General features: G+C 65.3%; 57 protein-coding genes and 1 tRNA gene (1 of these 58 cut by a window edge). 31 read left to right on the top strand and 27 right to left on the bottom strand.

The features are described 5' to 3' along the window. Positions 1-502, bottom strand: partial view of an NADP-dependent malic enzyme gene (locus NTCA1_RS11860; protein WP_159830671.1) — the 5' end (the start) only. Its footprint begins 1,763 nt before the window's first position; the window shows 502 of its 2,265 coding nt (coding positions 1-502); it begins with the start codon at positions 500-502; its stop codon lies beyond the left edge, outside the window. A 429-nt stretch (positions 503-931) separates the two neighbouring features. Here NTCA1_RS11860 and NTCA1_RS11855 point away from each other — a divergent pair, with 429 nt between their 5' ends. Further along, positions 932-1,399: an outer membrane protein gene (locus NTCA1_RS11855; RefSeq protein ID WP_086491484.1), complete on the top strand. Its 468-nt coding sequence runs from the start codon at positions 932-934 to the stop codon at positions 1,397-1,399. A 220-nt stretch (positions 1,400-1,619) separates the two neighbouring features. Further along, positions 1,620-2,078, top strand: a complete 459-nt coding sequence (locus NTCA1_RS11850; RefSeq protein WP_133084534.1) for a hypothetical protein — start codon at positions 1,620-1,622, stop codon at positions 2,076-2,078. Positions 2,079-2,092: 14 nt separating this feature from the next. Here the strand turns inward: NTCA1_RS11850 and NTCA1_RS11845 are convergent, their stop codons facing one another. Further along, positions 2,093-2,455, bottom strand: a complete 363-nt coding sequence (locus NTCA1_RS11845) for a helix-turn-helix domain-containing protein (RefSeq protein ID WP_201282470.1) — start codon at positions 2,453-2,455, stop codon at positions 2,093-2,095. A 103-nt stretch (positions 2,456-2,558) separates the two neighbouring features. Between NTCA1_RS11845 and NTCA1_RS11840 the strand changes: the two genes are divergently transcribed. After that, positions 2,559-3,677: an NADH:flavin oxidoreductase gene (locus tag NTCA1_RS11840; protein ID WP_159830669.1), complete on the top strand. Its 1,119-nt coding sequence runs from the start codon at positions 2,559-2,561 to the stop codon at positions 3,675-3,677. Between the two features lie 38 nt (positions 3,678-3,715). Here NTCA1_RS11840 and NTCA1_RS11835 read toward each other — a convergent pair whose 3' ends face one another. The 3 genes from NTCA1_RS11835 to NTCA1_RS11825 all read right to left on the bottom strand — a co-directional run bounded on the left by NTCA1_RS11835 (position 3,716) and on the right by NTCA1_RS11825 (position 6,740). Further along, positions 3,716-5,002, bottom strand: coding sequence for an MFS transporter (locus NTCA1_RS11835; RefSeq protein ID WP_236549269.1), 1,287 nt, complete (start codon positions 5,000-5,002; stop codon positions 3,716-3,718). A 116-nt stretch (positions 5,003-5,118) separates the two neighbouring features. Next, a complete protein-coding gene (locus tag NTCA1_RS11830; protein ID WP_159830668.1) occupies positions 5,119-6,015 on the bottom strand; it encodes a hypothetical protein in 897 nt (298 codons plus the stop codon). 119 nt (positions 6,016-6,134) lie between these two features. Next, positions 6,135-6,740 carry a TetR/AcrR family transcriptional regulator gene (locus NTCA1_RS11825; protein WP_159830667.1) on the bottom strand — a complete coding sequence of 202 codons (606 nt, stop codon included), beginning with the start codon at positions 6,738-6,740 and terminating at the stop codon, positions 6,135-6,137. Positions 6,741-6,852: 112 nt separating this feature from the next. Between NTCA1_RS11825 and NTCA1_RS11820 the strand changes: the two genes are divergently transcribed. Next, positions 6,853-7,665, top strand: coding sequence for a hypothetical protein (locus NTCA1_RS11820; protein ID WP_159830666.1), 813 nt, complete (start codon positions 6,853-6,855; stop codon positions 7,663-7,665). 11 nt (positions 7,666-7,676) lie between these two features. Next, a complete protein-coding gene (locus NTCA1_RS11815; RefSeq protein ID WP_159830665.1) occupies positions 7,677-9,413 on the top strand; it encodes a DUF4153 domain-containing protein in 1,737 nt (578 codons plus the stop codon). A 32-nt stretch (positions 9,414-9,445) separates the two neighbouring features. Here the strand turns inward: NTCA1_RS11815 and NTCA1_RS11810 are convergent, their stop codons facing one another. Beyond that, complete coding sequence (locus NTCA1_RS11810; protein ID WP_159830664.1) at positions 9,446-10,249, bottom strand: alpha/beta fold hydrolase; 804 nt, start codon at positions 10,247-10,249, stop codon at positions 9,446-9,448. 67 nt (positions 10,250-10,316) lie between these two features. Between NTCA1_RS11810 and NTCA1_RS11805 the strand changes: the two genes are divergently transcribed. The 4 genes from NTCA1_RS11805 (at position 10,317) to NTCA1_RS11790 (ending at position 14,855) form a co-directional block, all read left to right on the top strand. Further along, on the top strand, positions 10,317-11,234 hold the full coding sequence (locus NTCA1_RS11805; protein ID WP_236549268.1) for a LysR family transcriptional regulator: 918 nt from the start codon (positions 10,317-10,319) through the stop codon (positions 11,232-11,234). 53 nt (positions 11,235-11,287) lie between these two features. After that, the gene (locus NTCA1_RS11800; RefSeq protein ID WP_159830663.1) at positions 11,288-13,108 is read left to right on the top strand and encodes a sensor domain-containing diguanylate cyclase; all 1,821 of its coding nucleotides are present in this window, start codon (positions 11,288-11,290) and stop codon (positions 13,106-13,108) included. Positions 13,109-13,231: 123 nt separating this feature from the next. After that, entirely contained in the window at positions 13,232-13,531 is a 300-nt protein-coding gene (locus tag NTCA1_RS11795; RefSeq protein ID WP_086491474.1) for a hypothetical protein, read from the top strand. Between the two features lie 19 nt (positions 13,532-13,550). After that, complete coding sequence (locus tag NTCA1_RS11790; protein WP_159830662.1) at positions 13,551-14,855, top strand: replication-associated recombination protein A; 1,305 nt, start codon at positions 13,551-13,553, stop codon at positions 14,853-14,855. Positions 14,856-14,860: 5 nt separating this feature from the next. On the opposite strand, the gene NTCA1_RS11785 is transcribed toward NTCA1_RS11790, so the two are convergent. Beyond that, positions 14,861-15,619: an enoyl-CoA hydratase gene (locus NTCA1_RS11785; protein ID WP_159830661.1), complete on the bottom strand. Its 759-nt coding sequence runs from the start codon at positions 15,617-15,619 to the stop codon at positions 14,861-14,863. 205 nt (positions 15,620-15,824) lie between these two features. On the opposite strand from NTCA1_RS11785, the gene NTCA1_RS11780 reads away from it, so the two are divergent. Both NTCA1_RS11780 and NTCA1_RS11775 read left to right on the top strand, forming a co-directional pair. Next, positions 15,825-16,457 carry a hypothetical protein gene (locus NTCA1_RS11780; protein ID WP_236549267.1) on the top strand — a complete coding sequence of 211 codons (633 nt, stop codon included), beginning with the start codon at positions 15,825-15,827 and terminating at the stop codon, positions 16,455-16,457. A gap of 57 nt (positions 16,458-16,514) precedes the next feature. Next, a complete protein-coding gene (locus NTCA1_RS11775) occupies positions 16,515-17,042 on the top strand; it encodes a hypothetical protein (RefSeq protein WP_086491472.1) in 528 nt (175 codons plus the stop codon). A gap of 7 nt (positions 17,043-17,049) precedes the next feature. On the opposite strand, the gene NTCA1_RS11770 is transcribed toward NTCA1_RS11775, so the two are convergent. Continuing rightward, positions 17,050-17,940 carry a MipA/OmpV family protein gene (locus NTCA1_RS11770; protein WP_159830660.1) on the bottom strand — a complete coding sequence of 297 codons (891 nt, stop codon included), beginning with the start codon at positions 17,938-17,940 and terminating at the stop codon, positions 17,050-17,052. 207 nt (positions 17,941-18,147) lie between these two features. On the opposite strand from NTCA1_RS11770, the gene NTCA1_RS11765 reads away from it, so the two are divergent. The 3 genes from NTCA1_RS11765 (at position 18,148) to tenA (ending at position 20,094) form a co-directional block, all read left to right on the top strand. Next, positions 18,148-18,537, top strand: a complete 390-nt coding sequence (locus NTCA1_RS11765; protein ID WP_086491470.1) for a VOC family protein — start codon at positions 18,148-18,150, stop codon at positions 18,535-18,537. A 70-nt stretch (positions 18,538-18,607) separates the two neighbouring features. Next, complete coding sequence (locus tag NTCA1_RS11760) at positions 18,608-19,420, top strand: S1/P1 nuclease (protein WP_159830659.1); 813 nt, start codon at positions 18,608-18,610, stop codon at positions 19,418-19,420. An 11-nt stretch (positions 19,421-19,431) separates the two neighbouring features. After that, positions 19,432-20,094 (top strand): thiaminase II, encoded by a 663-nt coding sequence (gene tenA, locus NTCA1_RS11755; RefSeq protein ID WP_086491469.1) that lies wholly within the window; start codon positions 19,432-19,434, stop codon positions 20,092-20,094. A gap of 8 nt (positions 20,095-20,102) precedes the next feature. Here tenA and NTCA1_RS11750 read toward each other — a convergent pair whose 3' ends face one another. From NTCA1_RS11750 to NTCA1_RS11735, 4 genes are all read right to left on the bottom strand, one after another. Then, positions 20,103-21,431: an Hsp70 family protein gene (locus tag NTCA1_RS11750; protein ID WP_086491468.1), complete on the bottom strand. Its 1,329-nt coding sequence runs from the start codon at positions 21,429-21,431 to the stop codon at positions 20,103-20,105. 108 nt (positions 21,432-21,539) lie between these two features. Further along, positions 21,540-22,844: a sugar porter family MFS transporter gene (locus NTCA1_RS11745; RefSeq protein ID WP_201282469.1), complete on the bottom strand. Its 1,305-nt coding sequence runs from the start codon at positions 22,842-22,844 to the stop codon at positions 21,540-21,542. 134 nt (positions 22,845-22,978) lie between these two features. Next, the gene (gene glpK, locus NTCA1_RS11740; RefSeq protein ID WP_159830658.1) at positions 22,979-24,469 is read right to left on the bottom strand and encodes a glycerol kinase GlpK; all 1,491 of its coding nucleotides are present in this window, start codon (positions 24,467-24,469) and stop codon (positions 22,979-22,981) included. Positions 24,470-24,510: 41 nt separating this feature from the next. After that, positions 24,511-25,320: an MIP/aquaporin family protein gene (locus tag NTCA1_RS11735; protein ID WP_236549266.1), complete on the bottom strand. Its 810-nt coding sequence runs from the start codon at positions 25,318-25,320 to the stop codon at positions 24,511-24,513. 176 nt (positions 25,321-25,496) lie between these two features. Between NTCA1_RS11735 and NTCA1_RS11730 the strand changes: the two genes are divergently transcribed. From NTCA1_RS11730 to NTCA1_RS11720, 3 genes are all read left to right on the top strand, one after another. Further along, complete coding sequence (locus NTCA1_RS11730) at positions 25,497-27,053, top strand: glycerol-3-phosphate dehydrogenase (RefSeq protein ID WP_236549265.1); 1,557 nt, start codon at positions 25,497-25,499, stop codon at positions 27,051-27,053. Between the two features lie 50 nt (positions 27,054-27,103). Continuing rightward, on the top strand, positions 27,104-27,901 hold the full coding sequence (locus tag NTCA1_RS11725) for a DeoR/GlpR family DNA-binding transcription regulator (protein ID WP_086491463.1): 798 nt from the start codon (positions 27,104-27,106) through the stop codon (positions 27,899-27,901). Between the two features lie 134 nt (positions 27,902-28,035). Beyond that, entirely contained in the window at positions 28,036-28,725 is a 690-nt protein-coding gene (locus tag NTCA1_RS11720; RefSeq protein ID WP_236549264.1) for a hypothetical protein, read from the top strand. Positions 28,726-28,810: 85 nt separating this feature from the next. Here NTCA1_RS11720 and NTCA1_RS11715 read toward each other — a convergent pair whose 3' ends face one another. Continuing rightward, a complete protein-coding gene (locus tag NTCA1_RS11715) occupies positions 28,811-28,954 on the bottom strand; it encodes a hypothetical protein (protein WP_159830656.1) in 144 nt (47 codons plus the stop codon). Between the two features lie 229 nt (positions 28,955-29,183). Here NTCA1_RS11715 and NTCA1_RS11710 point away from each other — a divergent pair, with 229 nt between their 5' ends. Together NTCA1_RS11710 and ubiM are read left to right on the top strand one after the other, a co-directional pair. Then, a complete protein-coding gene (locus tag NTCA1_RS11710) occupies positions 29,184-30,713 on the top strand; it encodes a DHA2 family efflux MFS transporter permease subunit (RefSeq protein ID WP_159830655.1) in 1,530 nt (509 codons plus the stop codon). Between the two features lie 12 nt (positions 30,714-30,725). Next, positions 30,726-31,949, top strand: a complete 1,224-nt coding sequence (gene ubiM / locus NTCA1_RS11705) for a 5-demethoxyubiquinol-8 5-hydroxylase UbiM (protein WP_236549263.1) — start codon at positions 30,726-30,728, stop codon at positions 31,947-31,949. Between the two features lie 18 nt (positions 31,950-31,967). On the opposite strand, the gene NTCA1_RS11700 is transcribed toward ubiM, so the two are convergent. Then, positions 31,968-32,567, bottom strand: a complete 600-nt coding sequence (locus tag NTCA1_RS11700; RefSeq protein ID WP_159830654.1) for a biliverdin-producing heme oxygenase — start codon at positions 32,565-32,567, stop codon at positions 31,968-31,970. Between the two features lie 86 nt (positions 32,568-32,653). After that, on the bottom strand, positions 32,654-34,885 hold the full coding sequence (locus NTCA1_RS11695; protein ID WP_159830653.1) for a TonB-dependent hemoglobin/transferrin/lactoferrin family receptor: 2,232 nt from the start codon (positions 34,883-34,885) through the stop codon (positions 32,654-32,656). Positions 34,886-34,933: 48 nt separating this feature from the next. On the opposite strand from NTCA1_RS11695, the gene NTCA1_RS11690 reads away from it, so the two are divergent. Both NTCA1_RS11690 and NTCA1_RS11685 read left to right on the top strand, forming a co-directional pair. Next, a complete protein-coding gene (locus NTCA1_RS11690; RefSeq protein WP_159830652.1) occupies positions 34,934-35,083 on the top strand; it encodes a hypothetical protein in 150 nt (49 codons plus the stop codon). After that, entirely contained in the window at positions 35,080-35,568 is a 489-nt protein-coding gene (locus tag NTCA1_RS11685; protein WP_159830651.1) for an Rrf2 family transcriptional regulator, read from the top strand. Before NTCA1_RS11690 ends, NTCA1_RS11685 begins: the two co-directional genes overlap by 4 nt. A gap of 45 nt (positions 35,569-35,613) precedes the next feature. Here the strand turns inward: NTCA1_RS11685 and NTCA1_RS11680 are convergent, their stop codons facing one another. Then, entirely contained in the window at positions 35,614-36,093 is a 480-nt protein-coding gene (locus NTCA1_RS11680; protein WP_159830650.1) for a carboxymuconolactone decarboxylase family protein, read from the bottom strand. A 261-nt stretch (positions 36,094-36,354) separates the two neighbouring features. On the opposite strand from NTCA1_RS11680, the gene NTCA1_RS11675 reads away from it, so the two are divergent. Continuing rightward, a complete protein-coding gene (locus tag NTCA1_RS11675) occupies positions 36,355-37,809 on the top strand; it encodes a CHAD domain-containing protein (protein ID WP_159830649.1) in 1,455 nt (484 codons plus the stop codon). Positions 37,810-37,826: 17 nt separating this feature from the next. On the opposite strand, the gene NTCA1_RS28695 is transcribed toward NTCA1_RS11675, so the two are convergent. After that, complete coding sequence (locus NTCA1_RS28695) at positions 37,827-37,985, bottom strand: hypothetical protein (RefSeq protein WP_236549262.1); 159 nt, start codon at positions 37,983-37,985, stop codon at positions 37,827-37,829. 48 nt (positions 37,986-38,033) lie between these two features. Next, positions 38,034-38,606, bottom strand: coding sequence for a helix-turn-helix transcriptional regulator (locus NTCA1_RS11670; RefSeq protein ID WP_236549261.1), 573 nt, complete (start codon positions 38,604-38,606; stop codon positions 38,034-38,036). Between the two features lie 160 nt (positions 38,607-38,766). Between NTCA1_RS11670 and NTCA1_RS11665 the strand changes: the two genes are divergently transcribed. Both NTCA1_RS11665 and NTCA1_RS11660 read left to right on the top strand, forming a co-directional pair. Continuing rightward, a complete protein-coding gene (locus NTCA1_RS11665; RefSeq protein ID WP_159830648.1) occupies positions 38,767-40,929 on the top strand; it encodes a marine proteobacterial sortase target protein in 2,163 nt (720 codons plus the stop codon). After that, on the top strand, positions 40,926-41,546 hold the full coding sequence (locus NTCA1_RS11660; protein ID WP_159830647.1) for a class GN sortase: 621 nt from the start codon (positions 40,926-40,928) through the stop codon (positions 41,544-41,546). The genes NTCA1_RS11665 and NTCA1_RS11660 overlap by 4 nt, the downstream gene beginning before the upstream one ends. A gap of 46 nt (positions 41,547-41,592) precedes the next feature. Here NTCA1_RS11660 and NTCA1_RS11655 read toward each other — a convergent pair whose 3' ends face one another. The 6 genes from NTCA1_RS11655 to NTCA1_RS11630 all read right to left on the bottom strand — a co-directional run bounded on the left by NTCA1_RS11655 (position 41,593) and on the right by NTCA1_RS11630 (position 48,188). Continuing rightward, positions 41,593-43,782, bottom strand: a complete 2,190-nt coding sequence (locus tag NTCA1_RS11655; protein WP_159830646.1) for a TonB-dependent receptor — start codon at positions 43,780-43,782, stop codon at positions 41,593-41,595. A 286-nt stretch (positions 43,783-44,068) separates the two neighbouring features. Further along, entirely contained in the window at positions 44,069-44,665 is a 597-nt protein-coding gene (ssb, locus tag NTCA1_RS11650; protein WP_159830645.1) for a single-stranded DNA-binding protein, read from the bottom strand. Between the two features lie 82 nt (positions 44,666-44,747). Next, positions 44,748-46,592, bottom strand: a complete 1,845-nt coding sequence (locus NTCA1_RS11645) for a ferrous iron transporter B (protein WP_159830644.1) — start codon at positions 46,590-46,592, stop codon at positions 44,748-44,750. Then, positions 46,589-46,828, bottom strand: a complete 240-nt coding sequence (locus NTCA1_RS11640) for a FeoA family protein (protein WP_159830643.1) — start codon at positions 46,826-46,828, stop codon at positions 46,589-46,591. Before NTCA1_RS11640 ends, NTCA1_RS11645 begins: the two co-directional genes overlap by 4 nt. Before the next feature lie 113 nt (positions 46,829-46,941). Next, complete coding sequence (locus NTCA1_RS11635; protein WP_086491571.1) at positions 46,942-47,595, bottom strand: COQ9 family protein; 654 nt, start codon at positions 47,593-47,595, stop codon at positions 46,942-46,944. Between the two features lie 8 nt (positions 47,596-47,603). Further along, a complete protein-coding gene (locus tag NTCA1_RS11630) occupies positions 47,604-48,188 on the bottom strand; it encodes an ankyrin repeat domain-containing protein (RefSeq protein ID WP_374705183.1) in 585 nt (194 codons plus the stop codon). Between the two features lie 165 nt (positions 48,189-48,353). Between NTCA1_RS11630 and NTCA1_RS11625 the strand changes: the two genes are divergently transcribed. Genes NTCA1_RS11625 through NTCA1_RS11600 form a run of 6 tightly spaced genes read left to right on the top strand, consistent with a single transcriptional unit; the run spans position 48,354 to position 52,388 of the window. Next, positions 48,354-48,953, top strand: coding sequence for an SCO family protein (locus NTCA1_RS11625; RefSeq protein WP_236549259.1), 600 nt, complete (start codon positions 48,354-48,356; stop codon positions 48,951-48,953). Then, positions 48,941-49,483, top strand: a complete 543-nt coding sequence (locus NTCA1_RS11620) for a YcgN family cysteine cluster protein (RefSeq protein ID WP_086491448.1) — start codon at positions 48,941-48,943, stop codon at positions 49,481-49,483. The genes NTCA1_RS11625 and NTCA1_RS11620 overlap by 13 nt, the downstream gene beginning before the upstream one ends. A 3-nt stretch (positions 49,484-49,486) precedes the next feature. After that, positions 49,487-50,212: a M48 family metallopeptidase gene (locus tag NTCA1_RS11615; RefSeq protein ID WP_236549258.1), complete on the top strand. Its 726-nt coding sequence runs from the start codon at positions 49,487-49,489 to the stop codon at positions 50,210-50,212. A gap of 33 nt (positions 50,213-50,245) precedes the next feature. After that, complete coding sequence (locus NTCA1_RS11610) at positions 50,246-50,743, top strand: hypothetical protein (protein WP_159830641.1); 498 nt, start codon at positions 50,246-50,248, stop codon at positions 50,741-50,743. Between the two features lie 11 nt (positions 50,744-50,754). Further along, complete coding sequence (gene ribD, locus NTCA1_RS11605; RefSeq protein ID WP_236549257.1) at positions 50,755-51,768, top strand: bifunctional diaminohydroxyphosphoribosylaminopyrimidine deaminase/5-amino-6-(5-phosphoribosylamino)uracil reductase RibD; 1,014 nt, start codon at positions 50,755-50,757, stop codon at positions 51,766-51,768. Between the two features lie 2 nt (positions 51,769-51,770). After that, the gene (locus tag NTCA1_RS11600; protein ID WP_159830639.1) at positions 51,771-52,388 is read left to right on the top strand and encodes a riboflavin synthase; all 618 of its coding nucleotides are present in this window, start codon (positions 51,771-51,773) and stop codon (positions 52,386-52,388) included. Between the two features lie 135 nt (positions 52,389-52,523). On the opposite strand, the gene NTCA1_RS11595 is transcribed toward NTCA1_RS11600, so the two are convergent. The 3 genes from NTCA1_RS11595 to NTCA1_RS11585 form a co-directional block, all read right to left on the bottom strand. Then, a complete protein-coding gene (locus NTCA1_RS11595) occupies positions 52,524-53,063 on the bottom strand; it encodes a GNAT family N-acetyltransferase (protein ID WP_159830638.1) in 540 nt (179 codons plus the stop codon). Between the two features lie 2 nt (positions 53,064-53,065). Further along, positions 53,066-54,244 carry an aromatic amino acid transaminase gene (locus NTCA1_RS11590; RefSeq protein WP_159830637.1) on the bottom strand — a complete coding sequence of 393 codons (1,179 nt, stop codon included), beginning with the start codon at positions 54,242-54,244 and terminating at the stop codon, positions 53,066-53,068. 231 nt (positions 54,245-54,475) lie between these two features. Next, complete coding sequence (locus NTCA1_RS11585) at positions 54,476-55,210, bottom strand: DUF1134 domain-containing protein (protein ID WP_236549279.1); 735 nt, start codon at positions 55,208-55,210, stop codon at positions 54,476-54,478. Positions 55,211-55,557: 347 nt separating this feature from the next. Between NTCA1_RS11585 and NTCA1_RS11580 the strand changes: the two genes are divergently transcribed. Beyond that, positions 55,558-55,649 (top strand) — tRNA-Ser (locus tag NTCA1_RS11580). Positions 55,650-55,962: the final 313 nt, after the last annotated feature.

The following is a 55,962-nucleotide window of genomic DNA, read 5'->3' as shown; positions in this document are numbered from 1 at the left end:
TGGCGGTGCCGTGCTGGTCGTCATGGAACACCGGGATGTTCATGCGCTCTTTCAGCCGCGCCTCGATGGCGAAGCATTCGGGAGCCTTGATGTCTTCCAGGTTGATGCCGCCGAACGTCGGTTCGAGCAGGGCTACGGCTTCCACGAACTTGTCGGGATCGGTGGTGTCCACCTCGATGTCGAACACGTCGATATCGGCGAACTTCTTGAACAGGACGGCCTTGCCCTCCATCACCGGCTTCGAGGCCAGCGCGCCGATCGCGCCGAGGCCGAGCACGGCAGTGCCGTTCGAGATCACGGCCACCAGATTGCCGCGCGCGGTATAGTCCAGCGCCTTGTCGGGATCGGCGGCGATCTCCATGCAGGGCGCGGCGACCCCCGGCGAATAGGCCAGCGCCAGGTCGCGCTGGTTCACCATGCGCTTGGTAGGCTCGATGCGGAGCTTACCCGGCTGCGGATGGAGGTGGTAGTCGAGGGCGGCGCGGCGGAGATTGTCGTCCATGGCGGCCCTCATAGGCAAAGGATGCGCGCTTGCCTATGCCTTGTGCGCCAGCATCTTTTCCTCTTCGTTCAGAAGCATCCTTTCACAATGCCGGGCGACCGCCTGACCCTTGCCACGCGCCGGTGGGCACAGACCTGCGGATCCGGCGGAAAAGCGCGATCCTTGAGTCTTTTGCCCGGCACTCCACCGTTAATGCCGGTGTTTTGCCGATTTTATCCACAGTCCATTTCTGACCATTCGCGCGCCTTCCCGCTTCGCCGGAAAATGCCGCAAACCCGCATGGATCGGGGCTTCGGCAGGCGATCCTAGCGCTACCCTGTCCCAATTCTGACTGTCATCAGAATGACTTGTTCACTTCGGTGCAAGGCCGCCCCGTCCAATCGGTCGCTGCCCGGTGAGGGCCGGGGAAGAAAGTACTGGAGTTAGAATATGCGTATTGCACTTGTTTCGCTCGCCGCTGTTGCCGCCGTCGCTGCCGCCTCGCCCGCTTTCGCGAACGAGACCCGCGTCGAAGCGCGCACCGGCGTGATCTGGGACGGTAGCGACAGCGACGCCGTTGCCGGCGCGGCCATCGGCTACGACTACGATCTCGGCGACAAGCTGTTCGTGGGCGTCGAAGGTTCGGCCGACAAGGTCCTGACCGACAACACCCGCGTTTCCTGGGGCGTCGGCGGCCGTGCAGGCGTCAAGCTCACCCCGGCGACGAAGCTCTATGCCGCGTCGACCTGGCAGTCGAAGTTCACCAAGTACGGCAACAGCGCCGTCGGCGTCGGTGGCGGCATCCAGCAGGACCTCGGCAACAAGTTCTACGGCAAGGTCGAATACAAGCACCTGATCGTCGGCGACAACACGCCGGACGCGGACCTCGGCCTCGTCGGCGTCGGCATGAAGTTCTGATCGAACTATCTTCGCTCTGGCCGGGACAACGGCCAGCCACCGGGACGGCGGAGCGAGGAATCAAAGGAGGGCGGCTCGCAGGAGCCGCCCTTTTTTGCGCTGCGGCTCATGAACGATCCAGCCGGAACAATTCTTTCCAGCCCCATTCCGCAAGCCTTCGGTTTTCTATAAGAATCATGCTCGCGGGTGGGATTTCGAATTACCAATCGGGATTACGGACATGACGGATTTTGCCTTGGGACTGGCGATCCTTGCTGCATCAGGCCTTGCTGCATCAGGCCTTGCTCCATCGGGCCTTGCCGCAAACCTGCCCGCCACCACGGAAAACGAGGAACTGGCCGCCCTCACCGGCCGCGATGCCGTCGAAAGACTGGCCGGAAACACGCTCGAAGAAGACGATTCCGAGGCTCCTGGCGCGCATATCATCTATCTCAAGCCGGGCGGTGTCGCCCGCATGCGGGAACACGGCAAGCACGGAAACGGCAAGCCGGTGATCAAGCAGCGCTGGACCATCAGCCCCGACGGGTTGCTCTGCGTGTCCGATGGCCGGGGACCGGAAGACCGGGACACCGAATGCGCCAGCATCTCGATCAGCGGCGACAGGGTGGAAATGAGCGTCCCTGACCTTGACGAACCACTGACAGCACGGTTGCTATCGGGAAATCCCTATAAGCTCTGAGATAGGTCAGGCATTCAGGCGACGCGCAAATCGAAGGCCCGCCGCGCCTCTTCCACTTCGCCGAGATTGTCGAGCGTCCACCGATAGAGCGCCTTGAACGGCACATGCAGCGACCGCCCGAGCGCGGTCATCTCGTATTCAACGCCCACCGGCGAAGTCGGAATCACCCGGCGAGACAGCAGCCCGTTGCGCTCCAGCTTGCGCAGGCACTGTGTCAGCGCCTTCTGCGTCACCCCTTCCATGTGGCGCTTGATCGCATTGAAACGCATCGGGCCGGGATGGAGCACGGTGAGGACCATCATCGACCATTTGTCGGCGATCTGGTCGAACAGGAGCCGGCTCGGGCAGCCGACGTCGAAATGCTGGCATTCGGGCAAGCGGTATCCTCCAGTATACCTAGGCGATTGAAGGTGCCTCATTGACGCTAGGTTTCCAGTTTATACCTAAGGGCCACCCCTGTTTCAACGGAGACCTGCCCGCATGTCGGCACCCGATACCGAAGTCCTGTTCCGTCCCTTCAGCATCCGCTCGCTCGATCTTCCCAACCGGATCGTGATGGCGCCCATGACCCGAGGCTTCGCGCCGCAGGGCATTCCCGGCACCCCGCAGGCCGCCTATTACCAGCGCCGCGCCGAAGGCGGCGTGGGCCTGATCCTCTCCGAAGGCACCGTGATCGACCGTCCGGCTTCGCGCAACATGGCCGGCATCCCGCTGATCCACGGCGAGGCGGCACTGGCGGGCTGGAAGGACGTGATCGACGCCGTTCACGCGGCCGGGGGCAAGATGGGACCGCAGATCTGGCACACCGGGTCGACCATGGGGCCCGATGGCTGGGATCCGGGCGTTCCCGTCGAAAGTCCCTCCGGCCTGCTCGCCCCCGGCCAGCCGCGCGGTGAGGCCATGAGCGAGGAAGACATCGCCGATGCCGTCTCGGCCTTCGCCAGAGCCGCCGCCGATGCCGCCCGCCTCGGCTTCGACACCGTCGAGATTCACGGCGCCCACGGCTATCTGATCGACCAGTTCTTCTGGTCCGGCACCAACGAACGCGCCGATCGCTACGGCGGCGCCACGATCCGCGAACGTTCGCGCTTTGCCGGAGAAATCGTCACCGCCGTGCGCGCGGCGGTCGGACCCGATTTTCCGATCATCCTGCGCCTCAGCCAGTGGAAGCAGCAGGACTACCTTGCGCGTCTGGCAGAGACGCCCGATCTCATGGCGGACTGGTTGCAGCCGCTGGTCGATGCCGGGGTGGACGTGCTTCACTGCTCGCAGCGCCGTTTCTGGGAGCCGGAATTCCCGGAAATCGATGGCGAACGCGGCCTGAACTTCGCGGGCTGGGCCAAGAAGCTCACCGGCGCGGCAACGATCAGCGTCGGCTCGGTCGGGCTTTCCGGCGATTTCATGGCCGCTTTCGGCGGCGAAAGCTCCACTTCGACCGCATTGGACGGCCTCGTCGAACGCATGGAGCGTGACGAATTCGATCTGATCGCGGTCGGCCGGGCGCTCATCGCCGACCCGAACTGGGTCGCCGAGATCGGCAAGGGCGAAACCGCGAAGCTCAAGGGCTTCGATGCGGCCACGCTCGGCGAGCTGGTCTGATGCTGTCTCGCGGAGCGTCCTTCACCGGGCGCTCCGCGTTACCCTGCGGCGCCGGGTCGCAGGAACCGAAAGCCGATGAACGCCACTACCAGCGAGGCCAGGCCCAGCGCGCCCAGAACGCCCGGCACATCGATGCCCAACGCGAGAAGCCCGGCGACCGCCAACACCACGATGACCGTCATGGCGGCATTGACGATATTGTTGGCCGCAATGGTCCGGGACCGCTCCTCCGGCAGGCTGTGCATTTGCAGAACCGCGTAGAGCGGCACGACGAACATGCCGCCGGAAAAGGCGATGAGCACGAGATCGGCCAGGATTCGCCAGGCGCCCGGCTCCGCCACGAACTGCACGAAGGATGCCGCTTCCATACGCGGTGAAAAGGCGCCGGTCGATAGCCACAGGTCGATCAGCCCCAGCGACAGCCCCAGCGCGGAAACAGGCACGTAGCGGGTCGATACCTGACCGCCGAGCAGGCGGTTCACCGCCAGCGAGCCCAACGCGATGGCAACCGAGAAGATCACGAGAAACACGGTCGCAACGTCCTGCGCCGCGCCTAGCACGCCGCTGACCAGCGGCGCGAATTCCGATACCAGCACCGCGCCTGCCGCGAAGAACCAGCTGATGCCCAGGATCGCCAGCCAGACGCCCTTGTCGCGCCGCGCGGACCCGACGATCTGCATCGTGCTGCGCCACAAGTTCCAATCGACCGGATGTTTGCCGCGATCCGCCCCCGAAGCGGGTGGGGCTGGAGGGATCGCCCGGGCCATGAGGTAGCCCAGGACGGCAATGGCCATGGCGCAAAGTCCCGCCTCCCATGCCGGGACCAGCCCGGCCAGAAGCTGCCCGCCCAGGATCGCGAGGAAGGTCCCCGCCTCGAACAGGCCGGTGCCGCCCATGATCTCATGCTCCCGCAGATGCTGCGGCAGGATCGAGAACTTGACCGGGCCGAAGATCGTGGAATGAAGCCCCATCAGGAAAAGCGCCACGAGCAGCGCCGGGATCGCATGAAACCAGAGCCCCGCAAGCCCCAGGGTCATGATCGCGACTTCCGCCAGCTTGACCCAGCGCACCAACCGCGCCTTGTCGATCCGGTCGGCCAGTTGTCCGGCCAGGGCGGAGAACAGGAAGTAGGGCGCGATGAAGATGCCACTGGCCGCGGCCGCCAGCATCTCTGCCTTTTCCGGCTGCTCCGCATAGATCGTGAAGTTCGCCAGGAACAGCATCGCGAACTTCAGCAGGTTGTCGTTGAAGGCGCCCAGAAACTGGACGCCGAACATCGGCGCGAACCGCCTTTTGGTCAGCAGCGAAAGGTCAGGCGCGGACATGATGGACAGACATGAGAAAAGGACCCGGTAATTCCCCCGATCCGCCGACGGTTACCCACTTTTTCGCAGAATGCCCTAGGATTTTTCTCCCGGCGACTGCGCGCGAGGCAAGTTTCTCAACCGCCGCAGCGCACCGCGTAATCGGAAACCGAAGGATCTGCGCCGTCGCCAACGGTGGTGACCGCCAGAGCCGCTTCGGGCCGCTTGTAATCGTAGGAGCAGAATCCGAAGCCGGTGCCCGAACAGCTTGCGACTTCCTTCACGCCGGCTTCGGCAAGCGCCGCTTCGCGGGGATCTTCACGATCGGCACCGTCGCCGTTGCCCACCGGATCCCATCCCGATTTCTCCAGCAACTTGCGTGCCTTGGTGATCGGCATGCCGTAGATATTGGGAACAGGCGTCCCGCCGCCGCAGGCCATTTCCCGCGTAGCGGGTTTCTCGATGGTCAGCCCCCTGCCCTCCGCCACACGAATGTCCGCAAGGGGCGCCGACAGGAGATCGCCGTCCCAGATGCGCAGGGCGTCCTCCTCGAAGGGCACGATGCCCGCGATGGTTCGCTTGCCGGTCGCAGGCACATAGGCGATGGCCACGATCTTCTCACCCTCGAAGATGGCAACGTTGCCCTTGCCTACCGCGCAGGAGCCGCTCGTTCCCGGCTCGAAGGAACCGGCGAAGCTGACCGCCCGGTACTTGCCGATCCGCCCTTCTCCGGTCAGCCCCCACCCTGCCTTGACGACCTGCCGCGCTGCGGGGGACTGCGGCGCCTTGATCAGGTTCGCGCATTCCGATTGGCTTGCGGCGCTCGCGGGTGCCTTGGGAAGGCGATCGGCAGCCTCGAAGGCCACGGCGGGAATGCTCGAGGTGAACGCCCCGCCAATTTCCTGCACGGCATCGTCACCGGCCGCCCCCGTTTCCGGCGCAGCGCTCGCCTCCTCGTGCTTGCCGTCCTCTTTCGGAGAAGAGCAGGCTGCCGCCAGCGAGGCCAGGGCTATAGGCAGGATCAAGTGCTTCACCGGGTCGATCTCCTGATACGGCGCCTGATACGAAATAGAGCGCCGCCGCAGGCGCAACCCTGTCACCTGCAAGGTCGCCGCTCAACCGTCTTGCGAACAGCGATCAATTACAAATTCCGTCAGATCGCTGCTCCGCCTTGTGCAATCGCGAGGCTCTCCCTGACGCGGTCCAACGCCATCTCGACCGGCGCCTGCTCTCCCATGAGCCTGAAACTGCCGTTGAGGTCGAAGACGCAGTGGCCATGGACGGTCGCTACCAGCGAACGGGCCAGCCTCGGCGCCGCTTCACGGCACGCGTCCGGCAGGAGCGCCGCCACTTTGGCCACCACGAGATCGGTCAGCCTGCCCCGGACCGCCTCATGCTCTTCGGGCAGCGCGAAGTCCGGCGGCAGGTGATGGTCGTAGATAGCCGTCCAGGCATTCCGGTTGGCGTGCGCGAACCCGAAGTACCCTTCCACCAGTGCGCGGATCGGGTCCTCTTCCGCATCGGCCAGCCTCTCCTGCATATAGGCAGTCCACAAGACGAACGTCCGCGTGTTGATGGCCATGACCAGATGGTCGTAACTGCCCATCACATTGTACAAGGTGCCGATCGAATAGCCGATCCGCTTAGCCACCTCGCGCGCGGAAAACCGCGAGAATCCCACCTCTGCCATATGCTTGTGCCCTTCGACGACAAGCATCTGCGCCAGTTCCTGACGGCTGTGGTCGGATCGTCTTCCCATGACCCCGAAATCTAACGATGGCCGTTAAAAATGTACAGTGTACAATTTTTTATTGAACATCGCTAAATTGAGCGATAGCGATGGTCGGGAGTTGGCAGGTAGAGGAATTCCCATGCCCCGTTCGATGCGCCGCCTTGCTGGACTGCTGGCCCTGACAGCTTCGGTTCCTGCGACCGCACAGCCGGAACGCGACCCGCCTGCGCCGGACCGCGAAGAGCTGATGACCGCGCTTTGCGAAACACCTGCCACCGACGGAACCTGCACGCGGAACGGCAAAGAGCTGACCTATTGGCTGGCGTTCGACACGATCGTCGATGGGCGCAAATGGCACACCGCTATCGCCACCGCGCAGGCGCAGCCTTCTTCCGAGAGCGGCGGCGCCCGGTATTTCGCGCCGGGCGAGATGCTCTCCCTTTCCCAGGTCACTTACGTGCTCGAAAAAGGGCGTTGGACGTTCAAGGCACGCCAGATCGATTTCGGCAGCATCGAGAGCAGCGGCGCGGCAGGCAATCCGCCCATGGTGGATGAAGCCGCTGCGCCTTTCCGGCAAAACCTCGGGGACGGCACACTCGTCGGCTATCCCACGCGCGCGCTAGCCAATGAAGGCATCAGCATGAGCGCCTACAGCATGTTCCGCTCCCAGCCGGACATGTCCGGCCGCTGGATCTACGCCGGGGACATCGCATCGGGTAGCGACAACGGCGCAGGCTGCAACCAAGATGAAGCGCCGGAAACCTGCTATGCCTCCACCGGCGTGCTGGATCTCACCGGCAAGACGGTCGCAGGCTGGCCGGAAGTGAAAGTCTCGGTGTCCGGCCGCGTTCCGGGCGCAAACGGGAAAGTGCGAAACGCAAGCAAGGCGGATGGAGCGCTCTGGCGCTTCGACGTCGCAAAGGCCGCCTACAGCAACGCCAAGGCGCGATAGGGGAACAGCACATGGACAGATTCCAGCCATCCGCATCCGAAGAATCCGCTTCCGAATGGCCGCTGCGCGCCTGGGGGCTGGCGCTGCTCGGGGCCTTGGCGGGCCTTGCCATCTACGCGATCGTGCGCCCTGATCGCTGGCAGAGCGATCTTCCTGCAATGCAGGTGCGCATGGCGCTGGCCACCTTTCTGGGCGTCGGCGCGCTGATCTTCGGCTTTCTTGTCGAGCGTACCCGCTTTCACTGGAGCGCTGCAGGCGCTGCGATCGGCGCGGCAGTCGTGGCGCTGACGATCTACTGGAACGGGCCGTTCGGAGGCAACCACCGCGAGGAACCCTGGCGGATCGTCTGCGCGGTCCTGGCCGTGGCGGTGGCCGCGCCGCTGTTCCAGGCCTGGCGCGATGCGCAAGGTGCGGGTGATGCCCGAAAATTCGCCATTCCCTATCCCGAGGCCCATGGCCATGCCTGGACCAACGTCGTGCTCTGGTGCGCGGCCTGGGTCTTCGTCGGCGTCACCTGGGCCATGGCCTTGCTGCTGGGCCAACTGTTTCGCCTGATCGGCATAGACCTGCTCAGCGACCTGTTGGAAAAGGAGTGGGCGATCCTGCTTCTCACCGGCGGCGCCCTTGGCGCGGGCATCGGGCTCCTGCGCGACCGCGACAGCATCCTGCGGCTCTTGCAGCGCGTGGTGACGACGATCCTTTCCGTCCTCGCCCCGGTGCTGGCGCTGGGCCTGGTCGTCTTTCTTGCGGCGATCCCCTTCACCGGCCTCACCCCGCTATGGGACGCGACCCGTTCGACCAGCCCGATCCTGCTGGGATGCGTGATCGGCGCGCTGACCCTCACGAATGCGGTGATCGGCGACGAAGCCTCGCACGAAGCGCGCACCCCCCTGCTGCGCGGCAGCGTCGCCGCGCTTGGCCTCGCAATGCTGCCGCTCGGCATTATCGCCGCCGTTTCGACGGGCCTGCGCATCCAGCAATACGGGCTCACGCCCGACCGCCTCTGGGCGGTCGTATTCACTGCCGTCGCCTGTGCCTATGGACTGGCCTATCTGGTGGTTCTGGCACGCTGGAGGATCGGTGCCGCGCCGCATCTGCGCACCGCGAACCTGCACCTTGCCGCTGCGCTCTGCATTCTTGCGCTCGTGCTCTCGACACCGCTGGTGAACTTCGGCAGCCTGTCCGCACGCGATCAGGTCGCCCGCCTCAACAGCGGACGCACGCCGCTCGACCGGTTCGACTGGCGCGCCTTGCGCTTCGACTTCGGCAAGGCTGGTGAAACCGCCGTGCGCCGCCTTGCCGAGAGCGGCCGTACGCCGCAGATCCGCGCCGCCGCGCGCAAGGCGCGGGACGCCGCGAAACGCTGGGACCTCGATCCGGTCACCCCTCAGTTCAGGCGCCCGCCGATGGATCCGTCACGCCTGCTCGTCCTGCCGCGCGGCACGCAGCTTCCCGCAGCGCTCCTTGACCGGCTCACGAACTATAACGCCTGCTCCCTGGACGGCGCCTGCACGGTGCTGCACCAGCCCGGCAGCGCCGAGGCGATCGTCGTCACCACCGCGCAATCCAACCTCTGGATCGCAAAGGACGGATCCTGGAGCGCCGCGCCGGGCCGCCCCTTCGTCAACGGAAAGGAAGCGCGCGATCGCCGCGAAGCAGCGCTCAAGGAAGGCAAAGTGGAACTGCGCGAAGTGAAGCGCCGCCAGATCTATGTCGACGGGCAGCCCGTTGGCGACGACTTCGAATGATGGAGCCGGGGTGAGCCCCCCAACCGCCCCGATCAGGCCGCGCTGCGCTGAAGCCAGCCGCGCAGCAGGAAGTTCACCTGCTCGGGGTGTTCCAGCGCGGCCATGTGGCCGCAGGCCCCGATCGTGTGGAAGCTCGACCCGGCGATGCGCTCGTGAATCTCGCGCGCATGGTCGGGCGGGGTGATGCGGTCCCCGTCACCCACGACGACCATCGTCGGCACGCGGATCGCATGGAGGCTATCCAGCGAATCGGGCCGGGTCATGATCGCGTGCTGCTGGCGGATGAAGGCGTCGCCGCCGACCCGCGAGGCCATGCCGCGCATTTCGTCCGCCACCGGGCCGACAGTATTGTCGGCATGGACCAGTTCACCGAGCAGGCGGTGGGTGATGCCCACGAACTTGCCCCGGCGCAGCGATTCGATCCCGGCCTGACGCTGGCGGCTGCGCTCCGGCGTATCGCTCCGCGCGCTCGAGTTGATCAGCGCAAGGCGGGAAACGCGCTCGGGCGCGCGGCGCATGATCTCAAGCGCAACGTAGCCGCCCATGGACAGCCCCGCGAGCGAGAAGCGGCGCGGCGCTGCGGCCAGGGTACGCTCGGCCATGGCCCCGATGGTATCGTCCAGTGTAAGGTCCGCGATCATCGGCGCGGCCACGTCCGAAAGGGCATGGACCTGTTGCCGCCAGAGCGACTGATCGCACAGCAGGCCGGGCAGGAACACGACGGGTTCGAGCGCAGGCGCGGCATTCACGCCCTTGCGATTCCATTCCGCCGGAGCCGGACGCGAGCCCAGTGTTTCCGCCGTGAATTCAGCCGTGTCGATTGCCAAACTTGCCATGATCAAATCTCCTGCCGCCGAAATGGGCTTGTGCAGGCCATCTGTCCAATTCATGATGAGAGCGATCTTGATATCTTCTAGGTATGACGTGGAACTCAGGCACATCCGTTATTTTCTTGCCGTTGCAGAGGAACGGCACTTCACGCGCGCGGCCCATCGCCTGGGTATCGGGCAGCCCCCGCTCAGTCATCAGATCAAGGACCTGGAACGGGAGATCGGCACGCCGCTGTTCCACCGCATTCCGCAAGGCGCGGAACTGACCGAAGCGGGACAGGCATTCGAGGAACGCGTCCGCCAGATTCCCGGACTGGTTACGGAGGCGGTCAATGCCGCAAGGCGCGCCGCAACCGGCGAAACCGGGCGTATCCGCGTCGGCTTCACCGGATCCGCCGCGTTCAACCCGCGCGTGCCGCAGGCGATCCGCGTCTACCGCCGCCGGTTTCCCGACGTGGAACTGAGTCTGGCGGAACACAATTCCATCGGTCTGGTCGAAGGGCTTCGGGGCGGAACGCTCGATGCGGCTTTCCTGCGACCGGACGCCGTGGACAAGCAGGGACTTCGCCTGTTCCATCTGGCGGACGAACCGCTGATCGCTGCCCTCGCCTCCGCGCGCATGCCGCATGGCGAGCCGATCCGCCTGGACCAGCTTGCCCATGACCCCTTCATCCTGACCCCGCGCGCGCTGGGCCCGACGCTGTTCGACGCGACTCTGGAAGCATGTCGCAGGGCCGGATTCGAACCCGTTCTCGGCCAATCCGCGCCGCAGGTGGCCTCGGTCCTGGCCCTCGTCGCCGCCGAACTGGGCGTTGCCCTCGTCCCGGAATCGATGCGCGACGCCTCCTTCAAGGGCGTGACCTATCACGACCTGCGCGGCAACGCCCCCAAGGTCGCCCTCGCCCTGGCCACCCGCAGCGACGAACGCGCCGCCACCGTCGCCGCCTTCGTCGCAGAAGCGCGCTTTCCGTCCGAAACCGACCCGACGTAAGAAGCCTTTTGCACATTTACAGGATGCTAACCATATTCCAGTAGCGGAAAATCATGTTCCGCTCGTTTTCAAAACGACTTCGCCTGCCGCTGCGCGAGGCCGTTCTGACGGCCACGGCTTATTTCGTCTGCGCCGCCATCGCCTTGCAACTCACCCGGTTCGACGGCGGGATCGCAATCGTGTGGCTGGCGGGTCCGATGCTGTTCGCGCGCCTGTGCAGTGCGCCTCGCAGGTGCTGGACAGCCCTGACGCTGACCTGCATCCCGGCCGGGTTCTGCGCATCCATCCTTTTCGGTTTTCACGGCCTCGTTGCGCTGCCGCTATCGCTGATCTGCATTGCCGAGGCCTGGTCAGCCGCCTGGCTGATACGGCGGATCTACCCGCGCTTCGGCCGGTTCCAATCGCTCCCTGAAGTAGGCTCGTTCCTGCTCGTGGCGGGGCTGCTGGTTCCGGTAACCACCTCGTTCGCCGCCGCGCTCTGCGCCCACCTCGCCAGCGGCATTCCGTACTGGACGGCCTGGCGCGACTGGTACGCCGGTCATGCCCTGGGACTGGTGACCTTCGCGCCGCCATTGCTGCTGCTCCTGCGCGGGGAAACGCGCCAATGGATCGCCTCGGCCGATCGCAGGCGCACGGGCGAGGCCATGCTGCTGCTCGGCCTTGTCGCAGCCACTTCGCTCATGACCTTCGGGCAGAACGAAATTCCGCTGGTGATCATCCCCTTCGCACCGATGGTGGCCGCCACGCTGAGACTCGGACGGTTCGGCGCCATCTCCTCGATCGTCATCCTGGTGACTATGGGGCTCTCGTTCTCCCTTGCAGGCTACGGCCCCACGACCCTGCTTCACGTCTCCATGAGCCTGAAGCTGAAAGTCCTGCAGATCTATTTCGCCACCATCGTCCTGATCCTGCTTCCCCTCGCCGCCGAACTGCGCTCGCGCAGGCGCCTCGTGGAACGCCTGCATACCGCCGAGGCACTGCACCGCGCCGTGCTGGACCGGATGAGCGACATCGTCGTGAGGCTGAACAGCGACGGCACGGTGCGCTATGCATCGCCTTCGGCATCGCGGGTTTCGGGCTACCAACCCGGCGAACTGGTCGGGCGCTCGATATTCCACCTTATCCTGCCCGAGGATCTGCCGATCGTTCTCGACGCCCGCCGCAGGGCGCTTGCCAATCCCGATGAGCCGGCGATCGTCGAATATCGCGTCAACCGCAAGGACGGCACGGTGGTCTGGGTGGAAAGCCATATCCGCAGCATCGTCGACAGCGAGGGCCGTTCCACCGGCACCGTCAGCATCATTCGCGAAGTAACGCAGCGGCGGCAGATGGTGGAAGACCTGACCATGCAGGCCATGACCGACCATCTGACCGGCGCCTGCAACCGGCGCGCCTTCGACGAGGCGCTGCTGGCCATCCTCACTTCGATGCCGGAGGATTCCGAAGCCGGGTGCCTGGCGCTGTTCGATCTCGACCACTTCAAGCAGATCAACGACCGCTACGGCCATGCCACGGGCGACGACGTGCTGGTGCGCTTCGTCACCATCCTGCGGGGTGCGGTTCGCGACGGCGATCTCGTGGCGCGACTGGGGGGCGAGGAGTTCGCGGTCCTGCTCGGCGGGCTGTCGCTGGACCAGGCCCATCTGGTCTGCGAGCGCATCCGTACCCGCCTTGAGGACACCGCAATCCAGGATTCGCTCGGCAACATCGTGAAGGCCACGGTCAGCGTGGGACTTGCGCCGCTCCTGCCCGGTGAGGAAAACCGCGTCGTCATGACCGTCGCGGACAATGCTCTCTACCGCGCCAAGCAGGAGGGCCGCAACCGCACCGGCCTGCCCGTAGCAGGCGATTTCGAGGATCGCCGCATTGCCTGAACTTGATGGCTGTCATCCGGGTCTAATCGGTCGGTTGCGCTTGGCTCTTGCGCCGGGACGCCGACGGCTTCACAATGCTGCAATGCAAAATCAACCTCATTTCGAAACGGCTTTCCTGCGCGCATGATCGATACCCGCCTGTCTCTCATGGAAGCGATCTCGTTTCGTCGTACCGTCAATGCCCGCTACAATGGCGGCATCATCAAGCTTGCCCCGCACCTGATGTTCGAGCGCCACGGCGACCTCTTCGTCAGCGCGCTCAATCTCACCAAGGCCTGGCGCTCGCCCGAGGAACGCCGCCTTGGCCAGTTCAAGCTCGCCGGCCTGGAAGTGACCGAACTGCTCGAAGAAGTCTTCGAACCCCTGCCCGACTTCGAAGCAGCCGCTCCGCGAGAAGACGACACGCTGCTGCTGACGGTCTGACCTTTCCTTCGGCAGACCGATGCCAGATCTTTTCGCCGGTTCCGCTCCGGTCCAGAGAATGCCCCTTGCCGCCCTGCTTCGCCCGGCCTCGCTGGACGATGTGATCGGCCAGGCCCACGTGGTGGGTGATGGCTCGATCCTGCGCCGCCGCGTCAAGGCGGGGGCGCTCGGCAGCGTCATACTCTATGGCCCGCCGGGCATCGGCAAGACCTCGATCGCGCGGGCAGTGGGCACCACGCTGGGCAAGACCTTCCGGCCGCTCAACGCCACGCGCGCCGGGGTCGCGGAAATCCGCAAGCTGGCGGATGAAGCGCGGGTCCATCCCCTGCTGATCTTCGTGGACGAAGTGCAGCGCTTCACCGCCACCCAGACCGACGACCTGCTGGCGATCTGCGAAGACGGCATTGCCGACTTCATCGGTGCGACGACAGGCAATCCCTACCACGTCCTCACCCCGGCGCTGGTTTCGCGCTCGACCATCCTCAAGCTGGAGCCGCTTTCCATCGAGGACATGGAAAAGGTGGTGCGGCGGGGGATCGAACGCCTCGGGGCGGACGGCATCGCCCTGACGATGGCGCCCGAGCAGGTCCGGTTGCTCGCAGGCCGATCGGGAGGAGATGCCCGGCGCGCCCTGACCACTCTGGAAAGCCTGGCGCTGGGACACGCCGGAGAGTCCGTCACGGTAAGCGATGCCATGATCGAGGAGGCCTATGCGGCGGCCCCGGTCAACCATGATCGCTCGGGCGATGCGCACTACGACGTGGTTTCCGCCTTCGTGAAATCGATGCGCGGCTCGGATGCCGATGCCACGTTATACTGGCTCGCGCGGCTCATCCACGGCGGCGAGGATCCGCGCTATATCGCGCGGCGGATCATGATCCATGCCTCGGAAGATGTCGGACTGGCCGACAATACCGCCCTGCAAACAGCCGTCGCCGCGCTCCATGCCGTGGAGAAGATCGGCTACCCCGAAGCGCAGATCGTGCTGGCCCATGCCGCCCTGCACGTAGCCCGCGCGCCGAAATCCGCCTCCTCGTCACGGGGCATTTCCGCCGCTCTCCAGTTCGTGGCGGGCCAGCCGCCCGCTCCCGTACCGCTGCACTTGCGCGACGCGCACTACAGCGGCGCGGCACAGCTTGGCCATGTCGGCTATATCTGGCCGCATGACGACCCGCGCGGCTGGGTGGAGCAGGTCTATTCGCCAATGCCCAAGGGCTCGCTCTACCGAAGCGAAGCGCGCGAGGCCGGCACTTTCGAACGCCGCGCCGACGAGCACTGGCGCCGCGTTACCGGCGCTGAGCAGCCTCGGCGCGACACCGAATAGGGCCGTCAACCGCGCCGGAACACCGGCGGGCGCTTCTCGAAAAAGGCGGCGAAGGCTTCGCGCGCTTCGGGAGATTGCACGGCCTCCCGGAAGACCCGCGCCTCTTCGGCTATCCGCAGCGACACCTGCTCTGCATCGCCTTTCATCAGGCGGCGCGTGGCGAGCAGCGCTTCGGGCGGCTTGGCCATGAGCACCGCCGCCTTCGCCCGCGCATGATCGAGCAGCCGTTCGGAAGGTACGACGGCCGTGACGAAGCCTGCGCGATCCGCGCTTTCGGCATTCATCGGCTCGCCCAGCAGCAGCATGGCCGCCGCCTTGGCATGGCCGAGGATCGCAGGCGCGAGCAGGCTGGAAGCGGCTTCCGGCACGATCCCCAGGTTGACGAAAGGCATGACGAAAGCCGCATCCGGCGCGGCGTAGACGAGATCGCAGTGGAACAGCATCGTCGTCCCGACACCTACCGCCATGCCCTGCACCGCCGCGACGATCGGCTTTTCGAACGCCGCGATCGCGCGAATGAAATCGAACGCCGCTTCCGCGCCTTCCGGCCCCGACATGAAGTCGGCCAGATCGTTGCCCGCGCAAAAGGTTCCGCCGCGCCCTGCCAGCAGCACGGCGCCGATATCCCGCCGCTCAGAAGCGGAAGCTAGCGCCGCCGTGATCGCGCGGTACATCGCCGAGGTCAGTGCATTCTTCTTTTCGGGCCGATCGATGAGGATTTCGAGAACACCGTCGTTCTCTGAAATCGCGATGCCTTCGCTCACTTGTCTCTCCATTTATCGTTCGCAGCCTGCCTGCCGGGCAATCGACTTTTCGTCAATCGTCGCGGCCGTTCTTCAACATCGGCGGCGCGGCTGCGATCCTTCCTGTTCATTGAAATAGTGTTTGCAACTTGCGGATAGACCTGAACTTGATTGCAGGGGCGGGGCGCTCTAGCCTGCTCATCTCTATACGGGGGACATGACGTCGATGCCTTCAGCCAGTGCCATTCTTGCCGCGCCCCTGGCGCTGCTTCTCGCCTCGATCGCGCCCGCTGCAGCAGTGGCACAAGTCGGCCCGGTGGCCGCGGCGCCCTCGGAAATCCCGGAAGGCTTCACACTGGCCGCCGACGGCACCACGCTGGTCCATACCGCCAGCGGCCTGCACTTCCCCGCAGAGTTCGAAGGCTTCAAACGCCTCAACGAAAAGACGTTCGATCCCAGCGGCGAATATGTCGCGATCGGCTATGACCGGCCGCTCGGCACCGGCAAGGACCACATCGTGGTGCGCATGGCGATCGTCCATATCGACCAGATGTCGGCGCGCGATCACTACATGATCATGCGCCAGGCCGCGATGGCCCATTTCGCCGCCCCCTCGATCGCCTCGGAAGGCCCTGCCAAGATCCCAACCAATCGCAAGCTGGATGCCTATCGCGGCACTTTCAGCGGCTATCGCGACAATCAGCCCTGGCTGTTCAGCCTGACCACGGTGAACTACGGCTACTGGAGCGGGCGCATGACTGCGGCATTCCCGCAAGCCCAGGCCGCCGAGGCGGAAAAGTACCTCGGCCTTCTGCTGGGCGAAGTGCGCGCGCAGAAGCCGAAGGCGCCCAAGCGCTGAACTATCTTGCCTGCATAATATGTTGATAGTGCTTGATATTGTTCCCATAGAGCCAGGATGACACGTCCCGCCCTCCTCATCGCCTGCGCCATGGCGGCCGTCGCGCCGTCTATGGCGACCGCAGCCGCGCCCGATTTCTTCGCCGCGGCCCTTTGCCAGCCGCCCTACTCCACGGCCTCGGCAACGGAGCTTTACGAGGCTGCGGAAAAGCTGGCCGAACCGGACACCTCCTCGCTCGGTGCGGCGATCTATCGCCTTCCCGCTCCCGTCGAGCGGGACGGCTTCACCGCGCAGGACGTGGTTTTCGCGGGCATGTCCGTGGGCGTGCTGCTGGAGGGGCAGGTCGCCGCAAAAGTCGCGGAACGTTACGGTCTTTCGCCCGAAACCAGCCACCTGTTCGGTTCATCCACCGCAGGCTTCGCGCGCCTGCTGCCCGACGAGCAGCAGGGCATGAAGGATCTGGGCCTGATTTCCATCGTCGCGCGCGAGGGGCCCGCCATGCCCGGCAAGACCCTACTCACCTGCGAATTCGTATCGAACGAAGACCGCGCCGCGCTGGAAGCCTACGAAAAAACCAGCCCGTGAGGCCGCTTCATCGGAAGGTATACTCCAGCCCCAGCGCGCCGCTCCACTGGTTGCGGCTGCCGACGTCGGCAACGATGGGCGAGCGGGCATAGGCGCCCAGCAGACGCTGATAGCCGCCCGTCACGAACAGGCCGACGCCGTGGAGGAGATTGCCGGAAATGGAATGGACCGCCATCGTGCTGAGGTTCCAGTCCTTCCAACCCGCCTTGTCGGCATCATCGTAGACGGGAAGCCCGCTCGCCCGGCTGCCTGCTTCATCGATGCCGTAGTAATATCGCCCGAAGCCCTGCCCGACGTAATCGGCGGAGGCGGAAAACGAGACGAAGGCATGCTCGGACAGCGGGGTGTCGTAGTCGATTTCCGGGCTGGCCACATAGCTGCCATGCGCGCCGGCGATGTCATGCTGGTAGGAAAGGCTGATCGACAGCGTATCGTAAGGGCTGGTCACGACCCCGGTGCGCTGGATACCCACCGAACCGCCAAGTTCCAACGCCGTGTCGCGTTTTCCCAGCGCGTTGACGGCCAGGTTTCCGATACCGCCCGTCCGGTCGAGTCGCAGCGCCGCCAGCGGCCCCAGTTCCAGTTTCCACCCAGGCTTGCCCTTCGAAGGCACGGCATCGACATAGAGCGCCGTGCCCGAGGTATTGAACGATACGCCCGAGACCTCCCCCTGGACGGCTGCGGTCGGCAAGACCCGGGAAGAGGCCGAACCGATGTAGGTGGGGGTGGAGGCAGCCCCCACGCCTATGGAAATCCGATCGCCGCCGATCTTCAGATCGTCCGGCCGACCGGAAACGTCCTGAGCCTGCGCCGTGCCGCCGATCAGCGCGGCGACGGCGCATGAGATCGCCAATGCAGGCCGGAGCGCGTCCGGCCAGGAAATCGTCGATAAGTACACTGCAATCGTCCCGAACCTGCACCGCCCGGCCCTTCCTGTGGCACATGAGACCAGCAGGAGGCATGGCGATCCGATGAACTCTGCGTAATCCGCAGATGCCATCCGTCTTGGGCCAAACGCCGCGCGGCTCGCCCCGTTCGGCGCAAGAGGGAAAAGACCTGCCAATGACCTCGGGACAGCAGGCACAGGCGCTGCTAGAGCACGCCCATGCGCGCCATACATCACATCGCCATCATCGCTTCCGACTATGCCCGCTCCCGCCGCTTCTACAGCGAGACGCTGGAAATGCCGGTCATCCGCGAAGTCTATCGGGAGGAACGCGCTTCCTGGAAATGCGACCTCGACGCCGGCAATGCGCAGATCGAACTGTTTTCCTTCCCCACGCCGCCGCCGCGCCCTTCCCGGCCAGAGGCTTGCGGCCTGCGCCACCTCTCCTTCGCCGTCGCCGACCTCGATGCCGAGATCGCCCGCCTCGAAGCTGCTGGCGTGGAATGCGAACCCATCCGCATCGATCCCTATACCGACAAGCGCTTCACGTTCTTTGCCGACCCCGACGGCCTTCCCCTGGAACTCTACGAAGAGGTCAGCGCGCCCTGAGCAGAGTACGCAGGCGATTGAATTGCCAGCTACAACTGGCAAGACCGTTCGGTTGCTGTATGAGAGCGCCATGCGCTTTTCGACTCTCGCCCTATCGCTCACCGTCCTGCTCGGCACCGCCTCCCCCGTCATGGCCTGGGGGCCGATCGGCCATCGCATCACCGGCGCCATTGCCGATGAGAACCTGAGCGGCGTCGCCCGCGCGCAAGTCCGCCTGCTTCTCGGCACCGAGGATCTTGCCGAAGCGGCAACCTGGCCGGATGACATGAAGTCGAACCCCGCGGAATTCTGGCAGAAGCAGGCCAGCCCCTGGCACTATGTCACGGTGCGCGAGGGCGATGCCTACAAGCCTTCGGACGCTCCGCCCGAGGGCGACGCCCTGACCGCACTGCCGCGCTTCACCGCGACGCTGCGCGATCCCAAGGCCTCGCAGGAAGACAAGCGCCTTGCGCTGCGCTTCATCGTCCACATCATCGGCGATCTCCATCAACCGCTTCATGTCGGCGGCGGCAACGATCGCGGCGGCAACGATTTCAAGGTGACCTGGTTCGGCAAGGAGACCAACCTCCATTCGGTCTGGGATTCCGGCCTGATCGAACAGCGCGCCCTGTCCTATTCCGAATATGCCCACTGGCTTTCGCGCCGCATCACGCCCGAGCAGGTCGTCGCGTGGAACGTGCGCGATCCGCAGGTCTGGACCTCGGAGAGCATTTCCCTGCGCAAGACGATCTATCCCACCAATACCAATATCTCGTGGGACTATGCCTATCAGCACCGCACGGAAATCGACGACCGGCTCGAACGCGCGGGCGTGCGGATCGCGGCCTATCTGAACTGGATCTTCGACCAGGAGGCTCCCGCCTCCAGTCCCTCGAAGCGCTGAAGGGAACAGGCGTGAGCTTTTGCGACACGATCTGGGAAGAGATCGCCCCGCTTCGCCAGTCGATCCTGGCCCATCCCTTCCTCAGCGAACTCGCGGAAGGAACGCTGGAGCCGGAGAGTTTCCGCCACTACATCGTGCAGGATAGCCTCTATCTTGCCGAATATGCCCGCGCGCTTGCCATCGCCGCCGCCCGCGCGCCGACGGCGGCAGGCAGGCTGGAGTTTTCGGACGGCGCGAAAGTGGCCGTCCAGGTCGAGGAAGCCCTGCACCAGGCCTTTTTCGCGCAGTTCGGCGTGACGCCGCAAACCGCCGTGCAGAACGAGGCGACCCCCGCCTGCCTCGGCTATACCAGCTACCTCTCCAGTCTTGCCGCCACGCGCAGCTATGAGGAACTGATCGCCGGAATCCTGCCGTGCTTCTGGGTCTATTGGGAAGTCGGCTGCGCCATCAAGCCGCGCGCGGTCTCGCCCAATCCCTATGCCGCCTGGATCGAGACGTATGCGGCGCCGTCCTTTGGCGAGGCTACCGACCGCGTTCGCGCCCTGGTAGACGAAGCCGCCGCCAATGCCAGCGAGACAACCCGCGCGGCCATGGCAAGCGCCTTCCGCAAGGCCGCGCGCTACGAATGGATGTTCTGGGATTCCGCCTATCGCCGCGAGGAATGGCCGATCTGATCGGGCGCTCAGGTCCGCTCCGTAGCCACCCATTCGGCAAGGTCCGGCGACTGCCCGATCAGCGCAAGACCATGCGCGATGGAGGTCAGTTCGTTACCCGCCGCGATGCGCTCCTCTCCGAAGCGCTGTTCGAACAGCGCGCGCACGGCGGGGATCAGGGAGGAGCCGCCCGTCAGGAAGACATGGTCGATCTCGCCTGCCCCCAGCCCGGCCTGCGCCAGCGCGCCGTCCACGGTTTCGCCGATGCGCTGAAGGTCGGGTGCGATCCAGCTTTCGAACTCCTTGCGCGAAACATCGGCCTCGATGGTGAGGGCTTCGCTTTCGAAACGGAACGATCCGTGCTCCGCGCCGGATAGCATGCGCTTGAGGCGGCCGACGGCCTCGTAGAGGCCGAAGCCCAGTTCATGTTCCACCACCGCGATCATGCGGTCGATGGCGGCCGGATCGGTGGCGCCGTGCTTCAGCTTCGCCAGTTGTTCCAGGGTACGGCGATTGCGCATCATGGCCAGGCGAGACCAGTCCCCGAAATCGGCGAAGTGACCGGCGGGAATTTCCAGCACTTTGTCGAAAGAGCGATACGTGCCGCCCTTGCCCAGCAGCGGCAGCACCAGATGGTCCATGATGCGATAGTCGAAACGGTCGCCCGCAATGCCGATACCTGCGGAGCCCAGCGGCACGCAGCGCCGCGCGGCGCCCGGTGCTTCCACCCGCACGATCGAGAAATCGCTGGTGCCGCCGCCGAAGTCCGCCACCAGCAGCGTCGCCGGCTCGGTGAGGCGCGAGGCGAAGCTGAAAGCGGCGCCGATCGGTTCGTAGACATAGTGGACCGGCCGCCCGAGCAGTGCGAACATCGCATCGTAGCGTGACCGCGCCAGCGCCTCGTCCGGGCGGGCACCGACGTAGCGCACCGGCCGCCCGACCACCACGCATTCGGGCAAGTCGCGCAGGGCATCCCCCGCATGCGCGACGAGGTGCTGGAGGAAGACCTGCCCCAGTTCCTCGAACCGCATGCGCTTCTCGAACAGCGTTGCCTGTTCGAACGCCGCGTTCGCTGCTACCGACTTGAACGATTGCAGGAACCGCGAACCTTGCGGAAACTCCAGGAATTCGGAGATCGCCCAGGGTCCCGCCTCATGCGCAAGGCCGCCGCGTACGCCTTCGTCCTGCCAGAAGCACAAGGCGGATCGGAACACCGAACCCGGGCCGCCGGGCGCCTTGAATTCCACGAGGTCAGCCTGACCTTCCTCACCCGTCAGCGCGATGACCGAGTTCGTGGTGCCGAAATCGATGCCGATGGAGCGGCGCGCGGCTTCGGAATGGGCCGGATTGGTCGGCATGGGAATGTCTTTGCCTCGGATAGATCGTGAGCGGGGAGCGGCCGGATCCTATTGCAGTGCAACATGGATCGCGCAAGCCATGACCCGCGAAGCCGGGGCGATCCTGCGCTACATGCTCTCCCCGATGGCTTCGAGTGAGCGGCGCTTGGTTTCGGGGAAGAAGGCCAGCACGACCACGAACTGAAGCGCCATCATGCCCGCGAACAGCCAGAACGGCATGGCCCGGGCCTGTGCAGCCATCAGCGGGAAACCGAAGGCGATGATCGCGTCCATGAACCAGTGGACCGACGAGCCGAGACTCTGGCCACGCGCGCGCACATCGGTGGGGAAGATCTCGCTGATATAGACCCAGATCACTGCACCCTGCGAAAACGCGAAGAAGGCGATGAAGCCGATCAGCAGATAGAGCAGCCAGCCCTGATGAGTGCCACTGCCGAAGATCGTCGCAACGCCGGCCAGCGCCGCGGTGAGGCCGACCGAGCCGATCAGCAGCAGGGTCTTGCGGCCGATCCGGTCGATCACGGTCAGCGCCAGGGCCGTGAACAGCAGGTTGCAGGCGCCGATGACGATCGCCTGCCTGTCGGCCGAAACGCCGGAGAAACCCGCCGCCGCGAAAATATCGTTGAGATAATAGAGGATGGCATTGATGCCGGAGAGTTGGTTGAACGCGGCAATGGCTATGGCCAGCAGCATCGGGCGATGGTGGCGCCGCCAGCTGAGCCGGGGCGCATGGGTCTGCCGTTCCGCGTTGCGCCATGCGGCCAGCTCTCCCGCCACATCGGGATTGCCGAGCTTGCCCAGCACTGCCGCCGCTTCCGCCTCCCGGTCCCTGGCGAAAAGCCAGCGGGGGCTGTCGGGAATGGTGCGCATCATCACCAGCAGGACCACCGCCGGGATTGCCGTCACGCCGAACTTCACATGCCAGTCGAGCGGGCCGAGGTTCAGGCTCGATACGAAGTAGTTGCTGAGGTAGGCGACCAGAATGCCCAGCACGACGTTGAGCTGGAACGTCCCGACCATCATGCCCCGCCGCTCCGCAGGCGCGATCTCCGCAATGTAGACCGGCGCCAGCACCGAGGACGCGCCGACCGCAAAGCCTGCCAGAACGCGCATGACAAGCAGCATCGGCCAGTTCACCGCGAGAAGGCAGCCGATGCCGGAAACGAGATAGAGCAGCGCGATCGCCTCCAGCGAGGTCCGCGCGCCGTAGCGGTCCCCGGGTATCCCGGCCAGCAGCGCGCCGGCGAGCGTTCCCCAGAGCGCGCTCGAAACGGTAATTCCCACGCCGGTGGCATCGAGCCCAAACGCCGTGCGGATGCCTTCCGTGGTTCCGGCGATCACCGCCGTGTCGAAGCCGAACAGGAGACCGGCCAGCGCGCCTACCAGCACGCCCCGGAAAAGCGTTGCATTCATGATCCTGTCCCCTCTCATCCGGCCCGCGAAAACGGTTGCCGCTCCGGGAGATACCGCAGGATTCCTCGACCAGCCAGAGGTTTGTCAGCCCGTTGGCCCTGGCGGCGCCGGGATGACCGCCGGCGCCCTTACGCCTACTTGCTGAGCGTCCTGCGCACGGCATCATGCCAGCCGTCGATCAATTGCCTGCGCGTGTCCCCGGCCATTTGCGGCGTGAACAGGCTGCCCTGGGTCCAAGTCGCCGCCAAAGCGGCAAGATCGGGCCATACACCGGTCGCCAGTCCGGCATGGAACGCAGCGCCCAGCGCGGTCGTCTCCAGATGGACGGGGCGCTCGACGGGCGCTTCCAACATGTCCGCCAGAAACTGGCAGAGCCAGTCGTTGGCCGCCATGCCGCCGTCCACGCGCAGCTTTGCCAGTGGCGCGCCGCCGTCCGATACCATCGCGCGGGCCAGGTCCATGGTCTGGTAGGACACAGCCTCCAGCGCCGCGCGGGCAAGGTGCGCCTGCGTGGCGCCGAGCGTCAGGCCGAAGATCGCCCCGCGCGCATCGGGATCCCAATGCGGCGCGCCCAGTCCTACGAAAGCCGGGACCATGTAGACGCCGTGATTGTTCGGCACTTTCGTCGCCATGTCGTTGGTCTCCCGGGCATGGGTGATCACGCCGATGCCGTCGCGCAGCCATTTCACGGCCGCACCCGCCACGAAGATCGAGCCCTCCAGCGCATATGTCATCTTGCCGCCGAGACGATAGGCCGGCGTCGTCAGCAGCCGGTTCTCCGAAGCGAGCGCTTCCGATCCGGTGTTGAGCAGCATGAAGCAGCCGGTGCCGTAAGTGGACTTGGCCATGCCCGCATCGAAACAGGCCTGACCGAAGAGCGCGGCCTGCTGGTCTCCGGCCATGCCTGCGATCGGAATTTCCTTGCCGAACAGGTCCTTGCTCGTCATGCCGAAGACATGGGCATTATCGTGGACTTCGGGCAGCATCTGCATGGGCACCCGGAACAGGCGGCAGAGTTCCTCGTCCCAGCGCTGTTCGCGGATGTTGTAGAGCAGGGTGCGACCGGCATTGGTCACGTCGGTGGCATGAACCTTGCCGCCGGTCAGGCGCCAGAGCAGGAAACTGTCGATCGTGCCGAAAGCCAGTTCGCCGCGCTCGGCGCGGGCGCGGCCGTTGTTCACGTTGTCGAGGATCCAGGCGAGCTTGGTGGCCGAGAAATAAGGATCGATCAGCAGCCCGGTACGCGCCCGCACGTCCGGTTCGGCGCCGTCCGCCTTGAGATCGGCGCAGAGCCGCGCCGTCCGGCGATCCTGCCAGACGATCGCCCGGTGGATCGGCCTGCCGCTTTCACGCTCCCAGACCACCACGGTCTCGCGCTGATTGGTAATGCCGATCCCAGCAATGGCCGCCGCGCCCACGCCGCTGCGCTCGATCGCCTCGCGCGCGACTTTCACGGTGTCCCGCCAGATATCCTCGACGTCGTGCTCCACCCAGCCCAGATCGGGATAGTGCTGCTCGAACTCGCACTGCGCCGTGGCGACCGGACGCGCGGCATCGTCGAAGAGGATCGCGCGCGTGGATGTGGTGCCCTGATCGATGGCGAGAACGTGGCGAGGTTGGGTCATATCGAGGACTCTCCGAGGATATCTTGTCGCTCTAGTCAAGCTTAGGGTTGGGACGGCGACTTCTGGCGAGAGGGCAGGTAGGGCTTGATCGCGATCTGGTAGACGCCCGCCCCGGCGACACCGCCGACCAGCGGCCCGGCGATCGGCACCCACCAGTAATGACCCGGACTTGGAAAGGCGGAACTTCCCCAACCGGCGAAGTAGGCGAAGATACGCGGGCCGAAGTCTCGCGCGGGATTGATCGCCCAGGCTTCGAGATAGCCGCCCGAGGCGCCGATCATGGCGACCAGCAGGCCGATCATCAGCGCACCGGAATTGGCACGCGGGGCGGTGTCGTTGAATTCGTCGGTAATGGCGAAAATGCCCAGAAGCAGGATACCGGTCAGGATCACCTGATCCCAGAAGGCATGGATCGGCGTGATATGCTCTCCGGGATGGGTGAAGAACACGCCCGCCGCACCGCCACCGGCGCGGGTCATGCCGTGCGCGGCATTGTAGGCATCGATCACCGGGTGGTAGAGTTGCAGCACCAGCGCCGCGCCGATCACGCCGCCCAGCACTTGCGCACCCCAGTAGGGCAGCACCTTGCGCTTGGGAAAGCCGCGAAACAGCATGAGCGCCAAGGTTACGGCCGGATTGGCATGGGTGCCCGAAACCGATCCGGTCACGTAGATCGCCATGGTGACGGCAAGCCCCCAGGCGATGCACACGCCCCAATAGGCCTGCGCGTAAGGACTGGGATCGTAGAGCGTGATCATGGCGGCGGCGGAATCGCCGATCGTGATGATGATGATCACCGCCAGCATTTCGGAAATCAGTTCGCCGCGCAATGCGCGCAGGTCCTGTGCCACTTTCGATCCTCTCGCAAATCGGCCTTTCGCCCGGCAGGCTGCTTTCTGCGCACGCTTTCAAACGAACGTCAACAGTTTCGTTTGCATTTTCGTTTTCGAGATTGTATTTTCAATAACGAAAACACTTCACGAAAATCGCGAGAGCCGAAATGCCCCAGACCAAGGGAGAACACCCAGTGCAGCCCCCCGCCCCCGGTGCGCAGGACGAATCCTATGACCTGCTGATCGTCGGCGGTGGCGTAAACGGTGCGGGCATCGCCCGCGACGCGGCCGGGCGCGGCCTCTCGGTGCTGCTCGTCGAGCAGGACGATCTTGCCAGCCACACCTCCTCGGCCTCGACCAAGCTGATCCACGGCGGTTTGCGCTATCTTGAGTACTACGAGTTCCGGCTCGTCCGCGAGGCGCTGATCGAACGCGAGCGGCTGCTGGGCATGGCGCCGCATATCATCTGGCCGCTGCGCTTCGTCCTGCCGCAGTCGCTATCGCCCCGCCCTGCCTGGATGGTGCGCCTCGGCCTGTTCCTCTACGACCATCTCGGCGGCCGCAAGAAGCTGCCCGGCACGGAGACGGTCGATCTCGATCGCGGGCCGAAGGGCGATGGATTGAAGGCCCAACATGCGAAAGGCGCTCACGCGAAAGGGAAAGGCCAGAAAGGAAAAGGAAAGGCTTTCGTCTATTCGGACTGCTGGGTGGAAGACAGCCGCCTCGTGGTGCTGAACGCGATGGACGCTGCCGCGCGCGGCGCGCGGATCGAGACGCGCACCCGCCTCTCGGCCGCCGTCAGCGATAACGGCGGCTGGCTGGCCACCATCGAAAGCCCGCAAGGTGCGCGCCAGGTCAGGGCGAAAATGCTGGTCAATGCGGCAGGTCCCTGGGTCGATGCGGTGCTGCGCAATCTCGGCAGGGCCAGGGACGATCGCGGCGTTCGCCTCGTCAAGGGCAGCCACATCGTCGTGCCCCGCCTCTACGAGGGCGACCATGCCTTCATGCTGCAGAACCCGGATCGCCGCATCGTCTTCGCCATCCCCTACGAGCGCTACTTCACGCTGATCGGCACGACCGACGAACCCTGGACCGAAGCGCCCGGCAAGGCACAGATCAGTTCCGGCGAGATCGACTACTTGTGCGAGACCGCCAACCGCTACTTCGAGCGTTCGGTGAGCCCGCAGGACATCGTGTGGAGCTACGCCGGCATCCGCCCGCTCTATGACGATCATGCCGCCAATGCTTCCGCCGTCACGCGCGATTACGTGCTCGACTTCGAAAAGGGCGATGGCCGTCAGGCGCCGATGCTCTCGATCTTCGGCGGCAAAATCACCACCTTCCGCAAGCTCGCCGAGCACGCGATGGAGCATATCGCCGAACTGTTCCCCGAGGCCGCCACGCCGTGGACCGCAGGGGCGGTGCTTCCCGGCGGCGACATTGCGGAAGGCGACTTCGATGGCTTCCTCGCCACGCTGACCGGCCGCTATCCGGGTATGCCGCGCGATCTGCTGCGCCGTCTCGCCCGCGCTTACGGCACCAGGACTGCGGATGTGCTTGGCGATTCCCGAACGCCTGCCGATCTCGGGCAGGACTTCGGCGGCGGGCTTCATGCCCGCGAAATCGACTATCTCGTCGAAGCCGAATGGGCGCGCAGCGCCGAGGACATCCTGTTCCGCCGCAGCAAGCTGGGCCTGCATGTACCGCCGGGCACGGCCGAGGCTGTCGACGCCTGGCTCGCGCACGATTGATCGATGCGCCCCGGCCGCGCTAAGGCCCGAATTCGGAACGGGGAAGAGCCATGATCGAGACCACGGCGGAGAGCAACGGCGATATCGTGGCCCAGCGCCGCGCCCATATCCTGGAGATCGCGCGCGGGGCAGGCAGCGTCAGCGTGGACGATCTCGCCGAGCGGCTTGGCGTGACGCCGCAGACAATCCGCAAGGACCTGAACGTGCTTGCAGGCCAGTCGCTGCTCTCGCGCGTGCATGGCGGCGCGCTGATCACTTCCGGCGTGGACAACCTTGCCTACGACAAGCGCCGCGACGTCGCCTCGGATGCCAAAGCGCGGATCGGCGCCGCGGCCGCGGCGCTGATCCCGGACGGTGCCTCCCTGTTCATCAATATCGGCACCACGACGGAGGCGGTCGCGGCGAACTTCACGCACCATCGCAACCTCATGGTGATCTCCAACAACCTCAACGTCATCGACACCCTGTCCAGCCATCCCGCGCTGGAACTCGTCAGCGTCGGCGGCAAAGTGCGGACCGGCGACCGGGCCGTGGTCGGCGCGCTTGCCATGCGCTTCATCGAGAATTTCCGGGTCGATTACGCGCTGATCGGCATCTCCGCGCTCGATACCGACGGCAGCCTGCTCGATTTCGCGATCGACGAAGTGGAAGTTTCGCAAACCATCATCCGCAATGCGCGAAAGGTGATCCTCGTCGCGGATTCCTCGAAAGTCGGCCGCTCGGCGCCGGTGCGGGTCTGCGGCATGGAAGCGATCGACTTCCTGGTCTGCGACCGCATCGCCGATCCCGACTTGCGCAGCGCCTGCGAGCGCGCCGGCGTGAACATCATCGAGACGCAGCTGACCTGATTTTCACACCGGACGGTCAACTCCATGCAGCACTCCTGATAAGGCACTGACGATAAGGCACTGACGATAAGGCACTGGCCTTGCAGACGGCGATACGTCATGCTGCCGTTTCGAGGTGCTTGTCAGGAGAAAACGTGTTCCATTCGACGATGTTAGCCGTAAGCGCGATGGTCGCTGCGGTCATTGCGCCTGCAGCGCTCGCCGATACGCCGCGCGAACTTCTTACCACGGCCGCATTCCAGGCACCCGACAAGAAAAAGGCACTGGCCCTGATCGGTCAGGCCATCGCGGAATCGGACCGCATCCTCGTGGCCCGGCCGGGCGATCATGAAGCCACGCTCCAGCGCGCCATCGCCGTGGGCTACCGCGCCAAGCTGACGCGCAGCCGCACCGATGCGCGGGCCTCGCTGGCGGTGTTCCAGCGGCTGGCGGCGCAGAACCCGCGCGACGCGGAAGCACAGATGGTCATTGCCGGCTGGCATCTCGACGCGATCGACCAGCTTGGCGGTCTCGTCGCCCGCACCGTGCTCGGCGCCAAGGCCGAAGCGGGCGAGGCGGCGCTGAGCCGCGCCCTGACGCTTGGTGGGAACCGGGCCTTCTATCCCGGTCTCGCCGCTCTGATGCGCATTCGCAAGGACGAGGGCGAGGTCGCGCAGGCGCGCCGCCTGGCGGAAACCGCCGCAGCCGCCCCCGCGCCGACCGCGCTGGATGCCCAGATGAAGCGCGCCGCCCTCAGCATCCTGCCTTCCCTGCGCGCCAACGACGGAAATTCCGCCGCCCGCCTTTCGCGCAAGCTGCTGCCGTTCGGAAAGATTGCCGACTAGGGCGCCCTCATGCGGCGCCGCTTTCCCAAGCGAAAGCCTCGGGCGACCTTCTTCCGAAAGCAAAGGCGCCCTCTTCGGTGATCTCTCAGGCAATGCCGTCCGCTGCGGTGCCGCAGGCTTCGATGGCGTTTCGCGCCATGTCCGGTGTCGTTTTTTCAAACGACGGCATGAAATCGCAGCCGCCCAGCGCCGGGATGCAAGCCAAAAGGATCAGGAAATTGCGGTACATACGGCCGAAATAGCCTGCCCACGCTCTGTCGCATAGGCATACTAAGGCAGGATCCCCGGCACTCACGCGCCGTCAAGACGACAGGTTCCAATTCACGGTCAGTTGCCTATATGAATTCCATCGGCACGCCCGCGTGACAGATGGACGGCCTGCTGGGCGGAGGGGATCTTACAAGTCCGCGAATACGAAAGTTGCCCATGCCATTTCTCCCCCCAAGCACGCAGGCCCCATGTTGAGGCCGCGTCGTCGCGGCATTGCTTCGGTCAATGCGGAAGTGCGCGACGGCATTGTGCCCGCCGCCGGTTCGATCGCCCAGACGCGCGACGAAGGCCCTGCGGAATCGGGAGCGAACTACCGGCTGGTGGCGCTGATCATCGCCTCGGCCCTGTTCATGGAATTCGTGGACTCCACCGTCCTCGCCACCGCCCTGCCCACCATGGCGCGCGATTTCGGTGTGCGCCCGCAGGAAATGAGCGTCGCCCTGACGTCCTATCTTCTCGCGCTGGCGGTGTTCATCCCGGCGTCCGGCACGATCGCCGATCGCTTCGGATCGCGAACGGTATTCCGCGCCGCGATCTTCCTCTTCGTCCTCGGCAGCCTTGCCTGCGGCCAGTCGGTAACGCTGGAAATGATGGTGGCCTCGCGCTTCATCCAAGGCGTGGGCGGTGCGATGATGATCCCGGTCGGCAGGCTGGTGCTGCTGCGCTCCGTGGCCAAGCAGGACATGGTCAATGCCATGTCCTGGCTGCTGGTGCCCGCGCTGATCGGCCCGATCATCGGCCCGCCGCTGGGCGGGTTCATCGTGACGTATCTCGACTGGCGCTGGATCTTCTACATCAACCTGCCGATGGGTTTCCTGGGCTTCTATCTGGTGGGCCGGTTCATCGCCAATATCCGCGAGGACGAGCCCGCCCGCTTCGATACCCTGGGCTTTGTCCTGAGCGGTCTCTCGCTCGGCTGCCTGCTGTTCGGCTTCGAGATGGTGAGCCGCCCCGGCGAAAGCACGATGGCCGCCGCGCTGATCGCGGTGGGACTGGTCACCGGCCTGCTCTACGTACTCCACGCCCGCAAGCGTGAGAACGCCATTCTGGACCTTTCGCTGCTGAAGGACGAGACGTTCCGCCTTTCGGTGATAGCGGGTTCGATCACGCGCATCACCCAGGGCGCGCAGCCATTCCTGCTGCCACTGATGATGCAGGTCGGCTTCGGGTTCTCTGCCGCGCGCAGCGGCACGATCACCGTGGCCACCGCGATCGGCTCGCTGGCCATGAAGAGCTTCGCGCCGCGCGTGCTGCGCCGGTTCGGCTTCCGCCGCGCGCTCGTATGGAACGGCGTGATCGCCACCGCCGGTTACGCGGTCTGCGGTCTGTTCCAGCCGAGCTGGCCGGTCTGGGCGATGTTCTGCGTACTGGGGCTTTCGGGCTTCTTCATGTCCTTCCAGTTCACCGCCTACAACACCATCGCCTACGACGGCATCGACAAGAAGCAGATGAGCCGCGCGACGGCCTTCTATTCCACCTTCCAGCAGCTCATGCTGTCGCTGGGGATCTGCGTGGCGGCCATGGCCCTACACCTGGCCATGATGGCGAACGGCGATGCCGCCCCCTCGCTCACCGATTTCTCGATCGCGTTCTGGGTGGTGACGGCGATCTCGCTGACGGCGACGTTCTGGAACTTGCGCTTCGCCCCCGATGCCGGGGCGGAAATTTCCGGCCATGCGCCCGAAAAGGAACCGGAGCGGCAGCAGGAAGCGGCGTGATTGACCTGAATCATGTCGCCCGCAATCAGGATCGCGCATGAGCGGGCCGGCAGCATGATGGAACGATCGAAGATGACGCATGACGTGGTGATAGTGGGCGCCGGCCCCGCCGGACTGGCCCTTGCAGCGGCGCTTGCAGGTTCGGGCCTGCGGATCGCCTTGGTCGAGCGTCAGCCGCTCGCGGCCATCGCCTCGCCCGCCGTGGACGGCCGCGAGATCGCGCTCACCCATCGCTCCGTCCGCGAACTGCGCGCTCTAGGCGCCTGGGAGCGCATCCCGGCGGACGGCATCGCGCCCTTGCGGGAAGCGCGCGTGCTGAACGGCGGGTCGCCATTCGCGCTCTCGTTCGGAAGCGGCGCCGAGGAGCGCCTCGGCCATCTCGTATCCAACCACCTCATCCGCCGCGCCCTGTTCGAAGTGCTTGAGGCCCTTCCCGGTGTCGATATCCTCCCGGAGCGCTCCACCGCCGCGATCAGCGGCGGGCCTCGCGCCGTCTCGATCCGCTGCGAAGACGGCGAGGAACTGCGCGCGCCTCTGCTGGTCGGCGCGGATTCCCGCTTCTCGTTCGTGCGCGACCAACTCGGCATCGGCGCGGAAGTGAACAGGCTTGGGCGCGCCATGCTGGTCTGCCGTGTCGCCCATGACGGCGATCATGGCGGCGTGGCCACCGAATGGTTCGACCATGGCCAGACGATCGCGATGCTGCCGCTGAACGGCCGCCAGTCCTCCGCAGTCCTGACTTTGCCCAGCGCTGATATCGCGCACCTCGCCGCGCTCGATCCCGCAGCGCTGGGCGGGGAACTGACGCGGCGCTACGAGGGAAGGCTGGGCCGGATGGACCTTGTCGGCCCGGCGCATGTCTATCCGCTGGCCACGACTTATGCGCGCCACTTCGCCGCGCCTCGCGCCGCCCTGATCGGCGATGCCGCGGTAGGCATGCACCCGGTGACGGCCCATGGCTTCAACCTGGGGCTGGCCAGCGCCTGCCTGCTCGGCACGCTCGTTGCGGATGCAGCGCGGCAGGGCAAGGATATCGGCAGTTCGCTGCTGCTGCGCCGCTACGAGGCCACCCACCGACTGGCGAGCCGCCCCATCTACACCGCCACGAACGTGATCGTCGGGCTCTATACGGCAGAGCACCCGGCCGCGCGCGCGGTACGCCATGCCGGGCTGAGGGCCGCCGCCCGGCTGCCCCTGGTTTCACGGGGCGTCAGCCGATTGCTGATGCAACCCTGACGCACCCGTTTTTCAGCTTCAGCTATATTCCTGTTCGACCAGCGCATGGACGCGCCGGAACGCGGCATTGGCGCCGTCGATCACCCGGGCCTCTTCCGCTTCGTCCAGCACGACACCGTCGAGCGCCCCCGTGAAGGAGCGCCAGTGCTGTGCCCGGCCGTCAGGGTGGCCGGCAAGATGGCGGGCGCCCCGGTTCTCGTCGAGGCCCAGCGCCCGCGCCATCTTGAAAAGAAAGGCCGCGCCGAGGTTCGATCCTTCCGCGACATAGAGCCAGCCGAGCGCCGTCGGCAGGTCTGCCCCGTCCGGCCCGAAGCGCGGCGCTTCGTCATTTTCGGGAACTGCAAGCGACAAATCCCCGAGATCCTGCGCGATCTGCTCGAACCGGCGGCGCTCAGCCAGGTCCGGCAGGAGGTCAGCCAACTCGCGGTTGTCGTAAAGCGCGTCGATGTCGCGGTGGAACTGGTATTGCACGGCCAGGAAACGGCCGTAATTCCCGACGGAGGCAAACGGCTCTCCCGCCATGATCCGCTTGTCCAGCCGATCGTGGGTTTCCGTGGTAGCCGCCTTCAGACGCTTGGCGCGGCCGACCTCGGCCGGGGCCTGAAGTGTCGTATCCATGGGTTGTCCTTCTTCCATTGCTTCTCGCAGACCGGATCGTGGTCCGGGTATGAGCGGCGCCACTGCCCCCATACCCGGACCAGAGATCAGAACGCGAGTATCATCGACGCCTTGTAGGTCCGCCCAGGCTGGCTGTAATAGCTCTGGGAGACCGTGGCGCTGTCCGAAATGTCGAGCGCATTGTAATAGGTCTTGTCGAGCACGTTGTACACGCCGCCCTGGAAGCGCAGCCCTTCGAACAGGCCCGGCTTCACCCAGGCCGTGAAATCGACGATGCCATAGCCCGGCGTCTTGTTGATCGTGGAACTGGGATCCTCGACCTTGTTGCGCTTCGCCGCGACGGTGGCGGAAAGATCAGCGCCGAAGGAGGTCTGGCTATAGCCGATCCCGGCAATCCCGCGCAGCGGCGGGATCGAATTGAGGTAGACGTCCTCGTCCGTATCCTTGCCATGGGAATAGGCGATCGAGCCCCAGACCCGCCAGTTGTCAGTCAGCGCCCACTGCGCGCTGGCCTCGATGCCGTAGATGCGGACATGGGCACGGTTCACGTACTTGAACACGCCGAAGGGATAGCTGCCGCTCAGGCCCGCTTCCGACGCGGTCGTGGTGATCGTGTCGATGAAGTTGCGATAGTAGTTGTCGTAGAAGCTGACCTTGGCACCGCGCTTCGCATCGCCGAACTTTAGCCCGACTTCGTAGCCCTTGCTCGTCTCCGGCTTCAGATCGGGATTGCCGATGCTGACGTAGGAACCGGTGCCGCCATAGGTCAGGTAAAGCTCCGTCGCGGAAGGTGCGCGGAAGGCCTGGGCATATTGCGCATAGGCCGTCAGGCTGGGCGTGATGTCGTACTCGGCCATGATCTTGGGCGAGAAACGGGAATCGCTGGAACGGGCAGGAAGGCCTTCATAAGCGGCATTGACCGTGTAGCCGGGCGTTTCCTGCGGGGTGCGGCGATACCAGTCGAAACGAATGCCCGGCGTAAGGTGAAACGCGCCGAAGGTCATGCGATCCTGAAGGAACAGGCCCAGGTCGATCCCGTCGACATCGGGCATGTCCGACTGGTTGACGTGCAGGAACGAGCAGGAGCGGATCGCCGGCGTGCAATTGTCGACGCCCGAGGCGTACTGGCTGGTCTTGGTCGCATAGACTTCACCGCCCAGACTGATCGCGTGCTGCACCGCCCCGGTTGCCGCGCGGCCGATGATCGAACCGTTGGCGCCCCAGGATTCGTCCTGAAGATCGCTGTCGCGGTCGTACTGGCCGATCGGTGCGGTGGTGCGCATGGCCCGCGTGTAGGTGCGCAGGTTCAAGCGCTGCCAGTAGCCGACCAGATGCGCCTGCTGCACGAAGCCGTCGCCTTCGGCCTGATAGTCGTACGTCCCGGCGACGCGCTTGCGCTTGTTCTGCTCCAGTGTGCGGTAGGACGAATATGTCGAGCCGATGCTGGTCAGCGTGTTCTCGTCATAGCTGCGCTTGAAGGTCTCGCCGGTCAGGCCGATACGGTGCCCGCCACCCAGATACTGGTGGACCTTCACCAGCAGGTTTTCCTGATCGTAGGAGGCCGGATTCTTCTCGGTGCGGCTGGTGCCGGTGCCGCCGATATTGCCCTGGTTCTCAATCTCGTGGCCGTTCTGATAGCCGCCCTGGATCAGGACCAGCGTATCGCCGGTACGGAACGCGGCGGCCTGGTTGAGATAGACGCTGTCGCTGGCGCTGTCATAGGTCGCCTTGCCCAGCGCGCCCTGCTTCTTTCCGTCCGTCAGCAGATCCTCGGGATCGAGCGTCCGCACCGCGAAGACGCCGCCCAGCGCGCCCGCACCGAAATAGCTGGAATCCCCGCTCTTCACCACGTCGATGGCGCTGAGCGAGTTGAAGTCGAACGCCGCGACGCCGCCCTGCACCCCGCGCGCGCCGTCGTTCATCCAGGGCAGGCGGATGCCGTCCACCGTGGTCAGCACGCGGTTGGAATCGAGACCGCGAATGTTGATGCTCTGGTTGCTGCTGCTGAAATTGACCCCGGCATCCACGCGGCGCGCATATTCCGCGATATTGTCGACCATGCGGTCACGCAAGGTTTCCGCCGAAGTACTGGTGGTGAGCACGGCGGGCTTGCCTGCGGCATTGCGATCGACGCCCTGCTGCTGATCGCCAATCGCGGTATCTTCCACGCGAACCGAACCGAGCTTCACCGGGTCCTCGTTGGCGGCGGCCTCGTCGGCCGCATGCGCCTGCACCCCGACGCAGAAGAACGCCGCGGCGCCGAGTGCGGAAGTCTGTCTCAGCACGCGAAGGAGAGCGCGCCGTTGGGAAGAAGTCATTGATGTTCCGTTCTACTGCTAATGATTCGCAGGAGCGGTATGTGCCCAATGTCGCGCACGGATTTCAATGCTCAAATGATTGCTGCCGAATATTTTGTTCAGGCGCAGAAATCGGCGCGTTTCGGCGCCCGCCGTTGCCAAATCGGCACGGCCCATCTAGGATACCGGATGTCCATAATCGAGCCGATCCTGCGATGAACCTCAAGAACCAGGTGGAATGGGCTCTCCACTGCTGCGCCGTCCTGAGCAATCTGCCGGAAGGGCGCTATCTTTCCACGCGCAGCCTGTCCGAATTCCATGGGGTGCCGAAGGAATATCTCGGCAAGGCCCTGCAGGCGCTGTCGAAGGCAGGGCTGGTCCATACGACGCTGGGCCCGAGCGGCGGCTACCGGCTGGCGCGCACGGCGGGGCAGATCAGCTTTCTCGATGTGGTGGAGGCCGTGGAAGGCCGCAAATCCACGTTCCAGTGCAGCGAGATCCGGGCCAACAACCCGTGCCGACCAAAGGGCGCATGCGACGACAGGCCCTGCGCCGTCGCCCGCATCATGTGGCGGGCCGACGAAGCTTGGCGCCAGTCGCTATCGGCCGTGACCTTGGCCGATCTGCAGGACATGCTTCAGGAGGAACTCTCGCCTGAACTGCTCGGCAAGAGCTTCGACTGGCTCATGGAGCGGGCAAGCTGAAGGCGGCCCGGTGAAGGGCCGCCCGCTTGACGAGAAGATCCGCAATCAGGCCAGATCGGCCTTTTCGAGGCCGTAGAGCTTGTCGGCGGAACCCGGCACGGCCTGGAAGGCGATCGAAAGGCGGTTCCAGGCATTGATGGTCATCACCGCGAAGGTCAGATCGACGATTTCCTTCTCGGAAAACTCCTCGCGAACCCGCGCGTAGATCTCGTCCGGCACGCCGCCGACGGGAAGCTGCGTCAAGGCTTCCGTCCAGGTCAGCGCCGCGCGTTCACGGGCGCTGAACAGCGGCGATTCCCGCCAGATCGCGACATGATGGACGCGCAGGTCCCGCTCGCCCTGAATCCTGGCTTCCTTGACGTGCATGTCGAGACAGAAGGCGCAGCCGTTGAGCTGCGAGGCGCGGATGTCGACGAGCGTGAGCGTGCTCTGCTCGACGACGCCGTGCTTCACCGCGACAGACAGGTCCATCATCTTGCGGACCAGTTCGGGGGACTGTTTCGCATAATCGATACGCTGGGACATTTCGCTTGATCCTACATCGACTCTAATACGGATATTTTTTATCCGTATTAGAGTCGATGTAAAGGGGTTTCCGTTTTTCCCTACCGGACGTCTAAGGGTGCGCGCGGCTCAGCTATTGAAGTCGCAGCGAAAAAAGGATCCTATTGTCGCAAGCCGGTAACCGCGAACGGGCACGATGGAGGAACGAACCGCCACACCGCGCGCGAACGATCGGGTTCCCCGCGCATTCATCCTTGCAGCGCACGAAGTGGAGATGACGACATGACGGCAGCGGCAAGCGAGGAAGCCGAACTGAAGCTGGAACTGGCGCCGGAGAGCGCGGCTTTCCTCGAAAGCTCCAGCCTCCTGCCGGGCGACCCGCAGATCGTGCAGCAATATGCGGTCTACTTCGACACGCCTGCCCACGACCTGTCCAAGGCCGGGCTATCGCTCCGCGTCCGCCGCAATGGCGAGGAGCGCATCCAGACCGTCAAGGCGGACGGTCCTGCCGCCGGGATGTTCATTCGCCCGGAGTGGGAACGCCCGGTGCCCGGCGACGAACCGATCATCGATCACACGACGCCGATCCTTGCCCTGCTCGGGACGAACCCGGCGGCGATCGGCCCGGTCTTCATCGTCGAGAACGAGCGGCGGCTATGGCGCGGCGAAGGCGTGGAGATCACGCTCGATCGAGGCAGGATCGTTGCCGGAAACCGCGAGACGTCGATCCTCGAGATGGAACTGGAACTCAAGGAAGGGAACGCCGCCACCCTTTTCGCCATGGCGCGGCGGATCGCCGAAGTCGCGCCCGTGCGGATCGGCGTGTCGAGCAAGGCGGAGCGCGGCTTTCGCCTGATGGGCCCGGCAGCCTCGGCCACCAAGGCGGGGCGCGTGCCGCTGGAGCGGGACATGACGGTTGCCGACAGCTTTCGCCTCATCGCCAACGCCTGCCTGCGCCATTTCCGCCTCAACGAAGCGCTGGTGCTCGAAAGCCGGGACGAGGCCGCGCTCCATCAGGCCCGCGTCGCGATACGCCGCCTGCGGTCCGCGCTCGTTCTGTTCAAGAAGCTCTTCAGCGACGAAACGCCGCGCCGCTTCAATGCGGAACTGCGCTGGCTCGCCGCCGAGCTGGGCAAGGCGCGGGATCTCGACGTGCTGGCCGGACATGCCGAGCCCGGCCCGTTCCTGGATCGCATCCTCACCGCGCGGGACGAGGCCTACGAGGCGGTGGGCGAAGTTCTCGACAGCGCCCGAACGCGTAGGCTCATGCTGGACCTGGCCGAATGGATCGCGACCGGAGACTGGCTCTGCAGCGAAGAATGCCGGGATCTGCGCGAAATGCCCGCCCGCGAATTTGCCGCCGTGGTGCTGGAGCGTTTCCGCCGCAAGGTGAAGAAGGGCGGAAAGCGACTGAAGAAGCTCGACGATCACTCCCGTCACGAACTTCGCAAGACCGCCAAGAAGCTGCGCTACGCCGCCGACTTCTTCTCCGCCCTGTTTCCCGAAAAGCGCGAGCGCCGACGCCGTAAGCATTTCGTGTCCGCGCTGGAGGACCTGCAGGACCGGCTGGGCGCGCTCAACGACCTTGTCGGCGCGCCCGAACTGCTTGCCCGGCTTGGCCTCTCGGACGCGCCGGAGGCGGCTGGCATCGTCGCCGGAGGCCGCAAGGCCGATCTGGTAGACGCCGCCGACGAGGCTTACGAGACTTTCGTGGACGCCAAACGCTTCTGGCGCTGAGGCGCGGCCTTTCCGGTTCAGGCAGGCAGATGCAACCGGGCGAAGTCGCCCTCGATCGAACGGGCCAGCATCTCGCGGCTGGTTTCGAAATGCGCCATGTCCGGGGTGATCAGGCCTAGTTGGGGCTCTTCACCCTCGGCCAGCTTGCGCAAGGCAATCGGGGCGGAGGCGGGCACGAGCTGCGATCCGCTGCCCACTTCCAGCGTCGTCAGGATGCCGAAGAGTTACCCGTCGATCGTGGGGCGCGAGAGAATGGCAAGGCGATATTGCCCCTGTTCGTTGGTCACCAGATAGATGTGCCCCGAAAGATTGGGCATCGAGACATGCCCGGCCTGCTCGAACCGTGAATCCGACCGCCCGGACTCCGCAAAGCCGAGACAGCCTTTCTCCGGCACCCAGCGCACGGTCGTGAGATAGGCGAAGAGGCCGCCGGGGGTGCCGAAGCTGGGCCGCAGCGTCAGATAGCGCCCTTCGAGCCAGGTCACCGCCGAACGCGCATAGGCGCCCATCGTATCGGGCGCCACGTCGCTGGCAGCAGGCGCGGCAGGCTGGCCCTGCCCGCCCGTGCGCAAGTTGACGCCCAGCGCTTCCTCGATCCGCAGGAGCGTTGCCAATGTGAAGGAACGCTTGCCGGCCAGCGCCTTTTCGAGCGTTGAGAGACTGATCCGCGCCATATCGGCCAGCGCCTGCCGGGATATGCGGCGGCGCGCGATCTCCTCGCGCACGAGGCGGGCAAGTTCGGCGCTCTCGGCAGAGGGTGCGGCGGAATCGGTCGGGTCGGTTTCGGTCACTGTCATCTTGCGCCTATTTCCGCACAAATGCGCACATTCCGTCAATCATTTCGTGCCCTTGCGGATTTGCGCACATGCGATGACGGAAACGGCCAAAACTGCTCGTGGCTGTGCGGCATCGCCCGCGCATAGGGAAAGGGCTCCCGAACGAAGATGGAGCCCCGCCATGCCGCATACCGCCGTTTCTCGCTCTCACGCCATCCGCCGTGCGCTGATCCCGGCGATCGTCCTGACCCTCGGCGCGCCTGCGGCGATGGTCGTTCACGCGACAGTCGCTGCCGCCGATGAAAGTGCCGCGGACGATGCCGCTCCGCAGGACGGACCCGCAACCGGAACGCTGATGCTGCACGGACAAGGTACGGCAAAGAGCCTGCCCGCCGTACGCCTCGGCACCGACATGGACGTGACCGTGACCGGCCAGGTCGCCCGCGTGCGCGTCACGCAGGCCTTCCGCAACACGTCCGACACATGGATGGAAGCCAGCTACCTCTATCCCCTGCCGCAGGACGGCGCGGTGGATTCGCTGAAGATGGTGGTGGGCCAGCGCGTGATCGTGGGGCATATCCAACCGCGCGAAAAGGCCCGCGCGACTTACGAGGCGGCCAGGAGCAGCGGCCGCAAGGCAGGGCTGGTCGAACAGCAGCGTCCCAACATGTTCAGCACTTCGGTCGCCAATGTCGGCCCCGGCGAAACCGTGCTGATCTCGATCGAGTACCAGGCGCCGGTGGCCCAGGCGAACGGTACGTTCTCTCTGCGCCTGCCGCTCGTGGTCGGCCCGCGCTACACCCCGCCCCATAGCCTGACCTCGGAGGTTGCCGTCGCGGACGCCAATGCCGTCACCGCCGCGCCGGTGCTCGATCCCGCACTTGCCGGCAAGGCCAACCCTACGTCGATCTCGGTCCACCTGGCGCCCGGCTTCGACGTCGCCAACCTGATCAGCCGCTACCACCGGATCGATGTTGCCGGGCCTCTTGCCGATCGGCGCGTAACTTTGGCCGACAAGACGGTTCCGGCGAACCGCGACTTCGTGCTGGAATGGCGCTCCGCCTCGGCCGACCCGGACCTCGGCCTGTTCGCCCAGCATACGGCAAAGGGCGATTACGTCATGGCCGCGATCACCCCGCCCGCCAATCTCGACGGCGTTCCGCGCCCTCCGCGCGAAATGGTCTTCGTGATCGACAACAGCGGCTCGATGGGCGGAGATTCCATGGACGAGGCGAAAGCCAGCCTCATCCACGCCCTCGGCACCTTGCGGCCGCAGGACCATTTCAACGTGATCCGCTTCGACGACACCATGACCCGCCTGTTCGACCACAGCGTTTCCGCCACGCCGGACCAGGTCGCGCTGGCCACCCGTTTCGCGGAGTCGCTGGAGGCGCAGGGCGGTACGGAGATGCTTCCCGCCCTCAAGGCCGCGCTGGAGGATGCCGGGACCGGAGGCGGCAATGACCCCGATGTCCTGCGCCAGATCGTGTTCCTGACCGACGGCGAGATTTCCAACGAGCGCGAGATGATGGCCGCCATCGGCGCGGACGGCGGGCGCAGCCATGTCTTCATGGTCGGCATCGGTTCGGCGCCGAACGATTTCCTGATGGAGCGCATGTCGACGATCGGCGGCGGGGTCTACACCCATGTCGGTGCGCCCGGTGAGGTGGCCGCGAAGATGATGCCGCTGCTCGACGTGCTCAGCCATCCGGCCGTGCGCGACCTATCTGTAAGGGTCGAAGGCGGTTCGCTGGACCTTACCCCCGCGCGCATGCCCGACGTCTATGCCGGTCGTCCGCTGGTTCTGGTCGGGCGATCCGACAAACTGGCGGGCACGCTGACCGTCAGCGGCAGGATCGGCGGCAAGCCCTGGGAACGGCGCGTCGATCTTGCCAGCGCCCTGCCCAGTCCGGCCATCGAGAAGCTCTGGGCCCATCGCCGGATCACCGATGTCGAGGCCGACCGGGCGCTCGGCAAGCTGGAAGACGCCGCCGCCGATACCGAAGTCGAACGGATCGGCATGGAGAGCGGCATCGTCACCAGGCGCACCAGCTTGGTCGCCGTGGACGAAACCCCCTCGCGCCCCGCAGGCGCGCGCCTGACCCGCGAGGAACTGCCGATCGAACTGCCCGCAGGGTGGGATTTCGGCAGCCTGTTCGGTCAGGACGCCATCAAGACAGTTCCCGCAACGGAGGGTTCCGGCGATCGGGCTGCCATGCAGGCACAGATGCTGGAACTGCCGCAGACCGCCACCGGCTTCCTCGGTACTGTCGGCAAGGGCCTTGCCCTGCTGCTGGCGGGCATGACCGGGCTTGCGCTGCTCCTGCGCCGGAGGCGGGCATGAATGCGGCGGTCCTGCGCGTGTCCGGTCGGATCGGCAAAGCGGCACGCGGGCACGGCCTTGCGGCCCTCCTGCTGCTCGCCCTCTGCTTATTCGGCGTGGTCGAAGTGGGACGCGGGCTCTACATTCCCGCAAAGGCCGCAGTGGCGCAGGTCCTGCTTGATCGCGCTTTCGAACGCAGCCGCATCGACCATGCTCCGCATAAGCCCTGGGCCTGGGCCGACATGACCCCGGTGGCCCGCCTTTCCGTCCCGGCCCTGGGCGTTTCCCGGATCGTGCTGGACAGCGGATCGGGCCAGGCCCTGGCTTTCGGCCCTACCCTGCTGCCGGGCGGCGCGGCGCTGGGACAGGCGGGAACCGCCGTTGTCGCCGCCCATCGCGACACCCACTTCCGGTTCCTGCGAGACTTGAAGAAGGGCGATGTCATTTTCGCCCAGACCCGCGAAGGCGTGGAGCGGCGCTACCGTGTGACCGGCGCGGAAGTGGTGCGATGGGATGGCTACGGCGTGGCGGACGCGCCCATCGGCGAACGGCTGGATCTGGTGACCTGCTACCCGTTCGACGCGGTTCGCAGCGGCCCCTGGCGCTATGTCGTCCATGCGCAGGCCGTTACGCAGTGATCCTGGGCGCCGGTCCCGCTACCCAGCGGAACCGGCGCCCGTTCGATCAGAAGTGGAACTTCACCTCGCCGCCGATGATGCGCGGCTCGTTGACCATGCTGGTCAGGTTGTTGAAGTCGATCGCACCGACGATGCGGATCTGGTTGGTGATGTTGCGGGCGAATGCCGCCACTTCCACGCCCATGTCGTTGTCGCGCCAACCGGCACGCAGGCCGCCTTCGAGCGACGGCTTGCCGGTGAACTCGATCGAATCGTAGAGGAACAGGTTCACCGAGCTGCGATAGGCCCAGTCGGTATAGGCGAAGACTTCCTGGTTCGCGCTGATCGGCACGGTGTAGCCCGCCGTCCAGTTGGCGATCCAGCGCGGTGCCTGCGGCAGGCGGTTGCCGTCGATCGAGACGTAGGAAGTTCCGGCCACGATGGGATCGAGCACGGTGCAGCCGCCCGAGCAGGGCGCGACCACCAGGTTGCGGTCCTTCAGCTTGGTGAAGTTGTAGCTGCCGCCCGCCGTCAGCACGAGGCCTTCGACCGGGGTGAGCGTGACTTCGCTCTCCACGCCCCAGCCGATCGCCTTGCGGGCATTGATCAGCGTGGTGGTGTTGGAAGCGCCGCCCACGGCGGTCAGCTGGATATTGCGCGTGTTCATGTAGAACACATCGGCCGAATAGCTGACGAGGCCGCGCTCTTCACCCTTGAAACCGACTTCGAACGACGTGGTCGTCTGCGGCTTGGCTTCGGTGGCGACACCGGCGACGACGTCGTTCTTCAGCGAAGCACCGAGATAACCCGAGGCGGCGCGGGCATAGAGCGAGTGATCGTCGTCCAGCTTGTAGGTCGCGCTGGCATCCCACGAAACCTTCGAACCCTTGGCTCGGCCGTCCGACAGCAGGGCGCCGTCGACGTCGTTGAGGACGCTGTACTTGCGGTCATGCGACCAGCGCAGGCCGCCGCGCAGGATCAGCTGATCGATCGGGGTATATTCGACCGAGCCGAACACCGCGTAAGTCTCGTTGTCGAGATGCGCGGTATTGCCGTTGGTCTGGACGTTGGTCTCGCTCCAGCTCACCGCCTCGGTGTTGAGGTTCTGGTTGAAGTAATAGGCGCCGGCCTGGAAGCTGACGTCGCCGAACTTCTCCGAAGCGAAGCGCAGTTCCTGCGTGAATTCGCGCGGGCGGGCCTTGCTGCCGGTCTCGACCGAGAACGGCACGGCGGCGGGATAGCTGCCGTCCGTGTCGCCGCGCGAGAAGACGTTGACCTTTTCCCAGCCCGTCACCGAGAACAGGGTGCCGATGCCGTCGAAGTCGTAGCTGGCCTGGACGTTGGCGCCCCAGCCGTCGAGGCGCTGCGGGTTCGAACCGTTCTGCGCGGTGTGCTCGACATCGAAGCCGTCCACGAAGTCGTTGGTGCCCGGCTTGATCGAGTTGCCGCGGAACACGCGGGCCGAACCGCGCAAGCGGCGGGCATGGACATTGGCGAGAATGTTCAGCGGGCCGTTGTCATATTCGAGCAGGGCGCGACCGGCGAAATCGTCATAGCCGTCGAAACGGCGTTCGTTGATCGTCTCGGCGTAGTCGTTCTTCACCCAGTCGTCGCGGTGCTGAAGGTTGCCGGCAACGCGGAAACGCAGGGTTTCGGTGATCGGCCCGCTGAGCGCCAGCTCGCTGTTGATCGTGTTGTAGGTGCCCCACGAGACGCTGCCGTGGCCGGTGTAGTGATCGGTCGGGCGGGCCGAGGTCAGCTTGATCACGCCTGCCGGGGTGTTGCGGCCGAACAGGGTGCCCTGCGGGCCCTTGAGCACTTCGATGTTCTCAAGGTCGAAGGCAGGGAAAGCCTTCAGGAACGGGCTTTCCAGCGCGATATTGTCGTAGACCACCGAAACCGGCTGGGCGGCGTCCGACGAGAAGTCGGTATTGCCGAGGCCGCGAATGTAGAAGCGCGGGAACGTGCGGCCGAACGAGGATTCCGCGAGGAGGCTGGGAACGCGGCCCGAAAGGAAGCGGATATCCTGGCCGCTGGAATTGATCGCGGCGAGCTTGTCTCCGCTCAGCGAGGAAACCGCGATCGGCACGTCGACGGCGCGTTCCTCGCGGCGGGTGGCGGTGACGACGATATCGGTGCTGCTGGCAGCATCGCCGCCCGGAGCGGCCGTGCTCTGGGCCTGCGCGGCAAGCGGGGTTGCACAGGCAATCGCGAAAAGCGAGGCGGCGGCGCTGTTGCGGATTCGGCGCTGATGCATGATTTTATGAAACCCTGATTACCCTGACCTTGTTGGCGCGGGCGCTTAAGGGTTCGGAGGCGCTCTCGCAAACGCAATGTTTTCCCTGCTGCGTTGCAAAAATCAGATAGGCCGCAACCTGTGTTGAATCGGCCACAATCCATCCGCCGCGATCGGAAAGCCGCCGATATTGCGCCGCAGCGTCGATCTCCTTGAGATAGACCGGCTTTTTCGGCGCGTCAGGCTGAAACGAAAAAGGGCGCCTCGGATGAGGCGCCCTTTTGCATGGGAGATGTCCCGCGAGGAATCAGAACGGGATGTCGTCGTCCAGATCGTCGCCGAATCCGCCGCTGCTGCTGGTACGGCCCCAGTCGCTGCCGCCGGAAGAGCTGCCGCCGGACGAGGAACCGCCAGACGACGCGCCGCCACTGCGGCCCCAGTCGTCACCACCGCGCGAACCGCCGCCGGAGGAACGACCGCCGCCGAAGTCGCCGCCGCCCGAGGAACCACCCTCACCCCAGCCGCCGCCGGAACCGCCGCGATTGCCGCCCTGGGCGCCGTCGAGCATGGTCAGCACGCCGCCGACGCCGCCCACCGAGACTTCGGTGGTGTAGCGGTCGTTGCCGTTCTGGTCCTGCCACTTGCGGGTCCGCAGCTGACCTTCGATGTAGATCTTCGAGCCCTTGCGCAGGAAGCGCTCGACCACGCCGACCAGGCCTTCGCTCTGGATCACGACCGAGTGCCACTCGGTGCGTTCCTTGCGCTCGCCGGTCTGGCGGTCCTTCCAGTTTTCCGAGGTGGCGATGCGCAAGTTGGCGATGCGCCCGCCGTTCTGGAACGACTTCACTTCGGGATCGGCTCCGAGGTTGCCGATCAGAATGACCTTGTTGACGCTGCCTGCCATGAGGGAATCGCTTTCCTGTATAAATTCGGCGAACGGGGTAGCGAATGGGGAGCCACCACGCGAGTCTGCTGGACCAGGTTGTCTACAACCCCGCGCTCACCGCGATCCAGTAGGTCACCCCGGCCGCGACATAGGCAAGGCCGAACAGGTAGACGAGCATGAACGTTGGCCATTTCCAGCCGTTCGTCTCGCGGCGGGTGACGGCGATGGTCGACATGCACTGCGGCGCGAAGACGAACCAGGCCAGGAAGGCCAGCGCCATCGGCAGGGTCCAGCGCCCCTTGAGGCGATCGCCCAGTTCCACCGCCTGCGCATCCTCGTCGTCTCCGGCATCGACGGCGTAAGTCGTCGCCAGCGAGGAGACCGCCACTTCGCGCGCGGCCATGGCCGGGATCAGTGCCAGCGCCATGTCGCGGTTGAAGCCGATCGGCTCGACGACGACGGCGAGGCCATTCGCCATCTTGCCCGCGATCGAGGCATCGACCTGGCTTTCGCCGGGCCTGGCCTGCGGGAAATTGAGCAGAATCCAGAGCACCACGGTGACCGTGAAGATGATCGTGCCCGCCCGGCGCAGGAAGATCCAGGCGCGCTGCCACAGGCCGATCGCCATGTCCTTGAGGCGGGGAAGCTGGTACTTCGGCATCTCCATGATGAAGCCCGAGGCCGCACCCTTGGTGATCGAACTGCGCAGCAGCAGCGCCACGACCATGGCGCCGACGATGCCCGCGACATAGAGGCCGAACAGCACCACGCCCTGAAGCCCGATACCCCAGCCGAGATCGGTGTTCGGGATGAAGGCGCCGATGATCACGGCATAGACCGGCAGGCGCGCCGAGCAGGTCATCAGCGGGGCGATCAGGATCGTCGTCAGCCGGTCCTTGGGATCGGTGATCGAGCGGGTGGCCATGATGCCGGGAATGGCGCATGCGAAGCTGGAGAGCAGCGGAATGAAGCTGCGTCCCGACAGCCCGACATAGGCCATCAGTCGATCCATCAGGAACGCCGCGCGGGCCATGTAGCCCGAGGCTTCCATCGCCAGGATGAAGGCGAAGAGGATGACGATCTGCGGCAGGAAGACCACGACCGAGCCGACGCCGGAAATCACGCCGTCGGTCAGCAGGTCCCTCACGAGGCCCGGCGCCATCGCGCCCTTGACGGTATCGTGCAGCCAGCCCGCGCCAGCATCCAGTCCGTCCATCAGCGGCGCGGCCCAGGCGAAGACCGCCTGGAACACGACGAAGAGGAATGCGAAGAGGACGATCGGCCCCAGCCAGGGATTGAGCAGGATCTGGTCCAGCCGCGCATGGAGGCGATGCTGCTTCGATTCCGAAAGGATCGCGGCATTGGCCATGGCATGGGCGGCGACCCGGCGCTCGGTCGGCCCGAGGTCGGTCAGGCCCGGCCCGGCATGGCGGCTTTCGGCAGAGGCGATCGCCTCGCCCAGTTCGACCAGGCCCCGGCGCCGCACGGCGACGGTCGGCACGACCTTTACGCCGAGTTCCTCTTCCAGCACGGCGGCGTCGAGCACCAGTCCGTCACGCTCGGCAAGGTCGACCATGTTGAGCGCGACCACCGAAGGCTTGCCCAGCGCCAGCAGTTCTTGCGCAAAGACGAGATGCTGTTCGAGATTGGAGGCGTCGAGCACGATGACGAGAACGTCCGGCTCGGCCTCTCCGGTGAATTTTCCGGCGATGACCTTGGACGTCACTTCCTCGTCCGGGCTGGTCGCGTCGAGACCGTAGGCGCCGGGAAGGTCGGTCATCTCCACCGGCTCGCCGGTCGGCAGGACCATGCGGCCCGACTTGCGCTCCACGGTGACGCCGGGATAGTTCGCGATCTTCTGGCGCGCACCGGTCAGCGCGTTGAACAGCGCGCTCTTGCCCGCATTGGGGTTGCCGACGAGGGCGATCTTGCGCTGGCGGCTCATAGCGGCGAGACCTCCATGGCAATGGCATGGGCGCGGCGCACGGCGATGGTCATGCGGCCGATGGCGATGGCGATGGGATCCCGCCCCCCGGCGACGCCCCGGTGCGACACGGAAACGGTCGCGCCTTCCTCCAGGCCCAGCGCACGCAGACGGCGCGCTTCTTCGGGAACCAGGGCATTCCAGTCCACCGCGACGATTCGAGCGCGCTGGTCGATAGGGAGAAGATCCAGAGTCATGCCGCCCCGCTGCCAGATTGGCGGATCGATTGCAACTTGTTCGCAATAACTAACAAAACATCTGCGAAAGTCGCCCTCGGCAAAGAGCGAAAACCTGCGTTACAAAACCTAAGCTACCGGGCCGGGTAACGCAGGCGGCCGAGCAGTCGCACCAGGCTGATGCGCTCTTCCGGGGCGCGAAGGAACTGCGCCTTGGTCTTTTCGAAGCGGATGATCCCCTCGATCCGGCGATCGAGGAAGGCGCGCGTCTCTGCCTTGTCCTCGCTCTTGTCGGAGGCGAAGACGCGCAACGTTGCGGCATAGATACCGCCCAGGATCGTGCGCTTCGTGTAGTGATTGTAGTCGGTCGCGGTATCGCCCGCGAGCCGCCACATGGCATCGGCGCTGTGCCAGCCCAGGCGCAGCGACGTTCGCAGGTTCTGCGGCATGGCCATGATCGTCAGCGCCCGGTTCAGCGCTTCCTCGCGGCCCGCCACGGCATCGAGACGCGCCATCACCAGACGGCGGATCCGCTCGCGGATGGAAACGCCCTGCAGCGAGGACGCCGGGGTGGTGCGCGCCATTTCCTCGTCGACATGGCTGACCCAGGCCGAGATCATCGCCATCTGACCGTCGCGAAATGCGAATTCGGCAAGGGCGGGATCGACATTCGCCATGCCCGCGGCCTGCCGCACCGCGTCCATCGTCCAGCCGTCGAACACGGCGGCATCGGCAATGGCAGGTGCGAGTTGGCGGCGCAGGGCCTCAAGGGTTTCAGGTTGTTCCATCATCGATCTCAGAACGTCGGGCCGTAGATCGCCTTGGCCTTGCCCGCGTTCTTCTTCGCATATTCCTCGACGAGGTTGGCGAGCGAGCTGCCGCGCGCCTCCTGCGCCGCGTAGTCGCGCGCGTTGCGGCCGGAATTGTCGGCGCGGTTGGGGTTGGCGCCGGCTTCGAGAAGCGCCTTCACCATGTCCGCATCCTTGCGGTGGACCGCGAAGATCAACGGCGTTTCACCCGCGTCGTTGGAGGTATCCGGGTTGGCCTTGTGCTCCAGCAGCGTCGACACGCCTTCGCGCCAGCCCAGGCTGACCGCGACCGCGAGCGGCGTACGGCCGCGATCGTCGGAGGCATTGACGTTGGCGCCCTTGCCGATGAGGAAGCCCAGCCAGGTGATGTCGCGGCGATTGGTGACGATCAGCAGCGCGGTTTCGCCCGTCGTCACGTCCTTGGCATTGACGATCTGGCTGTTCTCGCTGAGCGCCTGTTCGACTTTCTCGCCTTCCTTCTTCTTCACCGATTCCAGGAACTTGTAGCCTTCGGAGAAATCGGCGTGCGCGGGGGAAGCGAACATCACGCCTGCCGCGATTGCGGCCAGCATGGCCTTGACAGGACCCGCTTTGAGGATTCCGCGCGAGCGCTGCGACATGGTCTTCGACACCTTACATTACCTCCAGACAGACAGAGGGGCCGTGAAAAACCGGCCTTCCCTTCCGGCATCGCACCCTTGCGCCGAAGGCTCTAGCAGAGCATGAAGCGCGGCGCCATGACCTACCTGCTCCGCCGGATCGCCCCTTTCGCCTTCGCCCTTTCGCTGGGCGCAACGCTTGCCGCCTGCCAGCAGGGCGCGGTCGAAGCGCCGCCGCTGGAAGGGGCGCAGATCGGCGGGCCGTTCACCCTCAGCGACAAGGACGGCAAGACCGTCACTTGGGATAGCTTCAAGGGCAAGTGGCGGATCGTCTATTTCGGTTACACCTTCTGCCCGGATGCCTGCCCGATGGACGTTCAGGCGATGATGCGCGGCTTCTCGCTGTTCGAGAAGGCCCATGCCGCCGATGCCGCCAAAGTGCAGCCGATCTTCATCACCATCGATCCCGAGCGCGACACCCGCGAGATCGTCGGCCAGTGGACCGCCGCCTTCGGTCCACGCCTCTACGGCCTCACCGGCAGCGACGCGCAAATCAAGCAGGCGGCGGCGGCATTTGCAGTCTATTACAAGAAAGGCGAGTCGACTCCGGGTGGCTATCTCATGGACCACAGCCGCATTGCCTATCTGATGGATCCCGAAGGCAAGCCGATAGCCATGCTGCCGGTCGACAAGGGGCCGGACGCCGTGTCCGCCGAACTGGCCCGATGGGTAAAGTGAGCAAGACAGCACCTTCCGGCGTCAGGCCTTTCTGGGAACGGGCGATCGAGACGCTGAACCGCGAGGAGTGGGAAGCGCTCTGCGACGGCTGCGGTCAGTGCTGCCTGCACAAAGTGGAAGACGCCGATACCGGCGAGATCTATCACACCAATGTCGCCTGCAAGCTGCTCAATCTCAAGACCGCGCAGTGCAGCGACTACCCACATCGGCACAAGTTCGTGCCCGATTGCATGAAGTTGACGCCGAAGTCGGCGGGCAATCTCTCGTGGTTGCCGCCAAGCTGCGCCTATCGCCTGCGCGCGGACGGCGAACCGCTGCCGGAATGGCACTATCTCGTCTGCGGAGACCGCGAGGCGGTCCACAAGGCGGGCATGTCGGTGGCGGGCAAGGCCATCAGCGAGACGGTGGCCGGGCCGCTCGAGAACCATATCGTCTGGCCCTATGGCGATGACGAGGACGAGTATCTGGAACCCGAAGGCCCAGCGCCCTGGGACGTCGAGCACGAGAAAACCGGGCGGGAGACCGACTAGCCCGTGCTGGACTGGCTGCGCCGAGATCCCCGCGAAGAGCCGATGCTCGAACTGGCCGGGCGGCAGATCCCGGTCGTGATCCGCAGGTTGCCGCAGGCACGGCGAATGACCATGCGCCTTGCGCCGGACGGCAGCGAAATCCGCATCTCGGTTCCCAGTTGGACGCGCACGCAGGACGCACTGGAATTCGCCCGCTCCAAGCGGTCCTGGCTTGCCATCCAGGTCGAGGCCCTGCCGCAGGCGCACCCGATGGCCGACGGCGCCGCGCTGGATTTTCGCGGCCACCGCTTCACGATCCGCCACGACCCCGCCCTGCCCCGCCGCCCGGTGCCCGACGACGGCGCCTTGCTGGTGGGCGGCCCGGAAAGCTCCCTCGCCGCGCGGCTCAAGCGCTGGCTCGAAAGCGAAGCGCGGGACGTGCTGGCCGCCGACCTGGCCGAATATTGCGCCCGCGCCGCGCAGCCCACACCGTCGCTGGCGCTGTCGAGCGCCAGGCGGCGCTGGGGAAGCTGCGCCGCCGACGGATCGATTCGCATCAACTGGCGGCTGATCATGGCCCCGGATCCGGTGCGTCGTTCGGTCGTGGCCCATGAAGTGGCGCATCTCGTCCACTTCGACCACTCACCCGCATTCCATGATTTTCTGGGACAAATCTTCGAAGGCAGCGTCCCTTCCGCCAATCGCTGGCTGAAGGAGAACGGCCGCTCGCTCTATCTACCGTTCGGGTAGCGTTCGCGCGCTTTAGGCACTACATAGCGCGGCATGGCTCTGTTCAAGCGTTCAGGATACTGGAAAGACGTAAACCCGGTCGGCATGATCGCGGATTTCCGCGAGGTGTGGAAGCAGGCCGGCAGCAACCGCTGGCGGATTGCGGCGGTTTCGGCGGCATGCACGTTCTCCGTCTTCTATCTCATGTCCACCCAGGAAGCGCGCGGACCGCATCCGCCGCCGAAGATCACTTATATCTCGGTCCTTCCCGCGCATCGCACCGATGAGGAAATCCTGGCCTCGAACATCGAGAACCAGAAGCGCAAGGAAGCCTGGGCCGCCGAACAGGCCCGGCGCGACAAGGAAGTGCGCGACATCTACAAGACCATCGGCCGCTACTCGGGGATGGACGTGGACAAGATCGCCCGCGAAGCCGAAGTCGAGGAAGCCGCGCGCAAGAAGGCAGAGATGGAGCGTATCGGCCAGCCTCGCCTGCCCGAAGGCCGAAGCCTGCCGCAGATCGACCAGGTTCCGCCTCCGACCGCGCAATGAGTTCGGCCAGCTTGAGTTCGGCCGAATCCCGTTCCACGACCGCGCAGGACGCCCGCTGGCTTGCCGCCGCCGCCGCGCTGGCGGCGCGCGCCCGGCCCTCCAGTCAGCCCAATCCCGGCGTTGCCGCGATAGTGGTGAAAAACGGCAAGGTTCTCTCGCGCGGCTGGACCCAGCCCGGCGGGCGACCCCACGCGGAAGCCGTGGCCCTTGCCGCTGCCGGAGAGGAAGCGCGCGGCGCGGCGCTTTACGTCACGCTGGAGCCATGCGCGCACCAGTCGCAGCGCGGCCCGGCCTGCGCCGATCTGGTCTGCGCCTCCGGGCTGGCCCGCGTCGTCATAGGCTGCATGGACCCCGATCCGCGCACATCGGGCGAGGGGCTCGCCCGCATTCGCGCCGCCGGGATCGAAGCCTGCTACCTGCCCTCGCCCGCATGTGCGCGAAGCCTTTCCGGCTACCTCGTCTCCCGGCGCCTCGGCCGCCCGGAAGTCACGCTCAAGCTGGCGCTGTCGCTCGACAGCTGCATCGCGCTTGCCAGCGGCGAGAGCCAGTGGATCACCGGATCCGAAGCCCGTGCCCATACCCATGCCATGCGCGCGCGGAGCGATGCCATTCTCGTGGGCGGCGGCACGCTGCGCGCAGACAAGCCTCGCCTCGACGTCCGCCTGCCCGGCCTCGAAACGCGCAGTCCCGAGCGCTGGGTGCTGACACGGGGCAACGTGCCAGAAGGCTGGAACGCACTGAGATCGCCCAGCGCCGTCAGCGAAATGGCAGGGATCCAGTATCTGTTCGTAGAGGGCGGCGCACAAACCGCATCCGCCTTCCTGCGTGCCGGGCTGGTGGATCGCCTGCTGATCTACCGCGCACCGATCCTGCTGGGCGGGCGCCCCGCCCTTCCCGACTTCGGCCTTGCCAGCCTCGCGCAGGCCCATGGTCGCTGGTATCTTGCCGAGCGGCGCCAGCTTGGCAGCGACACGCTCGAAGTCTACGAGACCGCCCAGTCATCTGAGCAATCGCTCGAAAGGTAGCCATGTTCACCGGAATTGTAACCGCCGTCGGCCAGATCCGCGAAGCCCGCCAGACCGGCGACTTGCGCGCGGTCATCACTTGCCCCTTCGACCCCGCAGGGATCGCCATGGGCGCCTCGATCGCCTGCTCGGGCGTGTGCCTGACCGTAGTGGACAAGGGCGGCATAGCAGGCGACGCATGGTTCGCGGTCGACATCTCCGCCGAATCCGTCTCCCGCACCGTGCAGGACCGCTGGGCCGAGGGTACACCGCTCAATCTGGAACAGGCGCTAAAGCTGGGAGACGAACTGGGCGGGCACATCGTCACCGGCCATGTCGACGGCGTCGGCACCGTGGTCAGCGTGACCCCCGAAGGCGATTCGCTGCGCTTCGTGATCGCAGCCCCTGCGGAACTCGCACCCTACCTCGCGCCCAAAGGCTCGATCACCGTGGACGGCGTTTCGCTGACCGTGAACGACGTGGCCGACCAGAGCGGCGGCACTTGCCACTTCATGCTCAACATCATCCCCCACACCGCCGAAGTGACGACCATCGGCGCGCTCAAGGCCGGTGACGGGGTTAACCTGGAGATCGACGTGCTGGCACGGTATCTGCAGCGGATGCAGTCGCTTCGCGGGTAAGGGATAGAAAGATAGAAGCAGGGGAGCATAGCCCCCCTGCACCCCCAATACCGTCTGGATCACGCGGACCAACCGCGTTGCGCACCCATGACAGCGCCGGGCTACTTATTGGCTGCGCCGCAAGGGGCCCAGAACTTATCCCTTGTTCTTCAAAGGCCCCGCCGCGAAACTCTCGCGCGTGATTTCATAGATCACATGCACACCCACCACACCGCAGGTCTCGCGCTCGAACGAGCGGTCGGTCAGCCGACCGCCGATATGCTCCATGGCCTTGCGTGAGATCACGTTCTCCGCGCCGACCTTGAAGATCACCCGCTCGAAATGCGCCAGCGCGTGGGCCAGCATCAGGTGTTTCATTTCGGCGTTGAGGCCGCTGCCCCAGTGAGTGCGGGCGAGAAACGACCAGCCGATCTCGATTTCATCGCCCTCGGGAGGGCCATAGCGGCTGGAGCCGATCACGGCCCCGCTCTGCTTTTCGATAATGGCAAAGGCGCCGCCGCCATCCAGAGCGTCGACAAAGAACTGGCGGAACACCGGTTCCTGCCAGCGATCGTGGGCGGGGTGAACCGCCCAGAGCTCACGGTCAGAAGCAACCGCAAAAAGCGCGTCCCAATCGTCTGCGCGAAGCGGACGGAGAGCCAGCCGATCCCCATCGAGGACCGGCTGGCGATCCATAATCAGGCAGTCACGTCCGCAACGGCGGCGATGAACTTGTCGATGTTGCCCATCGTCAGGCCCGCCACGTTGATGCGGCCCGAACCGGCCATGTAGACGCCGTGCTTGGTGCGCATGGCAAGGACCTGGTCCTTGTTCAGCGGCACGATCGAGAACAGGCCGTTCTGTCCGCCCATCGGCGTCAGATCGGCCGAACCGGCAGTGCCTGCTTCGGCCAGCTTGGCGCGCACTTCGCGCATACGGTCGCGCATTTCGTCCAGCTCAGCGAGCCAGTCGGCGGTCAGCTTCTCGTCTTCGAGGACGAGGCGGACAGCGGCACCGCCGTGGTCTGGCGGCTGCGACCAGTTGGCGCGGGCGAGGTTGTGGCCGTTCGACATGACCTTGGCGAGGTCGGCCGGATCGGCAACCATCGCGTAGAGTGCGCCAACGCGGTCACGATAGAGACCGAAGTTCTTGTCGCACGAATAGCAGATCAGTGCTTCCGGCACGGCCGCGAGCACGTGGCGCAGGCCGTAGGCGTCTTCTTCCATGCCCTTGCCCAGGCCCTGGTAGGCGAGGTCGAGGATGGGAAGGATCTTCGAAGCGGCGATCAGGCCGGCGATCTCGTCCCACTGTTCGTTGCTGTAGTCGATGCCGGTGGGGTTGTGACAGCAGCCGTGCAGCAGGATGGCGTCGCCTTCCCGGGCATCGGCGATGGCGCCGCGCAGCGCGTCCATGTCCACAGTGCCCGAAGCGAGCGCGTGATTGAATTCAACGACTTCAAGGCCGAGGTCGGCGCAGATCTGGGCGTGGTTGGGCCAGCTGGGGACGCCGACGATGATGCGGTGGTAACCCGCGCGCTTCACCATGGCGAGCGCGAGGCGCAGCGAGCCGGTGCCGCCGGGGGTCTGCATGCCTTCGATGCGGCCACCCATCGAGGGGTCGGCCTTGCCGAAGACGTAGGGCATCAGCGCTTCGACGAAGCCCATGTCGCCCTCGGGGCCGAGGTAGGCTTTCGAATCCTGTTCCGCGACCAGTTTGGCCTCTGCGGCCTTGATCGAGCGGAACACAGGCGTGTCGCCCTCACCGGTGCGGTAGACGCCGACACCAAGGTCGATCTTGTCCGCGCGCGGATCGTCGTTGTGGAGCTTGATCAGCGCAAGAAGCGCGTCGGCGGGCTGTTGCTGAAGGTTCGTAAGCATGGCGGGCGGGCCTTAGACCGGGCGACCAAAGCGCGCAATGCCCGATCGACCGAGAATTGCCGAGAACCGCAAATTTATCGCGCGCCGAACGCGCAGAGCATGGGCGCAAGGAAATTTTGTTTGAAATCAGGGCAAGATTGCGATCGCAAAACAAGCCCGAAAACGACAAGACAGTGCTGCACCGGAACGAGCCGATGCCGCACTGTCTTTACGAAATCTCGCGAAGATACCTTAGAACGGCATCCAGCTCTGCTTGTGCGTGAACTTCATGTAGCCGATGTTCGCACCGAGGCGCAGACCCGCGCCTGCGCGCACCGGGATCAGCACGACATTGCCGCGCCGCAGGTAGCTGACGGTGAAACCACCCACGAGGTAGGCCTGCCCTTCGCCCGCACCGAACCGATGATAGAGATCTTCGGTGTCATAGAGGTTGTAGACGAGCACGAAGGCATTGCCGGCATTGGCACCGGCATCGAAACCGATCGACGGCCCGGTCCAGTAGACCGGCTGCTCACCCTCCACCTTGTGATAGAGTGTGCCCGAGCCGTAGCGCAGGCCCACGGCGATCGCGCCGCCGCCCTCGCGGCCGACGATATAGCCGTTGGGTTCACCCTGCTTCTTGAGCAGGTCCTCGATCACCCCGGCCAGGCCTTTCGCACCTTTGCCGAAAACGCCCTCGGCCGCGCCGATCAGGTCGTCTTGGCGGTAGGTCGTCGAGCCGTCGGCAGGCGGGCTGGTCGGCGTCGCGGGCGCAGGCGCGGGCGGCGATCCGTAAGGGGCGCCATTATCGACCGGCGTGCCGTTGCCCGGATAGGCAGGCGCATCGACGGGCGGCGGCGATTCGGCAGGCGGTGCGTAAGTGGTGCCTGCGGAATTGCCGTTGAGATCGCTGTCGATCGCCGCGTCCGGGTCTACCGTGGTCACTTGCGCGACTGCAGAAGCGATGGGCGCAAGCAGGACGAACATGGCCGCGACGGCGCCGCCGATCTTTCGCGACAAGCGAACCGACGCCCCCCTGGCGGCGATTTGCGTGGTGAATGACATCTGGTGGCCCTCCAATGGCGATCCCGAATTCCTTGTGACAGGCACGCTCCTAAGCGCACACTGCGGCATGTCACTAGAGAATCCAGAGCGCATGACCCCGCAATGAACGGGCGACGGGACGAGTCGGTTTTGCGGCAGATCGAATCCCGCGAAAACCTTGGACCCAGGCGTGAGCCGAACAAACATTTCCACAGGTGCAAAAATCTAGCACATCACCCTCTTGCCGAGCTGAATGCCCCCCGTTATACGGCGCCTCCTAGGCCGCATGCGGAGACGTGGGTGAGTGGCTGAAACCAGCGGTTTGCTAAACCGTCGTACTCTTAAGGGGGTACCGAGGGTTCGAATCCCTCCGTCTCCGCCACGGCGGCGCAGTTTTCTGCGCTTCGTGAGCCTAGGTTTCAGCCCATTCCTCAATCATTCCTTGGAAAATATCCCCGCTACAGGGGAACGCACAGGAATCCGTGGCAAGCTCGGGCAAAAAACCATAATAAGTTCTTCATAAACTTACGTTTTTGCCGCAAATCAGCCCTACGAATCGCAGTTCGGCGCTGCTGCTCGTTGATTGCTGCCGAGAAGCACCTCAAAATCACTTTTGCTGCTGAGGCATCCTTCACCGCTTAATTCGGAAGGTCTGCGATGCCCGCGCGCTTCAGCGCCTAAAGGCTTTGTTGTTC

Source organism: Novosphingobium sp. TCA1 (genome assembly GCF_009811895.1).
Taxonomy (GTDB): domain Bacteria; phylum Pseudomonadota; class Alphaproteobacteria; order Sphingomonadales; family Sphingomonadaceae; genus Novosphingobium; species Novosphingobium panipatense_A.
Note: the sequence above shows the minus strand (reverse complement) of the source record. Positions and strands in the feature narration are given on the sequence as shown.

Coding starts and splice junctions, on each gene's coding strand:
- NTCA1_RS11790 (WP_159830662.1), top strand. CDS start 13,551: ATGCCAGATCTTTTCGCCGGTTCCGCTCCGGTCCAGAGAATGCCCCTT.
- NTCA1_RS11745 (WP_201282469.1), bottom strand. CDS start 22,844: ATGAATGCAACGCTTTTCCGGGGCGTGCTGGTAGGCGCGCTGGCCGGT.
- NTCA1_RS11595 (WP_159830638.1), bottom strand. CDS start 53,063: ATGGATCGCCAGCCGGTCCTCGATGGGGATCGGCTGGCTCTCCGTCCG.
- NTCA1_RS11835 (WP_236549269.1), bottom strand. CDS start 5,002: ATGTCCGCGCCTGACCTTTCGCTGCTGACCAAAAGGCGGTTCGCGCCG.
- NTCA1_RS11815 (WP_159830665.1), top strand. CDS start 7,677: ATGGACAGATTCCAGCCATCCGCATCCGAAGAATCCGCTTCCGAATGG.
- NTCA1_RS11795 (WP_086491474.1), top strand. CDS start 13,232: ATGATCGATACCCGCCTGTCTCTCATGGAAGCGATCTCGTTTCGTCGT.
- NTCA1_RS11825 (WP_159830667.1), bottom strand. CDS start 6,740: ATGGGAAGACGATCCGACCACAGCCGTCAGGAACTGGCGCAGATGCTT.
- NTCA1_RS11690 (WP_159830652.1), top strand. CDS start 34,934: ATGTCGCGCACGGATTTCAATGCTCAAATGATTGCTGCCGAATATTTT.
- NTCA1_RS11810 (WP_159830664.1), bottom strand. CDS start 10,249: ATGGCAAGTTTGGCAATCGACACGGCTGAATTCACGGCGGAAACACTG.
- NTCA1_RS11840 (WP_159830669.1), top strand. CDS start 2,559: ATGTCGGCACCCGATACCGAAGTCCTGTTCCGTCCCTTCAGCATCCGC.
- NTCA1_RS11855 (WP_086491484.1), top strand. CDS start 932: ATGCGTATTGCACTTGTTTCGCTCGCCGCTGTTGCCGCCGTCGCTGCC.
- NTCA1_RS11695 (WP_159830653.1), bottom strand. CDS start 34,885: ATGACTTCTTCCCAACGGCGCGCTCTCCTTCGCGTGCTGAGACAGACT.
- NTCA1_RS11700 (WP_159830654.1), bottom strand. CDS start 32,567: ATGGATACGACACTTCAGGCCCCGGCCGAGGTCGGCCGCGCCAAGCGT.
- NTCA1_RS11610 (WP_159830641.1), top strand. CDS start 50,246: ATGGCTCTGTTCAAGCGTTCAGGATACTGGAAAGACGTAAACCCGGTC.
- NTCA1_RS11760 (WP_159830659.1), top strand. CDS start 18,608: ATGCGCTTTTCGACTCTCGCCCTATCGCTCACCGTCCTGCTCGGCACC.
- NTCA1_RS11630 (WP_374705183.1), bottom strand. CDS start 48,188: ATGCTGGCCGCAATCGCGGCAGGCGTGATGTTCGCTTCCCCCGCGCAC.
- ubiM (WP_236549263.1), top strand. CDS start 30,726: ATGTCGCCCGCAATCAGGATCGCGCATGAGCGGGCCGGCAGCATGATG.
- NTCA1_RS11620 (WP_086491448.1), top strand. CDS start 48,941: ATGGGTAAAGTGAGCAAGACAGCACCTTCCGGCGTCAGGCCTTTCTGG.
- NTCA1_RS11780 (WP_236549267.1), top strand. CDS start 15,825: ATGCCTTCAGCCAGTGCCATTCTTGCCGCGCCCCTGGCGCTGCTTCTC.
- NTCA1_RS11750 (WP_086491468.1), bottom strand. CDS start 21,431: ATGCCGACCAATCCGGCCCATTCCGAAGCCGCGCGCCGCTCCATCGGC.
- NTCA1_RS11675 (WP_159830649.1), top strand. CDS start 36,355: ATGACGGCAGCGGCAAGCGAGGAAGCCGAACTGAAGCTGGAACTGGCG.
- NTCA1_RS11850 (WP_133084534.1), top strand. CDS start 1,620: ATGACGGATTTTGCCTTGGGACTGGCGATCCTTGCTGCATCAGGCCTT.
- NTCA1_RS11665 (WP_159830648.1), top strand. CDS start 38,767: ATGCCGCATACCGCCGTTTCTCGCTCTCACGCCATCCGCCGTGCGCTG.
- NTCA1_RS11640 (WP_159830643.1), bottom strand. CDS start 46,828: ATGACTCTGGATCTTCTCCCTATCGACCAGCGCGCTCGAATCGTCGCG.
- NTCA1_RS11710 (WP_159830655.1), top strand. CDS start 29,184: ATGTTGAGGCCGCGTCGTCGCGGCATTGCTTCGGTCAATGCGGAAGTG.
- NTCA1_RS11590 (WP_159830637.1), bottom strand. CDS start 54,244: ATGCTTACGAACCTTCAGCAACAGCCCGCCGACGCGCTTCTTGCGCTG.
- NTCA1_RS11715 (WP_159830656.1), bottom strand. CDS start 28,954: ATGTACCGCAATTTCCTGATCCTTTTGGCTTGCATCCCGGCGCTGGGC.
- NTCA1_RS11800 (WP_159830663.1), top strand. CDS start 11,288: ATGTTCCGCTCGTTTTCAAAACGACTTCGCCTGCCGCTGCGCGAGGCC.
- NTCA1_RS11725 (WP_086491463.1), top strand. CDS start 27,104: ATGATCGAGACCACGGCGGAGAGCAACGGCGATATCGTGGCCCAGCGC.
- glpK (WP_159830658.1), bottom strand. CDS start 24,469: ATGACCCAACCTCGCCACGTTCTCGCCATCGATCAGGGCACCACATCC.
- NTCA1_RS11585 (WP_236549279.1), bottom strand. CDS start 55,210: ATGTTCGTCCTGCTTGCGCCCATCGCTTCTGCAGTCGCGCAAGTGACC.
- NTCA1_RS11765 (WP_086491470.1), top strand. CDS start 18,148: ATGCGCGCCATACATCACATCGCCATCATCGCTTCCGACTATGCCCGC.
- NTCA1_RS11670 (WP_236549261.1), bottom strand. CDS start 38,606: ATGACAGTGACCGAAACCGACCCGACCGATTCCGCCGCACCCTCTGCC.
- NTCA1_RS11660 (WP_159830647.1), top strand. CDS start 40,926: ATGAATGCGGCGGTCCTGCGCGTGTCCGGTCGGATCGGCAAAGCGGCA.
- NTCA1_RS11655 (WP_159830646.1), bottom strand. CDS start 43,782: ATGCATCAGCGCCGAATCCGCAACAGCGCCGCCGCCTCGCTTTTCGCG.
- NTCA1_RS11685 (WP_159830651.1), top strand. CDS start 35,080: ATGAACCTCAAGAACCAGGTGGAATGGGCTCTCCACTGCTGCGCCGTC.
- NTCA1_RS11680 (WP_159830650.1), bottom strand. CDS start 36,093: ATGTCCCAGCGTATCGATTATGCGAAACAGTCCCCCGAACTGGTCCGC.
- NTCA1_RS11635 (WP_086491571.1), bottom strand. CDS start 47,595: ATGGAACAACCTGAAACCCTTGAGGCCCTGCGCCGCCAACTCGCACCT.
- NTCA1_RS11820 (WP_159830666.1), top strand. CDS start 6,853: ATGCCCCGTTCGATGCGCCGCCTTGCTGGACTGCTGGCCCTGACAGCT.
- NTCA1_RS11600 (WP_159830639.1), top strand. CDS start 51,771: ATGTTCACCGGAATTGTAACCGCCGTCGGCCAGATCCGCGAAGCCCGC.
- NTCA1_RS11775 (WP_086491472.1), top strand. CDS start 16,515: ATGACACGTCCCGCCCTCCTCATCGCCTGCGCCATGGCGGCCGTCGCG.
- ssb (WP_159830645.1), bottom strand. CDS start 44,665: ATGGCAGGCAGCGTCAACAAGGTCATTCTGATCGGCAACCTCGGAGCC.
- NTCA1_RS11645 (WP_159830644.1), bottom strand. CDS start 46,592: ATGAGCCGCCAGCGCAAGATCGCCCTCGTCGGCAACCCCAATGCGGGC.
- NTCA1_RS11625 (WP_236549259.1), top strand. CDS start 48,354: ATGACCTACCTGCTCCGCCGGATCGCCCCTTTCGCCTTCGCCCTTTCG.